Genomic DNA, 42,792 nt, shown 5'->3' with positions numbered 1-42,792 from the left:
GCATATTCCAATGCATTTCCATTTTGTTTAACTGCTTCCAGCACCACTTCTTTATTGTTTTTTAAATCATCAGAAGCAAATTGAAATGCAAATGATGTTTGTTGTATAAAATTAAGAATAAAATCTTTATTATTTTTAAACTTTATTAGGTTATATTTTGAGAAGGAAAATTTCTCATTTAAAATTTGAGTTGTAATTTCATTTTTAATTTCATAAGAAACTGTGGAATATTTGAATAAATTAATATCCTGCTTAACTGCTTCAAGCACAACTTCTTTATCATTTCTTAATTCTTGAGAAGCATATTGCAATGCATTTCCATTTTGTTTAACAGCTTCAAGAACCACTTCTTTATCATTTCTTAATTCTTGAGAAGCATATAGTATTGCATTTCCATTTTGTTTAACAGCTTCAAGCACCACTTCTTTATCATTATTTAATGTATCAGAAGCATACTCCAGTGCCTTCCCATTTTGTTTAACAGCTTCAAGCACCACTTCTTTATCATTTCTTAATGTTTCTGAAGCATGATATAATGCACTCCCATTTTGTTTAACAGCAGCTAAAATGACATGTTTGTCATTTTTTAATGATTCTAAAACCCATTTTAATTCATTGCTATCTTGCTTAACTATTTCAACCACTACATCTTTATCATTTTTTAATATATTTGATACATAATATTTTGCATCTGAACTTTGCTTAACCGCTTCAAGCACAACTTCTTTATCATTTCTTAATTCTTGAGAAGCATATTTCAATGCATTTCCATTTTGTTTAACAGCTTCAAGAACCACTTCTTTATCATTTCTTAATGTTTCTGAAGCATGATATAATGCACTCCCATTTTGTTTAACAGCTTCAAGCACAAAAGTTTTATCATTTTTTAATTCATCTGATGCATATCCCAATGCATTACTGTTTTTCTTAACAGCTTCAAGAATAAAGGTTTGATCATTTTTAAATGATTTTGGAAAGTATAGCGATGAGTATCGATCTCTTTCTAATGCTTTTAGAAGAAATTCTTGGTTATTTAAAATTTCATCTGATGCATATTCAAGAGAAAAATCTTTTTTTCCAACATTTTCTAAAATAAAATTATTATAATTTCATTCATTTATATTTTCATTAAGTTTTAAAACATTTTTAATAAATTCTCTATCATTTTTTAGAAAATTAGAAATATAAAATAATCCTGAGAGATTTTTTTGTATAACTTTAGTTAATAAATCTTTATCATTTTTGTATTCATATGGTAAAAAATTAAATCATTTAGGATTTTCTCTTAAAAAGTTTGTAATAATATTTTTATTTGCGAATTTTAAAGACGTTTTATTGTTTTTTAAACTTTCAATAACAACTTCAACGTTGTTTTTTAAGTCACTAGATGCAAATTCTAATGCTAAACCATTTTGCTGAACAGCAGCTGTAACTATTTTTTCATTGTTTTGCAATTCGTTTGACAAAAACCTTAAATTTAGACCATTTTCTCTAACTATATTTAACATCGCATTTTCAGTTGTAAACTGTGAAGCACTAGAATTTTGTTTAACAGCAGTCAAAACTACATCTTTATCATTTTTTAATTCATCAGAAGCGTATTGTAGTAAGATTCCATTTCTACTTAATATATTGATTATTCCGTTTTTATATCCATATTTAAAGGAATCGCTTGTTTGATTGAAAGCTGTTTGAATAATATTTTCATCATTTTTTAAATTATCTGATAGAAACTGTAAATTTAATCCATTTTCTTCAAGAAGGTTTAAAATAGCTGTTCTGGTAGCAAATTGCGAAGCATTTGGATTGTTTTTTATAGCTTCAAGTACTACTGACTTATCATTTTTTAAAACATCAGAAGCATATTCTAGTAAAAGTCCATTTTTTTTCAACAGTTTTATTAAAATACTTTTATTAGCATATTTAAGAGAAATTGAATTTTGATTAAAAGATTTTTCAACTATATCTTGGTTATTTTGCAGTATGCTAGAAGCAAATTCTAGAGCTAAACCATTTTGCTGAACAGCAGCTGTAACTATTTTTTCATTGTTTTGCAATTCATTTGACAAAAACCTTAAATTTAGACCATATTCTCTAACTATGTCTAAAATAGCACTTTGAGTTCCAAAATTAGAAGCATTGGAATTTTGTTTTGTAGCAGTTAAAACCACTTCTTTGTCATTTTTTAAATTATCTGATAGAAACTGTAAATTCAATCCATCTTCTTTAACTATTGTTAAAATCATTTCTTTGTAAGCAAATTGTGAAGCATTTGGATTGTTTTTTATGGCATTAAGTACCACTTCTTTATTATTTTTGAATTGATTATCAGCATATTCTAATAAAAGACCATTTTTTCTTAATATTTCAATTACTGCATTTTTATATGCATATTTAAAAGGTTCTTTGGATTTAGATAAAGATTGTAAAACAATTTCTGTATCATTTTTTAATGCATCAGAAGCATATTGAAGTGCTAAACCATTTTGTAGAACAGCGGCTAAAACCACTTCTTTGTCATTTTTTAAATTTGCGGATAAGAATTCTAAATTTAATCCATTTTCTCTAACTATATCTAAAATAGAATTTCTAGAACTAAATTCTAAAGAATAATTATTTTGTTTTGCAGCAACTAAAACAGCATCTTTATCATTTTTTAATGCATCAGAAGCAAATTTAAGTAAAAGACCATTTTCTTTTAAAAGATGTAAAACAGCAATTTTATTTGCATATTTTAAAGATTCTGGATTTCTTATAACAGCTTGCTTAACTATTTCTATATCACTCTTTAATTCATCAGAAGCAAATTGTAAAAATAAAGGATTTTCATTGATTAATTTCAACATTTCAAATTTGCTTTGGATTATTTTTTGATTATCATCATTTTTATCGTTACTTAATTTATGTTTTTCATATTCTTCTTTAGATTTAGTTAGCAGTTCTTCAAAAGCACTTTTTAACTTATTTTCATCTTCTTTTGAAGGTTTAGGTACTTCTGTATTATTTAATTTTGGGGTATCATTTTTATCTTTTTGCCTATTATTGTTCGAATCTTTACTGTCTGTTGAACAAGATAAAACAGTAAAAATAGGAACACTTAATGTAGTAGATAAAATTGTTCAATTTTTTATTTTTTTCATTTAGACTTATTTAAGTTTCCTTTCATTTTTTAATATTTTTAAACGATTTTTTCAATCGTCACTAGCATATTTTTTAAAATCATAAATTAACAATAAATATTTAAATCTAGTTATGGTGAAAACTAAATTATCAATTTCAATTTTTTGTTTTTTATTTTTTTGTTTAATAAAATTTTTAAGACCTTTTTTTAAAAAAACATTTACTTCTTCTAGTTTTACTTTATCATTTAAAATAGAAATAAAAATATTGAAAAATGTCACAGTTTCATTTTTGTTTGATGATTTATATTTTTCATTTATATAAGAAATTGAAAACTCGGAGTTTTCTTTTATTATTTTTTCAATTTCTTTTTCTGCTTTTTCTATGTTTTTTCTATTGTTTTTATTTTTTATGAAATCATTTAATTTATTACATTGTTGTTTTAAAAAAGATTCTATTTTTTTTCTATTTCTATTAAACTGATAAAAACCAAAAAAAGAAATAATTTCAATTTTATTTATTAATATGTCATTTATATAATCCAAGTAATAGATTTTTTCTTCTTTTTCATTTATTTCAAAATAACTTTTAATAAGATCTAATGATGTTACATTTAATTTAAAATTTGGTATTAAATCTGGAGTTGGAATTAAATCATATATTTTATAAATATCTATTGCTTTTTTAGAAAAACCTGCTTTGATAATTGAATCAAATACTTTTTTGTATTTATCTGTTTTAAATTTAGATATTATTATTTTTTCGTTATTTTCGAATTTTATATTATATTTTTCTACAGTTTCAAATTCTGGATTTTTTATTTCTTCTTTAGTATATTCAATAAATAAAAAACTATTTTCTATATTTTTTAATATTTTTTCTTTATCTTTTATATTACTTTTTGCATATTCATAAATAATTTTTAACATATTTTTTATATTAGAATCATTTATGGCATATCCTAAAAAAATAACTGGTTGCTTTATAAACAAAGAAAGTATCCTAGATTTTATTAATTTATATTCATTTTCAAATCTCATATAATCACTTTTTGTAATTATAATATCTTCCGGCGAAGTAACGCAACCATGAATTTTATGAATAGTCCCTACATCTTTTTCAAAAGCAATTTTATCCCCTATAAGTGGTTTGAATTTTATATTATCTTCTGTATTTATTTTTTTATCATTCAATATAGTTTCTAATAATTTATCATAATTGGTTGTTATAATACAATAAAAATATTGTGAAGCTTTTTGAAATAAGTTTATTTCTTCTTTATAAGAATCTTCGTTTATTTCAATTTTTTCTAATTTATTTTTAATAAATAGTTTAAACCTGCTAATTCACTTTTCTTCTTTTAGATAGTTTTTATAAAAATCTTCATTTATTTCTTTTCATTTACCAACTTGATCCATTTTAACTAAATAATTAAATTCTTTTTCCATTTCTTCAGCAATTAAACTATAATCATTTTTATATTTATAAACTAACTCGAGAAAAGAATTTTCTTTTTCTTCTTGGGATAATTTGGAAGTAGATTCTAATAATTCTTTATAAATAGTTTCTAGTAATTCTCTCCATGTGTAAGATTTAACTAAATATCTTTTACTAAAACCAGAACCAATAAATAAAACAGGAAGATTATCATTAAAATTTTTCTTATTGATAAAGTCTTTTAGATTTTTCTTATCCATTTTCTCCTTTCTTAAAACTAATTTTACAAAAAAAAAAAAAAAGCAAGGATTTGGCAAAAAGTAGTTAAATTCAAAGAATTTTACATATATAATCTTGTTTTATATTTGGAAATTTAGATATAAAAACTTAATTTTTTATTTTATTTTTAGTTTAAAGTTAAGTATTAATTTTTATTATAATAAAAAGTTTTATGAATAAAAAAACACTGCATTTCTGCAGTGTTAGTGAAATGACTATTTTGCTAATTCTTGTTTTAATTTAGCAATATCATCATCCAATAATTTTTCTCATTCACCGGACTTATCTTTTGGTAAAAATAATTCTAGTGCTGCTCTCGCTCCTTCTCTTTGTTGTTTTTCATATTCTTTTTTTTCTGCTTCTGATTTTTTATCATATTCTGATTGATTTTGCTTAATTGTTACTTTTACAGTTAAATCAATTCATTCTTCTTTCTTTTTATCGAGTGAAGATTGACATGAAACTGCTAATACAGCAGTTGTTAAAACAGAAATAGGGGTAGCTAATAATAAAAGTTTCTTTTTCATATTTTTTCCTTTCTTTGTATGTTATTTTTAGTTTAATGCTTTTGTATCTTTGTTAGCTCATACGATTGTTAATATATAAGCTACTATTGGTCAAATAGAGAAAATCATTCCTAAAATTGAACCAACAAATGGAATAAATGAGAATATTGAATTTATTATAATTATTATCATTACTGATAATCAAACAGCAAAGTATTTTTTGTTAGAACCATTTGTTGCATCTTTAATTTTTAATGCAGCAACAAATCCAACAATTGATAATACTAATATTACAATGTTTGAAAAGAAATTCAATATTCCAATAATTAGTATAGAACCAACAAGACCCACACCAGCAGCAACTGCTCCTTCTGCACTTTGGGTTGCTGCAGCTCCTACTGCAAAAGTTAAAGTTATTATAAAAAGAATTAAACCTGAAAAGGTTAATATTAGATTTGTAATTGAAAAGTTTTTTAAACTTCTTAGTTTTTCTTTAATATTTATTTGCATATTTTTTCCTTATTTTATTTTTGATTAATTGAAATTTTAAAAAAACGATTCATTGAAAAAATATTGAAAATATATTATAAGAACTTCTTATTTTATAATCTCAAATATCAATTTGCATCATTTTTTAAATTAAATTTTACAAAAAAAAAAAAAAAGCAAGGATTTGACAAAAATTCATAAAATTTGAACAATTTTCCTATATATTTTTTATACAAATGAATTAACATTTAAGATTTGGAAATTCATTTAAAATTAGTTAATGAAAAGTTTTATTGAATAAAAAACACTGCATTTTTGCAGTGCTAATGAAATAATTATTTTACTAATTCTTGTTTTAATTTGATGATAATATTAAGTCTACTAAATGTTTTCTTGCTTTAACGATTTCATCGTCTAATATTTTTTCTCATTCAATAGATTTACCCTCTGTTAAAAGAGAATCTAATCCAGCTTTAACTTTGTCTTTTTGTTGTTTTTCATATTCTTTCTTTTCAGTTTCTGATTTTTTATCATAATTTGATTGATTTTGTTTAATTGCTATTTTTACACCTAAATTAATTAATTCTTCTTTCTTTTTATCTAAAGAAGTTTGACATGAAACTACTAATGCAGAAGTTGTTAAAACAGAAAGGGAGGTAGTTAATAATAAAAGTTTCTTTTTCATAGTTTTCCTTATTTTTATTTTTGATTAATTGAAATTTTAAAAAATGAATTATTGAAAAATTATTGAAATATATTATTAGAATTTTTCATTTTATAATTGCAAAGCACAATTTGTATCATTTCTTATAACTTAATTCTACAAAAAAAAAAAAAAAACAAGGATTTGACAAAAATTCATAAAATTTGAACAATTTTGCATATATAATCTTATTTTTCTATAAATAAATTCATATATAAACTTTTGTAAAGTTTTAAAACAAATTACAAAGAAAATAGGGTTATTTTCAACTTAATTATTAATGTTTTTTTATTATTTTGCTAAAATTTAAATAATTATGATAAAGAAGAAATTTAATTTTTTTGTTTTTTTAAAAGAACACTTTCCAGCTAGTTGAAGTAAATGAAAATTATACTTAAAATTTTCTTTACCAATTATTCTTTCAGGAATACTTTTTTCACTAAATGGTTTCATTGATAATTTTATGGTAACAAAAATACCTCATGGTGTTGATTCTTTATCTTATGCCAATTCTTGAACAGGAATTATAGGTGGTGTTATTGGTGGAATTTCTATAATTTGTTCAGTGCTTGTTGGACAGTATTGAGGAAGCAAAAATTACAAAAAAATAAAAGAAGTAATGAGAGTAAGAGTTTTATTGACTTTTAGTTGTATGACTATATTTGCAATTTTTGCTCTCACTTTATCTGAAAAAATGATTTCTGTTTTTTATCAAACTAATCAAGATCCAGCAACATTGCAACAATCAGTAGATTATTTAAGATTAATAGTGATAACATGAGTTATTTTTGGTTGAACTTCTCCAATGAGTTCGCTTCTTGCAGAAACAGGGCATGGAAAAGAAGCTTTAATTTCTTCAATTGGATCTTTACTAATTAACATTTTTTTAAATATTCTTTTAATATATGTTTTTAAATTAGGAGTTAAAGGGGCAGCATATGCTTCCATAGCTGCAAGAATTTTTGGAATATTTGGTGATACTTTTTTTGTATTTTTAAAAATAAGAAAAACATTAATTAATCCTTTATCACTTTTTAAAGTGTCAAGAGATACATGAAAAAAAGTTGTTTTTAGATTACACAGTGCCTTTTTAATTACAGGAAATTCTGTATTAATAATACTAAGAAGTGCTCTTTTTAATAGAATTTTCCCTCAAGGAACAATCGGGAAAGAAGAATGAGCAATTGGAGCTGCTGCTATTCTTGGATTAACAGGGGCAATAAGTGAAATATTTTTAGCTGTTTTTGGAGCTCTTAGTTCTAACATTTCTGTTTTTGTAGGAAAACACCTTGGAAATAAAGAATTTGAAATTGCTAAGAAAAATGCAAATGAACTTAAAGGTTTTCATTCAACAATTGCACTTGCATTATCATTATTACTTTTACTTTTTACTGTATTTATCCCGTATATTGATTATTTTGCTGCTGAAATAGGAAAAAATTCAGATACAATTTTAGAAGCTAAAAAATTATACTTATCACAATTGCAAGCAACTCTTTTTGTAATAGTAGTATTCAATCCAATTTGAATTTGATTTTCTACTTCAAGTCGATTAATAGCTTCTGGTGGAAGAACAAACTTAGCATCATTACTTGAATTCAGTTTAGAAATTATTGCTTTATTATGACTAGTGATTATAACTTTTGTAATTAAACCACAATCTCTTGGATTAAGTTTAAGTCAAACATATTGAATTTTCTTTTTAGTTGATTTAATCAAATTCCTTGTATTTGAAATAGTGTATTTAAAAGTAGACTGAGCAAGACACATAGATGATCCATTAATAAAAAGAAAAGTGTGAGAAAAAAATGTCTTCAACAACGACTAAAGGAATTGTTATTAATTATCAAGAATACGATGATTATGATGCAATTGTTAAAATTATTACCAACAAGAGAATTATTTCTTTTCTTGCTCGCGGAGTAAGAAAAGTACATAGTAAAAACAGAAGTTCTTTGTTACTTTTAAATGAAGCAGAATTTGAAATCTTTTTAGCCAGACTCAATAATAGAATGTCTAAACTTAAAAAAGCAACACTTATTAGTTTTTTTGATTTACAAAATAATTCTTTTTCATATACAGAATTACAAGAAATCCTTTTTTATTTAGATAAATTAGAATATTCTAACTCTTATTTATATGAACTTATAAAACAGAGTATAAAAATAGCAAATAAAGAAAATGTTTTCTTTATTAAAACATATCTTCTTTGTCATTTATTAGAATACTTTGGTTATAAACAATCTTTTGATAAATGTGTTACTTGTAAAAGTAATAAAGAATTAAGAGATTTTCAATTTTTTGAAGGTGGTTTTAGTTGTAAATACCACTTCAAAACAAGTTTTCAAAGAACAATTGAAGAATTAAAGACATTTTATTATTTATCTCATTCATTAGAAGTTTATATAAAATTTGCTAATTATAAAGCAAATTTCTCTATATATAAAGAGATTAAGCAATTTATTAAGGAAAATATTATATAATTAATAAATATATGTTAAGAATAATAGCAGGAAATTTACGTGGCAGAAAAATAGAACAACCAGACTTAGAAATAGTAAGACCAACAACGGATAAAACAAGAGAAGCCATTTTTTCTTCTATTCAATTTGAAATAGAAGAATCATTAGTTTTAGATTTATTTGGTGGTTCGGGAGCGGTTTCTTTTGAATTTATTTCACGTGGTGCAAAAGAAGTTTTTTTATCTGAAAAAAATAGAAAAATTTTTAATCATATTGTTAATGAACAAAAGAAACTAAAAATTCAAAATATGCATTGTTATAATCTTTCTGCTCTTCAATTGATAAATATGAAAAAGGATAATAAATTTAATTTTATTTTTTTAGATCCACCTTATGAAGAAAAAACATTATTAAATGAAACTTTAAAAGAAATAGCAAACAATGATATTCTTTTAGATAATGGTCAGGTCATTGTTGAAACAAATAGTGATAATATAGAAATTAGTGAATATTTTGAAATTTTAAAAGAAAAAAAATACGGTAAAACTTATATTTATTTTTTAGGTAAGAAATAATAAAGGAAATATATGAAAAAAAATAAGTTAGTAATTTTAGCTGGTCCTTCTGGGGTTGGAAAAGGTACCATTGAAAAAATTTTATTTGAGAATAATGAATTAAAATTAAAGTTATCTTGTTCAGCTACAACAAGAAAACCAAGAGAAGGGGAAATAAATGGGGTACATTACCACTTTATTTCTAATGAAGAATTCGAAGATAAAATAAAGAAAAATGAATTTATTGAATGAAATAAACATTTTGATAATTATTATGGAACTCTTTACTCAGAAATTGAAAAAATTAATCAAGAAGGTTTTTTACCTTTACTTGAAATAGAAACAATCGGTGCATTAAATATTAAAAAATATTACAAAGAAAGAAACGAAGAAGATTCTGTTATTTCAATTTTCTTGTTACCACCTTCTATGGATGATTTGTATACAAGAATAAAAAATAGGGGAACAGAAAGTGAAGAGCAAATTCAAATAAGAATTGATAAAGCAGTTTTAGAATTAGAAGAAAAAGATAAATTTTTACACAAAGTAGTAAATGATATTCCTTTAAATGCTGCTTCTAAAATTAAAGAAATTATTATTTCTGAATTAAACAAATAAAACTTTTATAAAGGAAATTAATGGATAATTATATTTTTAAAACAAATAAAGGCAAAAGGGTTCAAAATGAAGACTCTGTTTTAATATTAGAAAATGAAAAAGTAATTTTTTCAATTGTTTGTGATGGAATGGGTGGACATAATGCAGGAGAAATTGCTTCACAAATAACAGTTGACACATTTAAAACATTATTTTCTACTTTAGAAATAAAAGAAGATAAAAAATCAATTACTAACTGATTTTCTAAAGGGATTAATGATAGTATAATCAACATGAACAAAGCAGCAGAAGAAAACGAACAACTTTTAGACATGGGTACAACAATGGTTGCAACCATATTTGTTAAAAAAAATAAATTACTTTCCTTTGTAAATATAGGTGATTCTAGAATTTATCTATATAGCGATATTTTACAACAACTTTCAAGTGATCAAAATTTAATGAACTATTATATAGAAAAAGAAAAGGTTTCTTTCGAAGTTGCTTCACAATTACCTGGAGCATCTTTTCTTACTTCTTCGCTTGGGCCTAAAAAACGCTATACACCTGAAATCGGTTTTCTTTCTTTAAGTAAAAGAAAAGAAAAAAGTTATTTAATTCAAACTACAGATGGAGTGCATGACTTTATTGATAAACCAACATTAGAAAACATTATGTTTTTGAAAGAAAAAGATCTTGAATACAAAGCAAATAAAATTATAGAAACAGCATTAGCTAATGATTCTAATGATAATTTAACAGTAGCAATAGTGGAAATTAAATAATGAATATACCAACATATAACAAAAAACTACTTCAAAACTATTATATTAGTAACACCTTAGGAAAAGGTGGAATGTCTGTTATTTATTTAGCTGTTAGAAAAAAAGATAATTTTAAGTGTGCAATCAAACTTATGAATTATGAATCAATGAGTGATTTAAGTATTGAACGTTTTAAAGAAGAAATAAGAATAACTAAAAAAGTTGATTCACCTTATGTAGCAAGATTAATTGATTCTTGTTTTGATTTAGAAAATAAGGAATTTTGAATTGCAATGGAACTTGTTGATGGAACCATTTTAAAAAACGTTATTGAAAGATCTGGAACGCTTTCTAAAGAAGATGTTGTTAATTACGCAAAACAAATAACTTTAGGAATTAAAGCAATTCACAAAGCCGGTATTTTCCATAGAGATATTAAAGACACTAATATTATGGTAACAAACCTAAATCAAATTAAAATAATTGATTTAGGTATTGCAATAGATAATGAATCACAAAGGTTGACACAAGAAAATAAAGTCATAGGTTCTGTTCATTATATGCCAGGAGAAATAGCTGATTATAAAGAAAAAGGTTCTGTAAAAATTGATATTTACTCTATTGGTATAGTCATTTATCAAATGTTAATAGGTTGTGTTCCTTTTTCAGGAGATTCACATCTTAAAATTCTTGCTAAACACAAAGAACAATCTTTGCCAAAGATTCAGAATTTAAAACCAACTACAAGTCACGGATTAATAAACATTATTCATCGATGTTTAGCTAAAAATCCATATGATCGCTATAACAATATGAACGAATTATATAATGATTTATCTACTTGTTTAAAACCTGAAAGACTAAGTGAAAATATAATAAATTTTGACCAAAAACAAAGGAAAAACCTTTTTGAATGGCTTGCAACCAGAACCGGAACAATTGTCATAATAAGTGTAATTGTAATTATTTTAATTTTGTTAATAATTACTTTAATTCTTTTATTTAGTTTTTAATATTAAGTCAACTAAATAAAAGAATAAATTAGAAAGGAATTTTGTATTGAATAAAAAAATTGGAAGAGTAATAAAGGTAATTGCTGGTTTTTATGATGTGGAAACTGAAAATAAAGAAATTATAAGATTAAGAGGAAGTGGTAAATTAAGAAACGACAATTTATCACCTGTTGTTGGTGATTTTGTGGAATATGACGAATTAGGTTTTGTGATAAAAGTTAAAGAAAGAAACAATGTTTTTGTAAGACCTAAAATAGCAAACATTGATCAAGTGATTATTGTAATGTCTGTAAAAGAACCTAATTTTAGTTCACTGCTTTTAGATAAGTTTTTAATGATTGTTGAAAGCAAAAACATTAAACCAGTTTTAGCCATTACTAAAATTGATTTAGATTCTAACTATAAAGAAGTTTTAAAAGATTATATTAATTTAAATTATGAAATTCATTTCATTGATAATCATAATAAAAAGGAAGTAAATACAGAATTTTTTGGACTTTTTAAGGACAAAGTTTCTGTATTTATGGGGCAAACTGGTGTAGGAAAAACAAGTTTAATAAATTTATTATCTGAAAATCAATTTGAAACACAATCCATTTCTAAATCCTTAAATAGAGGTAAACACACCACTAGAGTTGTACAAATGATAGATTGAAATCAAGGGAAGTTAATAGATACTCCTGGTTTTTCTTCGTTTGAAATAGAATTAAATAAAGATCAAATAGCAACTGCCTTTAAAATATTTAAGTTAAATGCAAATTTATGTAAATTTCGCTCTTGTTTTCACTATAAGGAAGAAGAAAAATATTGTAAAATTAAATTAATGGTAAAAAACGGAGAAATACCATTAACTAGATATGAAAACTATCTTTACTTTTTAAAAGATTTTTTAGGAGAAAAAAATGAAATTAATTAGTCCTTCACTTTTAAGTATTACAAAAGAAAAGAGATTAGAAGTAGCTAAGATTCTATTTAATATGGGAATTAGTTGAATCCATTATGACTATATGGATGCTAAATTTGTTGAAAACAGAGCAATTGAAATTGAAGAAATAAAAAATATAAAAAATAATTCTAAACATCATACAATGGATATTCATATAATGGCTTATGAACCAGAAAAAATAATTGATAAGGTTATTGGTGTTGTTGATTATGCAACAGTTCATTATGAAGTTTTTGACAATCAAGAAGAGATTCTAAAATTGGTTAAAAAATATAAAAATAAAATCAAGTTAGGTATTTCAATTAAACCTAATACAGATTTTAGTGAAATTAAAGATTTACTTAAATATTTTGATTTATTATTAATTATGTCTGTAGAACCAGGTAAAGGTGGACAATCATTTATTGAAAATTCTTTAAACAAAATAGAAGAAGCAAGAAAATTTATTGATAATAATAATTTAAATGTAATTATTCAGGTTGATGGTGGTATTAATGATAAAACTGCTTTTGGTGCTTTCAAAAGCGGAGCAGATGTTTTGGTTTCAGGTTCATATTTAACAATTGAACCTTCAATAGAAAAATTAGAAAAATTATTAAAATAAGGAAATTATGTTAGAGTTTGGAACAGCAGGTATACGTGGTAAATTAGGAAATAAAGAAAGTGAACTAAACACTAAACACGTTTATAGAATCATTGATGGATATGCAAGATATTTACTAAAAAATTTTGCTAATGTAAAACAACAAGGAGTTGTTATCGGAAGAGATAATAGAAATAAATCATTTATCTTTCTAAAATTAGCAACACAAATTTTAAGTAAAAATTATGGTATAAAAGTTTATACTTCTAAACAACCAATTGCAACTCCGGTTGTTAGTTTTTTAATAAAACAAAAACAAGCAATAGGCGGTATTAACATCACAGCTTCTCATAATCCTAAAGAATATAATGGTATTAAAATTTATAATAAATTTGGAGCTCAAATCCTTCCAGATGAAGTTAAAAAATTGATTCCATTTTTTAAAAAATATAATAAAATCAACAATAATTTAAATACAAAAAAAATAAATTTTAATAAAAAAGTTATTTGTATAGATAAATATTTACCTGTTTATGTTCAAGAGATATCAAGAATTTTTTCTAATAATTTGTTTGATAATAACCTTAAAATAGCTTATTCACCACTTCATGGAACTGGTTCTCAAGTTATTAAATTAATTGAAAAGCAAACTTCAGTTAAATTTTTAAAAGTAGAATCTGAAATGAAAAACAGCAAACACTTTAATTTTGTTTCATATCCAAATCCAGAAGAAAAAAGTGCTTATATTAATTTAATTGATTTAATGAAAAGAAATAAAATTAAATATGGAATTTTAACTGATCCTGATGCTGATAGAATTGGTTTTGTAGAACAATTATCAAATAATGAATTTTATTATTTTACTGGTAACGAACTAGCAACCATAATTTTCAATTTTTTAGTAGAAGAAAATTACTATAAAGAAAACGATCTTTTAATTTATTCATTTGTATCAAGCAACCTTCCTTCTATTATTGCTAATAAGCACAATATTAAAAGTCAAATAATTCCTACAGGTTTTAAATGAGTAGGTCCTGAAATAAACAAATATAAAGAAAAATCGCATATTTTTGCATTTGAAGAAAGTTATGGATCTTTAATAAATAGTGATATTTCTTTTGATAAAGATGCATTTCAATCATTAATTTTAATATTAAATATTTTATCTAAAAAAAGAAATATTTCCTTTTTAGAAGAATTAAATAATATTTATAAAAAGTATGGATTTATTTTTAGCAAGGTAGTTTCAATAGAATTGAATTCAATGGAACCATCGAAAATAAACTCTTATTTAGAATCATTTTTAAAAATAAATTTTAGTTTGAAAATTTCAAAAATTATTGATTATCGAAAAGGCTATAATAATATTGTAGAAAACATGGTTCAAATATTTTTTGAAAATAATTCTTGAGCAGCATTGCGTCCTTCAGGAACGGAACCTAAAATAAAACTTTATATTTTTTCATTAGAAAAAAATAAAAGTGAAGCTCAAAATAATTTAGATAAAATACTAAAACAAGCAAAAGAAATATTTATTAAATAAGACACTCGTTGTCTTATTTTTTTAATATAACAACAGCACTATAAAAAAAATAATTTTTTTTCGATACACTCGGCTAAGTTGTTATATAATTTATACACTTAATTATTATTAATAATAATGTTTATGAATAATTAAGTTTGTGAATATATAAATTAAAATTTAAAAATTGAAAGGAAAGACAATGCCAACAATAGCACAATTAGTTAGTCAAGGACGTGTTAATAAAGTAAGAAAAACAAAAGCTCCTGCACTAATAGTTGGTTACAACTCTTTACATAAAAAAGAAACAAAATTACCTTCACCTTTTAAACGTGGAGTTTGTACAAGGGTTGCAACAATGACACCTAAAAAACCTAACTCAGCATTAAGAAAATATGCGAGGGTTAAATTATCAAACGGAATGGAAGTTACAGCTTATATACCAGGAGAAGGACACAACTTACAAGAACACTCTGTAGTTTTAATTCGTGGTGGAAAAGTTAAAGATTTACCAGGGGTTAGATACCATATCGTTAGAGGAACACAAGATACAGCTGGTGTTAATAAAAGAAATCAAGCTAGATCTAAATATGGTGCAAAAAAACCTAAAAAATAATAATTTTATAATATAAAAAAATATAGGAGAAAAAATGTCAAGAAGAAAACAAGCGCCTATTCGTGATGTATTAGCTGATCCAATTTTTAACTCTAAATTAGTTACAAAATTAGTAAATGCAATTATGTTAGACGGAAAAAAATCAACAGCGCAAACTATTTTATATTCAGCTTTTGATATTGTTAAGGAAAAAACAGGAAAAGATCCTTTAGAAGTTTTCCAACAAGCTATCAATAACATAACACCTCAATTAGAAATTAGATCAAGAAGAGTTGGGGGAACAAACTACCAAGTTCCAATGGAAGTTTCTGCAAGAAGAAAACAAACTTTATCATTAAGATGATTAATTAATTATTCAAGATTAAGAGCAGAAAAAACAATGGACTTAAGACTTGCAAACGAAATTATCGATGCATCAAACAACACCGGTGGAGCAATTAAGAAAAAAGAGGATACACATAAAATGGCAGAAGCAAACAAAGCATTTGCACATTTTAGATGATAATTATGGCGAGAAAATTTGACCTTAAAGATTATCGTAACATCGGTATAATGGCTCACATTGATGCGGGTAAAACCACAACAACAGAAAGAATTTTATTCCATACAGGAAAAATCCATAAAATCGGAGAAACACATGATGGTGGATCACAAATGGACTGAATGGAACAAGAAAAAGAAAGAGGTATTACAATTACTTCTGCTGCTACAACAGCTTTTTGAAAAGATAAAAGAATTAATATTATTGATACTCCAGGACACGTTGACTTTACTGTTGAAGTTGAACGTTCACTTAGAGTATTAGATGGTGCTGTTGCGGTTTTAGATGCTCAATCAGGAGTTGAACCACAAACAGAAACAGTTTGAAGACAAGCAACAAATTATAAAGTTCCAAGAATTGTTTATGTTAATAAAATGGATAAGGCAGGAGCAGATTTTGAAGCTTCTATTCGTTCAGTTAAAGAAAGACTTGGTGGAAATGCTGTTGCTATCCAACTAAACATAGGTGCTGAAAATGATTACAAAGGTTTAATTGACCTTGTAGAAATGAAAGCATTTGAATACGATGGTGAAAAAGAAGAAAATGCTAAAGAAATAGAAGTGCCTTCAGATTTATTAGAAAAAGCTAAAAAAATGAGAGCACAATTAGTCGAAGCAGTTGCTGACTATGATGAAGAAGTGATGATGCTTGCTTTAGAAGGTGAAGAAATTTCAGCAGATAGATTAAAACAAGCAATTAGAAAAGCAACATTAACTTCAGAATTTTTCCCTGTAGTTTGTGGAACTTCCTTTAAAAATAAAGGAGTTAAAAAAATGATTGATGCTGTAGTTGATTATTTACCTTCTCCTTTAGATGTTCCTGCTATTAAAGGATATATAGGAGATGAAGTTGTTGAAGTTCCAGCATCAGATGATTATGATTTTTCAGCATTAGCATTCAAAATTATGAATGACCCATTTGTTGGAACTTTAACATTCTTTAGAGTTTATTCAGGAGTTTTACAAAAAGGTTCATACGTATATAATTCAACAAAAGATAAAAAAGAAAGAGTTGGGCGTATTTTAGAAATGCACGCTAACTCTAGAGAAGAAATTGATGAAGTAAGAGCAGGGGATATTGGTGCTGCAGTAGGATTAAAAGATACTGTTACAGGTGATACTTTAATTTCTGAAAAGGCAAAACACTTTGTTTTAGAAAAAATGGTATTCCCAGAACCAGTTATTTCACAAGCATTAGAACCAGCTTCTAAAGCTGCAACAGAAAAATTATCAATTGGATTACAAAAACTTGCAAACGAAGATCCAACCTTTAGAACATGAACTGATGATGAAACAGGACAAACTATTATTGCTGGAATGGGTGAATTACATCTAGATATTATTGTTGATCGTCTAAAAAGAGAATTTGGTGTTGAAGCAACAGTTGGAGCACCTCAAGTTTCTTACCGTGAAACAATTACTAAATCATCAGAAGTTGAAGGAAAACACATCAAGCAATCTGGTGGAAAAGGGCAATATGGACATGTTTGAATTAAATTTGAACCAAATCCAGATGGTGGTTTTGAATTTATAGATAAAATTGTTGGTGGAAAAATTCCTAAAGAATACATTAAATCAATTCAAAAAGGACTTGAAGATAAAATGGCTGCTGGTATTTTAGCTGGTTATCCAATGATAGATATTAAAGCTACTTTATTTGATGGTTCATACCACGATGTCGATTCATCAGAAATGGCATATAAAATAGCAGCTTCTAAAGCTTTAACAAAAGCAAAAGATGCTATTGGTACTGTTTTATTAGAACCAATTATGGATGTTTCTGTTGTTGTTCCTGCTGATTATTCAGGGGATGTTATGGGTGATTTATCCCGTAGAAGAGGACAAGTTAAAGAACAAGAAACAAGAAGTGATGGAGCAAATATCATTAGAGCAGATGTTCCATTATCAGAAATGTTTGGATATTCTACACAATTGAGATCTATGACTTCAGGTCGTGGAACATATCAAATGCAATTTGATCACTATGAAGTGACACCAAAACAAATTGCAGATGTAATTATTAAAAAACGTGCTATTAAAGCAGATGAAGAATAATCTTCTTTAAAACATAGAATTTTAAAATAACAAAAATTCTATGTTTTTTTACCCCAAAAAAACAAAAATACAGAAAAATAAAAGAAAGAGGAAAATTATGAAAAAGAATTTATTTAAAAAATTATTACCATTAGGATTAACAATCTTAAGTTCAATAACTTTTGTTTCTTGTAATGTACAAAAAACTGAAAGCAAAGAAACAGATAAGAAGACAGAACCTAATCCAACTACATCACAACCACAACCAACTGTAGTTGCAGAACCTAAAAAGGAAAATATAGATTATAGCAATGCATTAGTGTTTAAAAATGAGAATTCTCAAGCAAACTGATTTAAAAATTTAAAAAATTTAAAGAAAAAAGGTTTTCAAGGAATAAAAGGTTTTCAAGGAATTCAATATTATGCAACAAATAAATTCTTTGGATTAATTGGTCCTGGTTGAACTGATAATGAGATTTTTGTTACAAGAGAAGGATTGGATATAGAAAAAATTAGACAAGTAATAATTCCAAGCGATCCAAAAGAAGTTAAAAGATACCGTGATTCTTCTTGAGATGAATCGACTTCTACTTTGATTTTTAAATATAAAGTAAAAGATGATGAAAGTGATAAAGAATATTCCCAAACTATTAAATTTAATAAACCTGTTGATGAAAACGAAAAACAAGACGATAAATTACAAAAAAATGATAATACAAATGATGAAACTAAAACTTCAAAAAAAGAAGATCCAAATATAAAAAGTGGCGATCCAGAAGAAAAATCAACAACAAAAACTTCAGAAGTTCCTATTAATCCTAGTGAGAATCAAAATTCACAAACACAAGGAGAACCACAAGCACCTAAACAAAAAGAAAATCCACAAGATTCAACAGGCAGTAATGAAAGACCATCTCAACCCGAACCAAAAGCAACTGAACCGGAAAATATTAAAAATCCAACTTCAGAAGAACCTTCTGTAAATAATCAAAATGTTGAAAATATGTATGAAAATGCTTTAGTTCCAGCTTTTGACGATTGAAAATCAAGATTTTTAAATAAATTATCAAATTTAACAAAACATTCTTTCAAAGGTCTTCAATATTATTCTAGTAGCAATTTTATAGGACTCCTTGGTGGAAACAGAAGAGAAGATAACAAAATTTTTGTTGCAAAAGAAGGATTAGAATTATCTAAAATTAAAAGAGTTTCAGAAGTAAGTTCTGATCCAAAAATACATGACGATGTTAAAAAATTCCCTTCAAGTTCAAATGATGCTGTATATGATGCAACTACTAAAATATTAACTTTTAAATATAAAATAGAAGGTGATTCAACTGACAGAATATATACACAAACCTTTGATTTAAACGAATCTTCTAATTAAAAAATAAATGAAAATACAGGAAATTTCTGTATTTTTGATTTTTGATTTTATTGAATTAATATAATTATTTATCTTTATATTCATCCTTTAATAATGATTCAGGGATTGAATATAAATTAATATGACAATAACCCAAAGGATTTTTTTCAAGATATTTTTGATGATATTCTTCAGCTTTTGTTTTATCATAAACTTTATCAAATTCAATGTAATTTTCTTTATTTTCTTTATTAATAAATTCTTTATTTAAATCTTCGAATATTTGTAAAACAATTGGATCATTTGAATAAATTCCAACTCTATATTGTGTTCCTTTGTCATTTCCTTGTTTATTTAGAGAGTAAGGATCAATAATATTTAAATATAATTCTCATATAGTTTCTTCATCTATTTGTTCATCATCATAAATAACTCTAACTGCTTCAGCATGTTTAGAACCAGAACAAACTTCTTTATAAGTTACTCCTTCAAAGTCTCCATTTATATAATAAGATTCAGATTGAATAACACCTTTAATTCTTGAAAAATAAGCTTCTACTCCTCAAAAACATCCACCTGCTATAAAAACTTCTTTTTTCATATTTTCTCCTTATTTTTTATTGATAAATTAATGATACTAAAATATAAAAATTAGTATAGAAAAAAGAGCAATAAAATGAAAAAATGCATTTTTTTGCTATAATTTAAATAAAAATTATTTAAAAAGATTATTAAAGTAAGTGAGGTAATATGTTTTTTGATGATAAAGATGAAAAAGAAAAATATATTCTAGATGACGAAGAAATGGAAACTGTTTTTAAAGAAGAAACAGCAGAAGAAAGTGATGAAGAGGAAGTAGCACCACAAGATAAAGAAGAATATGTGGTTTCTTCTCAAATTATAGAAAATGAAGCAGGTGGAATAATTCCTAAACCTATTTCAGATGAAATGAGAAATTCATTTCTTGAATACGCAATGTCTGTTATTGTTTCTCGTGCTCTTCCAGATGCTCGTGATGGTTTAAAACCAGTTCATAGAAGAATTCTTTACGGTATGAGCGAACTTGGTATTACCCATAGTGTTGCACATAAAAAATCAGCTAGAATTGTTGGTGATGTTTTAGGTAAATATCACCCACACGGTGATTCTTCTGTGTATGATTCAATGGTTCGTATGGCTCAAGATTTCTCATTAAGATATCCATTAATTGACGGGCATGGTAACTTTGGTTCTATTGATGGAGATGCAGCAGCTGCGATGCGTTATACAGAAGCAAGAATGTCTAAAATTGCTTCTTTAATGGTAGAAAGCATTAAAAAAGATACAGTAGATTTTATGCCTAACTATGACGGTTCTGAAAGTGAACCAACAATTCTTCCTTCTAAAATTCCAAACCTATTAGTTTCTGGTGTTACTGGTATTGCAGTAGGGATGGCAACAACTATACCACCACACAATTTAGGAGAGGTTATTGATGCCACTATTGCTTTAGCTAAAAATCCAGAAATTTCAATTGATGAATTAATGCAACATATAAAAGGACCAGATTTTCCAACAGGAGCTATGATTTTAGGACAAAGTGGTATTACTAAAGCTTATGAAACTGGTAGAGGTTCCTTTATTTTAAGATCAAAAGCAAAAATTGAAGAATTAAAAAATGGAAAAAGTAAAATAATAGTTTATGAAATCCCTTATGAAATCAAAAAACCTATATTAATTGAAAAAATTGTTCAATTAATTAAAGAAAAAAAACTTGATGGAATTTCTGATATTAGAGATGAAACGTCAAGAGAAGGAATAAGAGTTGTTTTCGATATTAAAAAAGGATTTATCCCTGAAGTAGTACTTAATAATCTTTTTAAATATACATCTTTACAAGTTAGTTATTCTATTAATATGATTGCTTTAGTGAAAGGAGAACCAAAACTTTTAAATCTTAAAGAAGCATTAGAAGTTTATTTAGAGCATCAAATTGATGTATTCACTAGAAGATTGCAATTTGACCTTAAAAAAGCAGAAGAAAGAGTTCATGTTTTAGAAGGATTGAAAATAGCTATTGAAAATATTGATGAAGTAATTAAAATTATTAAATCATCTAAATCCGATGCAGAAGCACAAGAAAAACTCGCTGCAAGATTTAATTTAACTCAAATTCAAACCAAAGCTATTATTGAAATGAGATTAAGCAGATTAACTGGTTTAGCTGTTGAAAAACTAGTTAATGAAATGGAAGAGTTATATCAAAAAATTAAAGAACTTAAAGAAATATTAGATTCAAAAGAAAAATTAATTAACTTAATTGTTTCAGAATTACAGGAAGTAAAAGAAAATTTTGCTGATGAAAGAAGAACTGAAATTACTGCAACAGAAGTAGGAACTATTCAAGATGAAGATTTAATTCCATCTCAAGATGTTGCTATAACATTAACAAATAATGGTTATGTAAAAAGAATAAATATCGATGAATACAAGACACAAAATAGAGGTGGAGTTGGTTCAAACACTGCTTCTACTTATGAAGATGACAACTTAAGTTCTATTTTAATTACTAATACACATACTGATTTATTAATATTTACAAGTTTGGCAAAAGTTTATAGATTAAGATCATATCAAATACCAGAACAAAGCAAACAAGGTAAAGGAATTCCTTTCATTAATTTAATAGGAATTCAAAAGGATGAAAAAGTAATTTCAATGTTATCTATTAATGAATATAATTCAGGTACTTATTTAGTAACAGTTTCTAAAAAAGGAATTATTAAAAAAACAGAAATTAGTAACTATGAAAGAATTAATGCAAATGGAAAAATTGCACTTGGTCTAAAAGAAGGAGATGAACTAAAAAGAGCATTTGTTGTTAAAGATGGTGAAGAAATCATTATTGGAGCATCAAATGGAAATGTTGTTCGTTTCTTAAGTGATGAATTAAGAAGCACAGGAAGACAGTCTGAAGGAGTTAGAGCAATAAAACTTGAACAAGATGATGAAGTAGTAGGTGCTTCAACAACTGCTGAAGGACAATATATTTTAGCTCTTGGTGAATTAGGTTTTGGTAAAAAAACTTTAATTGATGAGTATAGAATCACTGCTCGTGGTGCTAAAGGTGTAAGAACTATTAATAGTGAAAAAGCAGGGAAATTAACTTATATTGGAAATGTTAAAGGAAACGAAGAAATTCTTATTTTAACAAAACAAGGAATTGCTATCAGAACATCCCTTTCTCAAATTGCAGAGACTTCTAGAAATACAAAAGGTGTTAAAATTATTTCTTTAAGAGAAAAAGATTCAATTAAGGCGATTGCAAAAATTGATGGTTTATCAGAAAATTAAAATATTTTATAATAACAAAAATAGTATAAAGAAAAATGAAAAACAATAAAATCAATCAAAAAATGGTTGATTTTTTAAATTTTTGCTATTAACTGGGAAAGAGGAGATAAAATTTCCATTTATACTTACAAAAGCATAAATGGAAATTTTTTGACTAATTAATTATCTTTTAATTTGTTTATGATTTAATAATTCAACCGGTACAATAATTATTAAAATTATACTCATAGGTATTAAAGAACCTAATATTCCTGATAAATAAATATCATCTTTTTTTACAGGATTTGGCAAAAAAGTTCCTATTGCAAAAAGAATAACAATTATTAAAAAGAGCAAACCAAAGAAGATAAAAAAGTTTTGTATATATTTTTTAATATTTCATTTTTTATCAAATGCAAAATCAATATTATTTTTATTTTTTATATAAAATATTAAAGGAAAAAAAGAAAACAAGAATTTATTTACTTTTTTATTCATTTTAGAAATTCATAATCACTGATAAAAAAATAAAAACACCATGACTACAAAACAATAAAATCAAGTAAAAAATAAAGATACTAAAGTTATAATTCTTGTGCTAATTTTGTCAAATAAAGATAAAAAAGATAATATGAAGCAAATGACAAAAGTTAATTTAAATATAATTGAATATAAACTAAATAGATGAATCTGTTTTAATTTCATTTGAAAAGAATCCCCTTTTTATTTTTATATTTTCATTATATACCTTTCTTTGCATAAAATTTAAGAAAACTTTAAAAATAGTATTTTAATTATATTTTTTGTATATATTTAATATTTTTGTTCTATAATAAAAAAAGAAAGAAGGAACAATGGAAAAAATAGATAAAGAAAAAAGATTAAAAGAATTAAGCGATCTTGAATACAAAGTTACACAAGAAGGTTATACTGAAAGACCATTTACAAATAAATATGATAAGCATTTTGAAGAGGGTATTTATGTTGATATAGTAGATGGAACTCCTTTATTTAAATCTGATGATAAATATGATTCTGGTTGTGGTTGACCTGCATTTTCCAAACCCATTGAAAAAGATATAATTACTGAACACAATGATTTTTCTCACAATATGATTAGAGTAGAAGTAAAAAGTAAAAATGCTAATTCTCATTTGGGACATGTTTTTACTGATGGACCTAAAGATAAAGGCGGTTTAAGATATTGTATTAATTCTGCTTCTTTAAGATTTATTCCATTAGATAAAATGGAAAAAGAAGGTTATGGAAATTATTTAAAATTATTTGATAAAAAATAAGTTTTATAAAGGAAAAATAGTTATTTTAGAATAAAAAAGAAATATCTAGTCGATATTTCTTTTATTTTTTAACTATAAATAAAATGTCTAAAAAGATTCTTATAAATGATAAAAGTAAGTTTAAACCAAAAAGTAAAGATCTTTTTAACATTATTGACTTTATTTCTTGTTCATCAAAATTGGTAGAGATGATAATTGAAGCTTCTCTTTGAATTATGTTAAAGTTGAATCCTATTAAAATTCAAGAAACAGCTATACTTATTACTGAAATGACTGTAATAATAACGTTATTAGAAATAAATCAAGTAATTATAGATAAAACCAACATCATAACAACACCAATATAAACAAATATTCTTAATTTAGAAAAATCAATTATATTGAAATATCCTAAAAATCCAAAAACTGCAATTGATAAAGTAGGAATTAACATAGCTAATAATATATATGAAATCGCATTAGCTTGTTCTGTGTTGACTACTTGTAAAATAATGATAGGTATTCAAAATGATTGAAGTAGTATAGTAACAATATAAGCTGCAACTAATAAAAATATATTTTTCGTTTCACTATTGCGAGCTAGATAACTTATTAATGCAAAACATACTAAAATTATGACTAAGTGAATTAATCAGTAAAGATTAGAAACAGCTAATCTAAATATTAAATTTAAATAAGCTGTTTTTACTGCTTCTATAGCAATTGTTGCATAGGAAAGTAAAAATATAACTGCTAATCCAAAAGTTAGTCATAATAGAGAGTAAAACACCATTCTATTTTTTAATTTTTTTTGTGTATCATCTAAAGATACATTTATATTTTTTTGACTTTTATTTATTAACATAATTAATAATTATAACACATTGTTATCTGAGAAAAAATACCTATTTTTCCTAATTTTTTCCTTTTTGAAGTATAAATCTTCTTTTTTGGAAATATTAAATATGAAAATAAGGAAACAAGAAGATATAAAGGACTGTGGACTAGTAGTTTTGCAATCACTTTATCATTATTACCACTCAAAATGGATAAATTTATCTGATTTAAAAAAAGAAACCTTTTATAATCAAGATGGAATAGTGATAAAAAATCTGCAAACACTTTCAGAAAAACACGGAATAAAATTAGAAGCATTTCATATTGATTTTGAAGCACTTTCAAATTTAAAATCAGAGAAACCTTCTATTATTTTAATAAACGAAGGCGAGTTAAATCACTATGTAATCTTTTTAAAAATAGATAAAAATTTTGTTTATTTACTAGATCCGCTTGTAGGTAAAAGAAAAATAGAAATTGAATTTTTTAAAAAAATATTTGTAAATATAATTCTTACAACAGAAAAAATTTTTGATCCTAAAACAAAAGCAATTAAACAGAAAAATCCTTTATTTTTGTATATTTGAAACGAAAAAAGTATTACTATTTTTTTGTTAATTATAGTTTGTTCAATCCTTACTTTTTCTAGTTCTTTCTTTTTAAAAAACGTTATAAATAAAGCAATTTATTTTAATAATATTAGCATTTTGATTAAGTTAACTATTGTTTTTGGTTGAATTTTGTTATTTAGATTTTTGCAAAACATCTTAAAAAGCTTATTTTTAAAAAATTTGCAGATGGTCATAGAAGAAAACATTATGAAAAATTTTATTTTTTCTCTTAAAAGTGCTCAGAACTCACAATTATTTAAATTAGATACTTCAGACTATATAAAAAGATTTAATATAATACCAAGTTTTGCTTCTTTTATATCAAACTTTGCTTTTACACTAGTTTCTGAAATTTCCACTTTTATTTTTGCATTTTTCATTATTTTGTTTTTAAATTGAAAATTATTCTTGATAACTTTCTTAATAGGTTTTATTTTCTTTATGTTTTCCTTTATAGAGAAAAAAGCAGTTAATTCAAAATATAATGATATTTTAAAAAGCAATGCTTCATTAAATTCTAGTTATTATAAAGTAATTACAAATTTTGATAAACTAAAAAAAGAAGATTTCTACAAAATGATTAATAAAGATTTTGAAAGCAAATATAAAAAACTGAAAGAAAAAGATTTACACTTATGAAAAATTAATTTTATTTTTAAAAATTTCCAAAAATTTTTAATTGAGTTTTTACCAATAATACTAACTTTTATTTGTGCTTTATTTGTTATAAAAGGGGAGTTTAAACTCGGCGATATGATTTTATTTATAACTTTTTTTGCTGCTTTTGTAAATCCTTTGAATAGTATTTCAGATTTAATTGTGTATTATCCAATTTTTTTAGAAGAGTATGATTTATTGAAATTCATTTTATTTATTGAAAAAGAAAAAAATGGTACTCATTTAATTGAAAAAATAAAGTCTATTCAACTTGAAAATATAGATTATAAACCTAATAATATTAAATCAATATTAAAAATTAATAATTTAGAAATCAATAATAATTTAATTTTAAAAGGGCAAAATGGTTCAGGAAAATCTACTTTATTGAAAATTTTAAATTTAGATTTAGAATCAAATTTTAAAATAAATAATTTACCAATTTTACATTTTGATAAAAGTGAATTAAGAAAAAAGATAATTTATATTAATAAGGAAAGTTTTTCATCTAGTATAGATGTATTTGGTTATATTACTAAATATAATCCACAAAAGGTCGATACTTTTCTAAACAATTATAGTTTTTATGAATTGGATAAATTATTTATTAAATGACAAATAGATTTAAAAACAGAAATAAAGGAAAATTGGGTCAATTTTTCAGAAGGACAAAAACAAATAATATCTATTTTACAACTTTTGTGTCAAGAATTCGATTTGATTTTATTGGATGAAGCTTTTGAAAATATATCAATTGAAAATTTTGAAATTTTAAAGAAAATAATTTTGAATTTTCAAAAAGAAGCAATTTTTATAGAAGTTTCTCATTCTAACAAATATTTAAATGAAAGTGAGATTTTTGATCTTGATAAAGAAAAATAATTTAATAATATTTTTATCCATACTTTTATTTTTTATATTTATTATTTCTATATTTTTAATAACAAATATAAAAGAAAATGAGCAAATTCCTATTTCTATTACAGTAAATAATAAGAAAGAATTAAATTTTGAGATAGATACAAACACTTTTTTATCTATTAAAAAAAGCAGTTATATTATAATTAAAAAACCTTATTTAAAAGATGAAGATAAAGAAACACTTTTATTTATAAAGGAAATAAAAAACATTAAAAACAATGTTTTTAATGTTCGTTTATCTCAAAATAGTAATTTGAAAATAGTTCCAAATTCATTAATATATGGTAATTTAGTTTTAACCAAATATAAAAATTTTATAGAATTTATTATTTAATTCTTTCAAAAAGTATTTCACCTTTTTGAGTTAATGTATTATCAAAAAGTTCTCATTTTCCTATATTATCAAAATCAACTGACTGAATATTTAATTGTTGAAGAGCTAAATTCGCTTTGTTTTTTAAAATAGAAGACATAAAGCAAGTTATAGCATAAATTCCGTTTAAAAGAGTATTTAAAACAACTTCCAATCTTTCTTTATTATCTTTTAAAGTTCATGGAAGAGTTAAATCAATATAACCATTTAATTTTTTTGATAGATTAAAAACTTCTTTATAAGCTTTATCAATTTTAAAAGAGTCCATTTCATTGCAAAATTCTTTTTTGGTATTAAGTATTTCAGAAAAAATTTCTTGTTCTAAGTCTGTTAATTGTTCTTTTTTATATTTTAATGGTACATTAAAAGATTGGTGAATCATTGCAATTGTTCTTGATAGTAAATTTCCAAAATTGTTAGCTAAATGAGAGTTGTAAACATTTTTGAATTGTTCTTCATCAAAATTAGCATCATGTCCCATAATAATTTGTGTAGATAAGTAGTATTTTACGGGTTCTGCTCCGTATTTGTTAATTAATTCAATGGGATCAACTACGTTGTTTAAGCTTTTGGACATTTTAATACCATTAGCATCTCTAATAAGACCATGACTTAAAATTGTGGTAGGTAGTTTTAAATCCATTGATTTTAACATAATTGGTCAGTAAATACAGTGAAACCTTGTTATTTCTTTACCTACTATATGAACGATTTCATCTCCATTTTCTCAATATTTCTTAAAATCAGAATCATTTTTTAAACTAAAATTAAGAGCACTTACATAATTAAATAAAGCATCTAATCAAACGTAAATGACGTGTTTCGGATCGTTTTGTAGTTTTATCCCTCAATCAAAAGAAATTCTTGTAACAGAGAGATCTTCAAGTCCTTTTTCTAAGAAATTATTTTCTAACTCTTTTATTATTTGTTTTGGAAAAATAAAGTTTTCATTGTTTTTTCAATATTCAAGTAATCATTCTTGAAATTGAGACATTTTAAAAAAATAAGATTCTTCTTCAACTTCAACTAACTCATCTTCACTAACTGGATGAACTAATTTACCGTTTTTTTCTTTAGCTTGTGTAACGGTTAAAAATTCTTCGGAACTAATAGAGTATAAACCTTTATATTTATCTTTATAAATAATTCCTTTAGAAAGTAAAGAATTAAATACATTTAAAACAACTTCCTTATGATTTGTGTTTGTGGTTCTAGAAAAATAATCATAGTCAATTTGTGCTAATTCTCAAAGATCTTTAAATTTTTGAACTTGCATATCAACGTATTTTTGTGGTTCTAGATTATTTTCTTTTGATTTTTGTTGTATTTTTAATCCATGTTCATCTGAACCAGTTAACATTTTGACATCATATTTTCTATTTTTCTTGTAGTTTGCAAAAACTCATGCAAGAGTAGTTGTATATAAATGTCCTATATGAAGATTTCCCGAAGGATAATAAATAGGCGTTGTAATAAAAAATGTTTTTTTCATTTTATCTCCTTGTTTTTATTGGTTTATAAAGTTCTTTAACTTCATCTCTGTATTCATGTTTGCTTTTATCGTTAATGTGTAAATAAATGTTTTTTTCAAAAAAAGTCCCCCAACCAGATTGAAATCTAGATTCAATTAAAGCAAATTTAGGATTTTCATTTTCTCTTGGTAATACAAATTGAACTCTTTTTGGCTCGAATTTGTATTTTCTCAATAATTCAAAGCAATCCACAAGTCTCTCTATAGGTAAAACAAAACTTAAATACCCTTTTTCTTTAATTATTTTAGAACTCCCTAAAATAATTTGTTCTAAGTTTAATTTTATTTCATGTGTTGCAATCAGTAATTCTTCATTTATCTTTGTTTTTCGCGTATTTTTGTCTATTTTATAAAAAGGTGGATTGCAAACTATTGCATCATATTTTTGTAATTGATTTTTATTGTGTTCTTTATAAAAAAGATTAAAATCATTTAATATTAAATTAATTTGTTTTTCTTTTTTATTGTGAATAACATTTTTTTTAGCTAAATTTAGTGCTTTTTCTTGAATTTCTAGAGCATCTATTAGTATATTTTCATCTCTTTCAGAAATAAAAATAGATAATGCAGCATTATTTGTTCCTATTTCAAGAATATTTTTAACTTTTCTATTTATAGTTATGAAATTACCTAATAATATTGTATCAACTGAATAATTAAACATATTTTTATCTTGATAAATATATAAGTTAGAATCATAACCTAAAGAATTTAAAACTATTTTCTTATTCATATATTTAATTAAATTTTATTAACCTTGGATTTTCGGAGTATTTTCTTCCTTCTTTAGCTAATAATTTTCCATTGATTTTAGTTGCATCAGCACTGAAAGTATTATTTATGGTTAGCATAAATTCACCTACTCCATAAGAATCAACTGGTGTATTTTCTTTTTCAAACATTGCAATTCTTTCAGGATCAAAACCAGAAGAAACAATTATTTTTACATGTTTTCCACCATTTTCATCTAGTGCTTTTCTTAAGTTTTTAATTTGATTTGGAGTAACTCCAAATTCATTTTCATTATTTTTAAACATTTTATCTCTAACAGCTTTTGAAGTATCAACTCTTACACCGAAAAGTTTTTCTTTAAATTCTTTTAAAACTGCTAAAGAATCACTAATAACATCGTTGTGAAAATCAACAAGTGCTATTAATGGTTCGTCTGGAAAAAGTTCATAGTAATATTTCATTACTTCAACTAAATTCCCGTTAAAATTCTGTATTAATGCATGTGGAATTGAACCAAAAACCACTTCTTCTTTACCTCTCGCTCCTGCATTGGTGGAGTGAGAAGTTATACCAGCAAGTTCAACAGCTATTCCATCTCTTTCTTGATTAGAATAATGATCTGAACGATCTCCCATAAAGACAATTTCTTTTGTTGGTGCTGCTTCCATACATCTTTTTGCATTAGTAGCAATAGATGTACTTCTTGCTAAAACTCCATCAATTATTCCTTCATAAATTCCAAAATATTTATATTCTCCTTCTAGTTCAAGAACAACTTCTTTATTATTTATAATTGAACCTTCGGGTAAATATTTTATAGAATATTTAGAAGTATCTGTATTATTTTTTAGCAATTCTAAAGCTTCGTTCATTCCACCTAAAATTGAATTATCATGTCTTTGAAAGAACTGTAAAGTAACAATTGAATTCGGGTTAAATTTTTCGATAATTTGCTTTGCTTTAAAAAAATAATTAGCAGCATAATAATCTAATTTATGTTTCATTTTTTCCTCTTTTCAAAAATTAAGTTTCACTGAAATTAAAAAGTATAACATTTAGTAATAACTATCTTCAGACTTTACTGTCGGCTCGGGAATTCCGCCCGATCATGCTCTATGAGTACGATGGCTTTTACATCCGGTTGGGTAATTATCCCAGTCAGGAAACTACAAACAAATGTTTGCAATAAAATTTTACTAAAAAAAGCAATTTTCCTTTGTAAAAATTTGTTTTTTGTGTAAATTAATACTAATTTGAAAAAAACATAGAACCTAAAGTCCTATGAATTTTCTTTTTTGTTATTATTTATATCATATTTTTTCTTAAGGAATTCAAACAATCTTTCTGCTTCTTTTTCATCAATAGAAATATCTATTATTTCAACTTTTTTATCTTTATCTATTTTTAAAATTTCTAATATTGATTTGAAGTAAGTACTATTTGCAAGGTCTATTGTTTTAATTGGCAAATCCATTGCTTGAACTTTTTTTAAGATAAGTTGATTTGTTTGATTTTCAAAAAAAGGAATTAAGTGTGAATAATAAATACCACTAGACATTCCTCAGTATCAAGGTTGTGACAAAATTAAATTATTATTTTCAAAAAAATCATCTGAACTTTCACCGTTTAAATAGTGCTTTTCAAATTCTTTTTTATTTATTTTTTGAATTTCTTCTTCACTCAAACTATGATAATTATTTTTATCTAATTCTGGATTTTGCTTGTATAAATTTTCTCAAAAGGATTTGTTAAAAAAGTTTAAAAAACTTTCTTGTAATTCATTAAAAGAATGAATTATTGCATAACCATTTTTTATAATTTGATAAGCTTGCTTTTCATAAGGTATTTTTTGATAATTAAAATATTTGTATTTTTCTAAATTTATCATAAAATGCGGATCTTCAATTTTCTTTATATTGTTATCGTCTTGATATTTACTTAATAAATTTCCAAACTCATAAATATCTTGCATTCTATATTGTTTTTCTTCTTTAATTTCTTCATTTTCAAAATTAAAAATTTTTACACAAGAAACAAAAGAAAAAGGAATTGTTGACACTAAAATATTACTTAAAAAAATTAATTTGTTTTTCATATATTTACTCCATTAGTTATATTATATAATTAAAATTAATTTTTATGTAAAAAGGAATAAAAAATTCTTCTAAAAAGAAGAATTTTGATTTTTATTTATATCTAATAGAATCAAGCATTTTTTCATCAAATATTTTTAAGAATTCAACCATTAAGTTAATCATTGCTTCAATATCAAATAATGAAGCAACTCCTAAAGGTGAATGTAAATATCTTTGTGGAATAGATAAACTGATTGTTGGAACACCACCTTTTCCGTATTGTAATTCAGCAGCATCTGTTCCACCACCTTGTGCTACATATTTATAAACTGGAATGTTATGTTTTTTACCTAAATCCATTAAAATTTGTACTAATTTTGGATCCATTAATGTTTCAAAATCTTGAACATTAATTGCAACTCCTGCTCCTAATTTAGGAATTCCTGTAATTGCTTGATAAGTATCGTGGGAAGCTCCAGTATCAATTGCAAAAGCAATATCTGGTTCAATTATAGAAACAGAAGTTTTTGCTCCTCTAGAACCAACTTCTTCTTGAACTGTTCCAACAAAATATGGTCTATTTGGTAATTTTTCATCTTTTAGTCTATTAATAATTTGATCAATTACTGTAACTCCTGCACGGTTATCCATTGCTTTACCAGCAACTAAATCCGGATTAAATAATCTAAAAGTTTCTCCGTGCATATAGATTCTGTCACCAATTTGAATTCCTTGTTCTTCAGCTTCTTTTTTATCTTTGAAACCAAAATCAATAAATAAATCTTTAATGTTTATAGCTTTTTGGATTTTTTCATTTTCTAAAATATGAATGGATGTATGGCCAAAAACCCCATAAAATTCTTTATTTTCGCTAGTTATAAGTTTAGCTTTAGTTCCTACTACCACATTAGGTCATACTCCACCAATTGTTACAACTCTAACTTGTCCATTTTCTAAAATTTCAAGAACTGAAAAACCAACTTCATCCATATGTGCAGCCAGCATAATTTTTGGTCCGTGATTGTGATCTTTTTTAGTTATAATAACACTTCCCATTCTATCTCTTGAATATTCTACATTAGCATCTTTAGTATTTTTTCTTAGTGCTTCTACTACTTGATCTTCATATCTAGAAACACCTTCTATTTCCATATATTCTTTTAATCTTAAAAATAATTGTTCTTTGTTATTCATTTTTACTCCTTATTTATATTGTATTTTGCTGTATTGTTCATTGTTCATAAATTTAAAGAATTCAGTTAATAAATTAATTACTGCTTGTAAATCATTTAAATCACAAACTCCAAGTGGAGAGTGTAAATATCTTTGTGGTATTGAGATTGTTACGGTAGCAACACCACCTTTTCCATATTGCAATTCAGCAGCATCTGTTCCACCGCCTTGCGCTACAAATTTATAAATTTTAATACCCTTTTCTTTAGCTATTTTCATTAAAACTTCAATTAGTTTTGGGTCCATTATTGTTCCACGATCTTGAACTCTAATAGCAACACCATCTCCTAATTTTTGTCTCCCACTTATTGTTTGGTAAGTATCATGAGAAGCAGTTGTATCGATTGCAATTGCTATATCAGGATTTATTTTTGATACAGAAGTTTTAGCACCTCTTGTACCAACTTCTTCTTGAACTGTTCCAACAAAGTATGGTATATTATCTAAGTTTAAATCTTTTAGGTTATTAACTAAAAAATCTAAAACGGTAACTCCTGCACGATTATCCATTGCTTTTCCAACTACTAAATCTGGATTAAATAATCTAAAAGTTTCTCCATGAATGTAAATTATATCTCCCGCTTGTACACCTTGTTCTTCAGCTTCTTTTTTATCTTTAAAACCAAAATCTACAAATAAATCCTTTGTTGTTACAGCTTTTTGAACTTTTTCTTTTTCCAAAATATGAATGGAAGTATGACCGAAAACCCCATAAAATTCTTTATTTTCACTTGTCACGAGTTTTGCTTTAGTTCCTATTATGACATTCGCTCAAATTCCACCGATAGTTGCTACTCTAACCTGTCCATTTTCTAAAATATCAAGAACTGAATAACCAACTTCATCCATATGAGCACTAACCATAATTTTTGGTCCTTTATTATGATTTTTTTTGGTAATAATTAGTGAACCAAAATTATCATATTCATAATTTAAATTTTCACTAATTGTGTTACTTTTAAGTTTTTCCGCTACTTTTTCTTCTCTTCTAGAAACACCTTCAATTTCCATATATTCTTTTAATTTTTTAAATATTTCTTCTTTATTGTTCATTTTCTACTCCTTGTAAAATTAAGTTTTTTATAAATTCAAAAGTAAATCTATTAATAATTATAAGATTTTCTGCAAAAAAACAACTAAAAATAATATAAGCTTTTTCTTTTTTGAATATTTCTTTTTTATATGTTGTTTCAATAAAGTCACTTATTGAATTAATTAAGGGCAAAACATAATTTTTATTAAAATCAACAACAGAAATTAAAGAATAATTATTTTTATATTTAAAGTTAAAACTCATATTATCTTCTTTTTCAATTAAAATAGCAAAAATTTTGTTTTTTATTAAGATATTAATTTTTGGATTATTGAATATTGATTCAAAAATTTTGCTGTATTTTTCTGTATTAATCACCTTAATATAATCAAGACAAGCTAATATTTTTCGTTTATTTCCACCTTTTAAATTTTCTTCAAGTTCTTCAATTGAAATATCTAATAAAGGCTTTGTTTTTAGCATATTTTCTTTTTCTAAAGAGAATTCTTTATTTATTTTTAAGAGCACTTTTTCAAACTCATTTTTATATTTTTCTGGAATTCAAGAAACATTTAATTCATCTTCTATTATTTTTTTTTGCTTTATGATATTTTTTTCATTATTAATTGTTTCAATAACTTCTTCATAATAATTTTTTTTCATATTTTCATAATAAAAATATAGATAATAAAATATCATCTATATTTATTTCTTATTATTTTTTAACTCTAATTTCTTTAAGTCTTGCAGATTTACCTTTTCTATCTCTCATGTAGTAAAGTTTTGCTCTTCTAACTTTGTTTGAACGCACTACTTCAATTGAAGAAATTGTAGGAGAATTTAAAGGGAAAGTTCTTTCAACGCCAATACCATAAGAAACTTTTCTAACTGTAAAGGTTTCTCTTGTTCCTTCATTTTTCATAGCTATAACTAAACCTTCAAAAATCTGGATTCTTTCTTTTGTTCCCTCTTTAATTCTTACGTGAACTTTAACGTTATCACCTTGTTTAAATTTAGGTAAATCAGTTCTTATTTGTGAACTTTCAACAATTTCCATTAATTTATTTTGCATTTTCTTTCCTTTCTAAAATATCTGGTCTATTTTTTTTAGTTTTTTCAATTTGTTTTTGTTTCTTTCATTCTTCTATTTTTTTGTGATGACCACTAAAAAGAACTTCAGGAACTAGCATATTTTTATAATTTCTTGGTCTAGTGTATTGTGGATAATCAAGCAATCCATCATTTTCAAAAGAATCGTTCAAATGGGATTCTTCCTTTATAACACCTTTAACAAGTCTAATTATAGAATCAGCAACTATCATTGCAGGTAACTCACCACCTGTTAAGACAAAATCGCCAATTGAAATTTCTTCATCAATTAAATAATCAATAATTCTTTCATCAAAACCTTCATATCTGCCTGCAATTATTGTTATCTCTTTTTCTTTAGATAATTCCCTTGCTTTTTGTTGATTAAAAACTTTTCCTTGTGGACTCATAACAATTTTTTTACCACCAACTGTTTGCAGTGCTAAATCAATTGGTTCTATTTGTAAAAGCATTCCATGACCGCCACCATAAATTTGATCATCAACCTTTTTATGTTTGTTTTGTGAAAATTTTCTTATATCTATGATGTTTATTTCAATGATTCCTTTTTCAATTGCTTTTGCAATTATAGATTCACTTTTAAATATTTCGAAATAATTCGGAAATAGTGTCAAAAAGTTAATTTTCATACTATTTTGCTTTTTTAGAAGCAGCGAATTCGCTTAAAATTGATTCTTTTTTCAATAATGTTCTAACAGTTTCAGTTGGTACTGCTCCAATGTTTAATCATTTTAAAATTAATTCTTTTTCAAGTTTTAATTCTTTAGAACTTGGGTTATAGTGTCCTAATACTTCAATAAATCTTCCATCTCTTGGTGCTCTTGCATCTGCAGCAACAACTTTATAAATAGGATTGAATTTATTTCCTAAACGTTTTAATCTAATTTTTACCATATTTTCCTTTCTTGTTTTTTTATACTTATTTATTTTATTAAATTATTTAATGCTTTAATAATGAAATAAATTTTACCACTTTTTGAAAAAATGTCAAGTAAAAGTGCTTGACAGATGATTTTATTTTTTTATTTTAAAATTAAAAAACTTAAAAAAAGAGATTTTTTTCATTTATAAAGACTAAAAAAAACAAAAAAATTACATTTTTTGTATAATTAAAAAATGAAAAATACACAAGACTTTATTACCATAGTTGGTGCAAAAGAAAATAACTTAAAAAATATAAATCTAAAAATACCAAAAAATAAGTTAGTTGTATTTACCGGGGTTTCTGGTTCTGGTAAATCATCACTTGCTTTTAATACAATTTATGAAGAAGGAAGAAGGAGATATGTTGATTCTTTAAGTTCATATGCTAGACAATTTTTGGGTGGAACTAAAAAACCTGATGTGGTGTCTATTGATGGACTTTCTCCAGCCATTTCTATTGAACAAAAAACAACTCATAATAATCCACGTTCAACAGTAGGTACTATTACTGAAATATATGATTATTTACGTTTATTATATGCAAGAATAGGAAAACCATTTTGTCCAAAACACAAAATAGAAATTACAAGTCAAAAAACCAAAGATATTGTTGATTCTATCTTTACTTTTCCGGAAAATTCAAAAATTTACATCCTTTCTCCTGTTGTTTCAAATGAAAAAGGTTCACATGAAAAATTAATTGAAAAATTAAAGAGAGAAGGGTTTTTAAGACTAAAAATTGATGGAAAAATTTTCCTTATTGAAGAAGACGAAATTAAATTAGAGAAAAATAAAAAACACAATATTGAAATTGTTGTTGATAGACTAAGTATTGAAGAAAAAAATAGAGGTAAAATTACCGAATCAATCGATGTAGCTGCTGATTATTCACAAGGAATTGTTAATGTTGAAATTCTCAATCAAAAAACAATTACTTTTTCTAAACAGCAAGCTTGTCCATATGGTGATTTTAATATGCCACACATTGATACAAAGGATTTTTCTTTTAATTCACCAAGTGGTATGTGTGACAAATGTAAAGGAATTGGTGTTATTTTAAGAGCAGATTTTGATTTAATAGTTCCTAATAAATTCTTTTCTATTCAAGAAGGTGCAATCAAATTATTTCCTTTTCCAATTAATGGCAAATCTATTGAATGAAAAGAATTTGAAATTTTATTAAACTATTATGATATTGACATTAATAAACCAATTAACGAACTTTCTGAAGAACAAATAGATATCTTAAAATATGGTTCTGAACATGAAATTAGTTATACTATCAAATCTGAAAGTGGTAATAAATACAATAGAATAAGAAGAATTGAAGGACTTTTAGAAAGAATTGAAAGAAAGTATTTAGAAACTTCTAGTGAAGATATTCGTAATTGATACAAGAAGTTTATGTCAGAATTTAATTGTGATGAGTGTGGCGGAGCGAGATTAAATCGCTACTCATTAGCTGTAAAAATTAATGATTTAAATATTTTTGAACTTTGTAACTTATCCATTGAAGATACATTAAAAGAGGTTCAAAATTTAAGAATTAATGCTTTTGAAAAAGAAGTTGCTGAATTATTAGTTAATGAAATAAAAGATAGACTAAGTTTTTTAGTTAATGTAGGATTAGAATATTTATCTTTAAATCGTAAATCAGAAACCCTTTCAGGTGGAGAATCACAAAGAATTAGGTTAGCAACACAAATTGGTTCAAATTTAACTGGCGTTCTATATGTTTTGGATGAACCATCGATTGGTTTACATCAAAAAGATAATCGTAAATTAATTAATTCTTTGAAAAAAATGGTTGAAATTGGTAACACTTTAATAGTTGTTGAACATGATGAAGAAACTATTTTAGAAGCTGATCATATTATTGAAATAGGACCTTTAGCAGGTCGTAGTGGTGGAGAACTTGTTGCTCAAGGAACTGTAGAAGATATTATGAATAATCCAATATCAGAAACAGGAAAATTTTTATCAGGTAAAAATTTTATTGCTATTCCTAATAAAAGAAGAGCAGGAAATGGGCAATTTATTTCTATAAAGGGAGCAAAGGAAAATAACTTAAAAAATATTGATGTTAATTTCCCATTAGGTAAATTTATCGCAGTTACAGGTGTTTCCGGTTCTGGAAAAAGCACTTTGGTTAATGAAATTTTAGTTAAAGCACTTGAAAATATGACTTCTGAAGAAAAAGTAAGAGTTGGAAAACATCAATCAGTAAATGGACATTATAATATCGATAAATTAATTAAAATTTCACAATCACCAATAGGAAGAACTCCAAGATCAAATCCAGCAACTTATACGAGTGTTTTTGATGATATAAGAGATGTTTTTGCTAATTTAGAGGAATCTAGAAGTCGTGGTTATTTAAAGGGGAAATTTTCTTTTAATGCTTCCGATGGTCGTTGTGAAAAATGTCAAGGTGATGGAATGCTAAAAATAGAAATGCATTTTTTACCTGATGTTTATATCAATTGCGACCACTGTGATGGAACAAGATATAAAAACGAAATTCTAGAAATTAAATATAAAAATAAAAATATTTCAGATGTTCTAAATATGACTGTTCTTGATGCTTATGAATTTTTTGAAAATCGACCTAAAATTGCAAGTAAATTAAAAACTTTAATAGATGTTGGGCTTGACTATATCACTTTAGGACAATCAGCAACCACACTTTCAGGTGGTGAAGCACAAAGAGTAAAATTAGCTAAATTTTTACAAAAAAAACCTACAGGAAAAACTTTTTATGTACTTGATGAACCAAGTACAGGATTACATCCACTTGATGTTTCCAAACTAATTAAAGTTCTTAATAGATTAGCAGATAGTGGTGAAACTGTTTTAGTAATTGAACATAATTTAGATATTATTAAAGTAGCAGACTATGTAATTGATTTAGGTCCTGGTGGTGGAGTTAATGGTGGAAAAATAGTTGCAACAGGAACTCCAGAAGCAGTTGCTCAAAATGAAAATTCTTTTACAGGTCAATATTTAAAAGGAGTCTTGAAAAATGGAAAATATTAAAATTTCTTTTTTAATACATGAGTTTAACTTAAATCCTATCAATAATTTTCCAGAAGGGGAAATAAAAAGACCTTCTATTAATAGGGCAGGTTTATTACTTGCTGGTGCAGTAAGTAATGAAACTTTAACTAAAAACATTGTTGCCTGAGGTACAAATGAATCAGAATTTTTACTCTCTTTGAATCAAACAGAAAGGAAAAACGCACTAATTCGTGTTTTAGGACAACACCCACCACTGTTGATGTTATCAATTGGTTTTTCTAAAAAACTATATGATGAAGTACTTGAAATTGCAAACCAATTTTCAGTGCAAGTTACTAATAGTGAAGAACATTTATCCACTTTAATTGCAAATATTGGGAGTTTTTTATCTGAATATTTTGCTAAAAAAGAAGCGGTTCATGGATGTGCAATTATAATAAATGGAATTGGTGTTTTAATAGTAGGTTCTTCAGGTGTTGGTAAGTCTGAAGCAGTATTAGAATTAATACAAGATGGACATACTTTTGTTAGTGATGATACTGTAATTATTTCAAGACTCGGAACCAGGTTTATAGGAAAACCCTCCCCAATCACTCAAGATTTATTAGAAGTGCGGGGAATAGGTATAATAGATATTAGACATACTTATGGTTCAAGTATGATTAGAAAAAAACTTGATATAGACTTAGTTTTAGAGTTAGTATTAAGTGATAACTCAATTAACTTTGATAGATTGGGAAATAGTGAATTGCACTATAATATATTAGGTGGAACCATTCAAAAGATTCAAATACCTGTTAAACAAGGAAGAACAACTTCTTCTTTAGTGGTAGCAGCTGTTAACTCTTACCTAGTTAAACAAGATGGTTTGGATCCGATTCAAAAAATACAAGAAAGGATAAAAAGCAATGCCAAATAACCCTAATTTTCCTGATTATTTGAAAAATGCTCGTGCTTTTAACGAAGGAGAAGCATATTATTTATTTAATCAAACATGATTACCTGTTTATAGTGTAATGATTATGCTTGGTATGATTTTAGCAATTTTAACCATCTTCTTTTTCTGAAAAAGAGAAAAGATGAATACTGATCATTTAGCAATCTTGGTTATGATTACTATACCTACTTCAATCATCGGTTCAAGACTTGGATTTATTTTTGAACAACTTATTGCAGGTAATGCAGAAAGTTTAAAATACACTTGATGAAATATTAGATCAGGTGGTTTATCAATTCAGTGAGGTGTTATTCTCTCAACTGTTTGCGATTTAATTTATATATATTTTAAAAGAGATGTAATTGATTATCGAAAAGCAATGAGTATTATTTTACCAGCTGTTTTAATAGGACAAGCGATTGGTAGATGAGGAAATTATACCAACCATGAAGTTTATGGAAAAATAGATGCGGATGGAAGCACTGTTTTATGACTTGGTGAAACAATTGTTAGAAATATGTTCATTAGTGATGCAGTAAATACAGAAGGAGCATTAAGAGTACCTTTATTTTTCTATGAGTTTCTAACATCAATCGTTGGATACGTAATTATTGTTTGAATATTTAATTTATTTAATTGATTAAGACCTGGAGTTACTGCTGGTTTCTATTTAATTTGATATGGAATAGTTAGATCTTCAATGGAGTTTTTAAGACAAGAATCATATGTATTTTATTTTGTTTTAGCAATTATTTATATTGTTGTAGGTCTTATATTTGTAATTTACTATCAATTTTTTGCAAATTACAAATATTCATTTAATAAAACAGGAATTAAAGTAAATAAAGTTCAAAGATACGAGAAAACAAAAGAAAAAATGTTTTTCATTACTTGAGTAAACTATAAAAGAATTAATTAAAATTATAAAATAAAAGAAGGTATAAAAATGGAAAAAATTTATGATGTAGCAATAATAGGTGCAGGTCCAGCTGGTTTAACAGCAGCAATTTATGCATCTAGAGGAAATTTATCAGTCGCAATTATTGAAAAAGGTGCTCCTGGTGGAAAAATGGTAGCACAATCAAAAATTGAAAACTGACCAGGAGATAAAGTTGTAATGGGAGCTGATTTAGCTCTAAGAATGTATGAACATGCTTTAGAATATGGTGCAGAGCATTTATACGGAGAAGTAGAAAAAGTATTATCTTTAAGTGATTTTGAAAAAGAAATTCACTTAAAAAATAATAAAATTATTAAAGCAAAAGCAGTAGTGATTGCTTCAGGTATGAACGAAAGAAAACCAATGGATATTGAAGGGATTTTAGAATTTGAACATCGCGGTGTTTCTTATTGTGCAATTTGTGATGGTCCTTTATTTGGTAAAAACCCATCTATCATTATAGGTGGTGGAAATTCAGCTGTTGAAGAAGGTTCTTTCTTAGCCTCTATTGCTTCAGAAGTAAATATCTTTGTAAGAGATGCTAAATTTAATGCAGAACCAAGACTTGTTGATGAATTAATGTCAAAACAAAATGTTAAAGTTCACTTTAACTCTAAAGTTTTAAAATTAAAAGGAAATACTTCTTTAGAAGAAGCAGAAGTTGAAATTGATGGTAAAATTCAAACAATTAAAGTTGCTTCACTATTTCCATACATTGGATTTATTCCTGCAACCGGTTTTTTAAAATACTTAAATATTTTAGAACCAAATGGTTTTATCAAAGTGGATCACTTTCAAGAAACTAAAGAAAAAGGAATATATGCCATTGGAGATGTAACTCAAAAAGAAATTAGACAAATAGCAACTGCAACAAACGACGGAACTATTGTAGGAAAAATTCTTACTAATCGTTTAGGAAAGTAAATTATAAATTGCAATAATATTTAATTATTTGCAAAAACTATATATAGCCAAAAACTAAAAATAGAAAAATAAAAAAATTTGAAAAAAATTATTTTATGTTATCATTTTAAGATATATTAATTTTTTAAGGAGAATAAAATGAAAAAAAATTTAAAAAATATATTTTTATCACTAGGAACAGCAACAGCAGCATTATCAGGATTTGCTTTTGTAGTTTCATGTGGAGAAACTAAAAAACCAACTGAAAATGAACCAACAACACAATCAGATGTAGCAGATGACTTGTTTGTAACTGAAGCAGAAAAAACATTTAAAACAGAAACAACTGACTTTGCAAAATACGATTTTAAATTCGATAAAACAAAAAGTACTTCTACTGGTTTTGAATATGTTTTAGATTTAGTTGACACAACAGCTAATGACACAACACCAGTTAAGCACAGTGATAAACAATTTACTTTAGAATTAAAAGAACTTACTGCTGACGGTAAAGTTAAAACAGATGGTAAAACATTTACTGCAACATCAACTGCTGATGGGAATCACTACAAATTTAGTTTTACATACGGAAGTGATGTAACATCAAAAGATCACTTTGGTTCATTAGGTATTTCTTCATTAAAATATGATACAAATACAACAATCGTTTTAAAAAATAAATAATTTAGTTATTTACTTAATAAATTAATAATAGAATATTGATATGTATTCTATTATTTTTTTTACTTGGATTAAAAGTCAAAAAAGCAAAAAAAGACATTTTTTCCCGAGTTTCCCAGTTAACACTAAAAAGCAGAAAATCAACCATTTTTTTGG

40 protein-coding genes are annotated in these 42,792 nt (G+C 25.4%); 22 read left to right on the top strand and 18 right to left on the bottom strand.

The features are described 5' to 3' along the window. From ACXX87_RS02010 to ACXX87_RS01990, 5 genes are all read right to left on the bottom strand, one after another. The coding region (locus ACXX87_RS02010) for a DUF4116 domain-containing protein (protein WP_458573181.1) at window positions 1–3,140 on the bottom strand (3,140 nt) is incomplete at its 3' end. A 6-nt stretch (window positions 3,141–3,146) separates the two neighbouring features. After that, window positions 3,147–4,817, bottom strand: a complete 1,671-nt coding sequence (locus ACXX87_RS02005) for an SIR2 family protein (RefSeq protein ID WP_458573180.1) — start codon at window positions 4,815–4,817, stop codon at window positions 3,147–3,149. A gap of 234 nt (window positions 4,818–5,051) precedes the next feature. Further along, the gene (locus tag ACXX87_RS02000; protein ID WP_458560972.1) at window positions 5,052–5,363 is read right to left on the bottom strand and encodes a hypothetical protein; all 312 of its coding nucleotides are present in this window, start codon (window positions 5,361–5,363) and stop codon (window positions 5,052–5,054) included. Between the two features lie 27 nt (window positions 5,364–5,390). After that, the gene (locus ACXX87_RS01995) at window positions 5,391–5,852 is read right to left on the bottom strand and encodes a hypothetical protein (RefSeq protein WP_458560973.1); all 462 of its coding nucleotides are present in this window, start codon (window positions 5,850–5,852) and stop codon (window positions 5,391–5,393) included. 334 nt (window positions 5,853–6,186) lie between these two features. Further along, window positions 6,187–6,516 carry a hypothetical protein gene (locus ACXX87_RS01990; protein WP_458557430.1) on the bottom strand — a complete coding sequence of 110 codons (330 nt, stop codon included), beginning with the start codon at window positions 6,514–6,516 and terminating at the stop codon, window positions 6,187–6,189. A 334-nt stretch (window positions 6,517–6,850) separates the two neighbouring features. Between ACXX87_RS01990 and ACXX87_RS01985 the strand changes: the two genes are divergently transcribed. The 13 genes from ACXX87_RS01985 (at window position 6,851) to ACXX87_RS01925 (ending at window position 19,552) form a co-directional block, all read left to right on the top strand. After that, window positions 6,851–8,362: an MATE family efflux transporter gene (locus tag ACXX87_RS01985; RefSeq protein WP_458557431.1), complete on the top strand. Its 1,512-nt coding sequence runs from the start codon at window positions 6,851–6,853 to the stop codon at window positions 8,360–8,362. Beyond that, window positions 8,343–9,017, top strand: coding sequence for a DNA repair protein RecO (gene recO, locus ACXX87_RS01980; RefSeq protein ID WP_458560441.1), 675 nt, complete (start codon window positions 8,343–8,345; stop codon window positions 9,015–9,017). The genes ACXX87_RS01985 and recO overlap by 20 nt, the downstream gene beginning before the upstream one ends. A gap of 11 nt (window positions 9,018–9,028) precedes the next feature. Continuing rightward, window positions 9,029–9,571 carry a 16S rRNA (guanine(966)-N(2))-methyltransferase RsmD gene (gene rsmD, locus ACXX87_RS01975; protein WP_436358583.1) on the top strand — a complete coding sequence of 181 codons (543 nt, stop codon included), beginning with the start codon at window positions 9,029–9,031 and terminating at the stop codon, window positions 9,569–9,571. Between the two features lie 12 nt (window positions 9,572–9,583). Beyond that, on the top strand, window positions 9,584–10,168 hold the full coding sequence (gene gmk / locus ACXX87_RS01970; protein ID WP_436358582.1) for a guanylate kinase: 585 nt from the start codon (window positions 9,584–9,586) through the stop codon (window positions 10,166–10,168). Window positions 10,169–10,188: 20 nt separating this feature from the next. Continuing rightward, window positions 10,189–10,932: a PP2C family protein-serine/threonine phosphatase gene (locus ACXX87_RS01965; RefSeq protein ID WP_436358581.1), complete on the top strand. Its 744-nt coding sequence runs from the start codon at window positions 10,189–10,191 to the stop codon at window positions 10,930–10,932. Beyond that, window positions 10,932–11,924: a serine/threonine-protein kinase gene (locus tag ACXX87_RS01960; protein ID WP_436358580.1), complete on the top strand. Its 993-nt coding sequence runs from the start codon at window positions 10,932–10,934 to the stop codon at window positions 11,922–11,924. The genes ACXX87_RS01965 and ACXX87_RS01960 overlap by 1 nt, the downstream gene beginning before the upstream one ends. Before the next feature lie 46 nt (window positions 11,925–11,970). After that, the gene (rsgA, locus tag ACXX87_RS01955) at window positions 11,971–12,840 is read left to right on the top strand and encodes a ribosome small subunit-dependent GTPase A (protein WP_458557433.1); all 870 of its coding nucleotides are present in this window, start codon (window positions 11,971–11,973) and stop codon (window positions 12,838–12,840) included. Then, window positions 12,827–13,474 carry a ribulose-phosphate 3-epimerase gene (locus ACXX87_RS01950; protein ID WP_436358578.1) on the top strand — a complete coding sequence of 216 codons (648 nt, stop codon included), beginning with the start codon at window positions 12,827–12,829 and terminating at the stop codon, window positions 13,472–13,474. Before rsgA ends, ACXX87_RS01950 begins: the two co-directional genes overlap by 14 nt. Before the next feature lie 7 nt (window positions 13,475–13,481). Further along, window positions 13,482–14,996 carry a phospho-sugar mutase gene (locus tag ACXX87_RS01945; protein WP_458573179.1) on the top strand — a complete coding sequence of 505 codons (1,515 nt, stop codon included), beginning with the start codon at window positions 13,482–13,484 and terminating at the stop codon, window positions 14,994–14,996. A gap of 181 nt (window positions 14,997–15,177) precedes the next feature. Further along, the gene (gene rpsL / locus ACXX87_RS01940; RefSeq protein WP_436358576.1) at window positions 15,178–15,591 is read left to right on the top strand and encodes a 30S ribosomal protein S12; all 414 of its coding nucleotides are present in this window, start codon (window positions 15,178–15,180) and stop codon (window positions 15,589–15,591) included. Between the two features lie 34 nt (window positions 15,592–15,625). Further along, a complete protein-coding gene (gene rpsG / locus ACXX87_RS01935) occupies window positions 15,626–16,096 on the top strand; it encodes a 30S ribosomal protein S7 (protein ID WP_027123189.1) in 471 nt (156 codons plus the stop codon). A 2-nt stretch (window positions 16,097–16,098) separates the two neighbouring features. Beyond that, window positions 16,099–18,186, top strand: a complete 2,088-nt coding sequence (gene fusA, locus ACXX87_RS01930) for an elongation factor G (RefSeq protein WP_436358575.1) — start codon at window positions 16,099–16,101, stop codon at window positions 18,184–18,186. A gap of 97 nt (window positions 18,187–18,283) precedes the next feature. Continuing rightward, on the top strand, window positions 18,284–19,552 hold the full coding sequence (locus ACXX87_RS01925; RefSeq protein WP_436358574.1) for a hypothetical protein: 1,269 nt from the start codon (window positions 18,284–18,286) through the stop codon (window positions 19,550–19,552). 64 nt (window positions 19,553–19,616) lie between these two features. Here ACXX87_RS01925 and msrA read toward each other — a convergent pair whose 3' ends face one another. Next, window positions 19,617–20,132, bottom strand: coding sequence for a peptide-methionine (S)-S-oxide reductase MsrA (msrA, locus tag ACXX87_RS01920; protein ID WP_458573178.1), 516 nt, complete (start codon window positions 20,130–20,132; stop codon window positions 19,617–19,619). 149 nt (window positions 20,133–20,281) lie between these two features. Here msrA and gyrA point away from each other — a divergent pair, with 149 nt between their 5' ends. Next, complete coding sequence (gyrA, locus tag ACXX87_RS01915) at window positions 20,282–22,864, top strand: DNA gyrase subunit A (protein ID WP_458560446.1); 2,583 nt, start codon at window positions 20,282–20,284, stop codon at window positions 22,862–22,864. A 162-nt stretch (window positions 22,865–23,026) separates the two neighbouring features. On the opposite strand, the gene ACXX87_RS01910 is transcribed toward gyrA, so the two are convergent. Next, window positions 23,027–23,341, bottom strand: coding sequence for a hypothetical protein (locus ACXX87_RS01910; RefSeq protein WP_458559200.1), 315 nt, complete (start codon window positions 23,339–23,341; stop codon window positions 23,027–23,029). A 356-nt stretch (window positions 23,342–23,697) separates the two neighbouring features. Here ACXX87_RS01910 and msrB point away from each other — a divergent pair, with 356 nt between their 5' ends. Continuing rightward, window positions 23,698–24,141 (top strand): peptide-methionine (R)-S-oxide reductase MsrB, encoded by a 444-nt coding sequence (gene msrB, locus ACXX87_RS01905; protein ID WP_458557441.1) that lies wholly within the window; start codon window positions 23,698–23,700, stop codon window positions 24,139–24,141. Window positions 24,142–24,202: 61 nt separating this feature from the next. Here the strand turns inward: msrB and ACXX87_RS01900 are convergent, their stop codons facing one another. Then, window positions 24,203–24,985, bottom strand: coding sequence for an MAG0110 family membrane protein (locus ACXX87_RS01900; RefSeq protein ID WP_458557442.1), 783 nt, complete (start codon window positions 24,983–24,985; stop codon window positions 24,203–24,205). Window positions 24,986–25,085: 100 nt separating this feature from the next. Here ACXX87_RS01900 and ACXX87_RS01895 point away from each other — a divergent pair, with 100 nt between their 5' ends. Beyond that, a complete protein-coding gene (locus ACXX87_RS01895; RefSeq protein ID WP_458573177.1) occupies window positions 25,086–27,107 on the top strand; it encodes an Mbov_0121 family peptidase domain-containing ABC transporter in 2,022 nt (673 codons plus the stop codon). Continuing rightward, window positions 27,070–27,480 (top strand): MAG1140 family protein, encoded by a 411-nt coding sequence (locus ACXX87_RS01890; RefSeq protein ID WP_458573176.1) that lies wholly within the window; start codon window positions 27,070–27,072, stop codon window positions 27,478–27,480. Before ACXX87_RS01895 ends, ACXX87_RS01890 begins: the two co-directional genes overlap by 38 nt. On the opposite strand, the gene metG is transcribed toward ACXX87_RS01890, so the two are convergent. The 10 genes from metG to rpsP all read right to left on the bottom strand — a co-directional run bounded on the left by metG (window position 27,473) and on the right by rpsP (window position 36,127). Beyond that, a complete protein-coding gene (gene metG / locus ACXX87_RS01885) occupies window positions 27,473–29,011 on the bottom strand; it encodes a methionine--tRNA ligase (protein ID WP_458573175.1) in 1,539 nt (512 codons plus the stop codon). The genes ACXX87_RS01890 and metG overlap by 8 nt on opposite strands. A gap of 1 nt (window position 29,012) precedes the next feature. Next, the gene (locus tag ACXX87_RS01880; protein ID WP_458573174.1) at window positions 29,013–29,783 is read right to left on the bottom strand and encodes a tRNA1(Val) (adenine(37)-N6)-methyltransferase; all 771 of its coding nucleotides are present in this window, start codon (window positions 29,781–29,783) and stop codon (window positions 29,013–29,015) included. A gap of 4 nt (window positions 29,784–29,787) precedes the next feature. Beyond that, window positions 29,788–30,786 carry a nicotinate phosphoribosyltransferase gene (locus tag ACXX87_RS01875; protein WP_458557445.1) on the bottom strand — a complete coding sequence of 333 codons (999 nt, stop codon included), beginning with the start codon at window positions 30,784–30,786 and terminating at the stop codon, window positions 29,788–29,790. 275 nt (window positions 30,787–31,061) lie between these two features. Next, window positions 31,062–31,877 carry a hypothetical protein gene (locus ACXX87_RS01870; RefSeq protein WP_458573173.1) on the bottom strand — a complete coding sequence of 272 codons (816 nt, stop codon included), beginning with the start codon at window positions 31,875–31,877 and terminating at the stop codon, window positions 31,062–31,064. 91 nt (window positions 31,878–31,968) lie between these two features. After that, a complete protein-coding gene (locus ACXX87_RS01865) occupies window positions 31,969–33,051 on the bottom strand; it encodes a M42 family metallopeptidase (RefSeq protein ID WP_458573172.1) in 1,083 nt (360 codons plus the stop codon). 9 nt (window positions 33,052–33,060) lie between these two features. Further along, entirely contained in the window at window positions 33,061–34,143 is a 1,083-nt protein-coding gene (locus ACXX87_RS01860; protein ID WP_458573171.1) for a M42 family metallopeptidase, read from the bottom strand. Further along, window positions 34,133–34,786 (bottom strand): hypothetical protein, encoded by a 654-nt coding sequence (locus ACXX87_RS01855; protein WP_458573170.1) that lies wholly within the window; start codon window positions 34,784–34,786, stop codon window positions 34,133–34,135. The genes ACXX87_RS01860 and ACXX87_RS01855 overlap by 11 nt, the downstream gene beginning before the upstream one ends. 52 nt (window positions 34,787–34,838) lie before the next feature. Then, complete coding sequence (rplS, locus tag ACXX87_RS01850; protein WP_458573169.1) at window positions 34,839–35,195, bottom strand: 50S ribosomal protein L19; 357 nt, start codon at window positions 35,193–35,195, stop codon at window positions 34,839–34,841. Beyond that, window positions 35,185–35,862, bottom strand: a complete 678-nt coding sequence (gene trmD, locus ACXX87_RS01845) for a tRNA (guanosine(37)-N1)-methyltransferase TrmD (protein ID WP_458573168.1) — start codon at window positions 35,860–35,862, stop codon at window positions 35,185–35,187. The genes rplS and trmD overlap by 11 nt, the downstream gene beginning before the upstream one ends. A 1-nt stretch (window position 35,863) precedes the next feature. After that, a complete protein-coding gene (gene rpsP, locus ACXX87_RS01840) occupies window positions 35,864–36,127 on the bottom strand; it encodes a 30S ribosomal protein S16 (protein ID WP_458573167.1) in 264 nt (87 codons plus the stop codon). A 222-nt stretch (window positions 36,128–36,349) separates the two neighbouring features. Between rpsP and uvrA the strand changes: the two genes are divergently transcribed. From uvrA to ACXX87_RS01815, 5 genes are all read left to right on the top strand, one after another. Continuing rightward, the gene (uvrA, locus tag ACXX87_RS01835; protein WP_458573166.1) at window positions 36,350–39,193 is read left to right on the top strand and encodes an excinuclease ABC subunit UvrA; all 2,844 of its coding nucleotides are present in this window, start codon (window positions 36,350–36,352) and stop codon (window positions 39,191–39,193) included. Then, complete coding sequence (gene hprK, locus ACXX87_RS01830) at window positions 39,180–40,094, top strand: HPr(Ser) kinase/phosphatase (RefSeq protein WP_458573165.1); 915 nt, start codon at window positions 39,180–39,182, stop codon at window positions 40,092–40,094. Before uvrA ends, hprK begins: the two co-directional genes overlap by 14 nt. Then, window positions 40,084–41,031 carry a prolipoprotein diacylglyceryl transferase gene (lgt, locus tag ACXX87_RS01825; protein ID WP_458573164.1) on the top strand — a complete coding sequence of 316 codons (948 nt, stop codon included), beginning with the start codon at window positions 40,084–40,086 and terminating at the stop codon, window positions 41,029–41,031. Before hprK ends, lgt begins: the two co-directional genes overlap by 11 nt. A 27-nt stretch (window positions 41,032–41,058) precedes the next feature. Continuing rightward, a complete protein-coding gene (locus tag ACXX87_RS01820; RefSeq protein WP_458573163.1) occupies window positions 41,059–41,976 on the top strand; it encodes an NAD(P)/FAD-dependent oxidoreductase in 918 nt (305 codons plus the stop codon). A 138-nt stretch (window positions 41,977–42,114) separates the two neighbouring features. Then, window positions 42,115–42,639 carry a hypothetical protein gene (locus ACXX87_RS01815; RefSeq protein WP_458573162.1) on the top strand — a complete coding sequence of 175 codons (525 nt, stop codon included), beginning with the start codon at window positions 42,115–42,117 and terminating at the stop codon, window positions 42,637–42,639. Window positions 42,640–42,792: the final 153 nt, after the last annotated feature.

Source organism: Mycoplasma sp. 613B, from assembly GCF_054343485.1.
Note: the sequence above shows the minus strand (reverse complement) of the source record. Positions and strands in the feature narration are given on the sequence as shown.